The sequence below is a fragment of the Collinsella sp. AM12-1 genome (genome assembly GCF_003472325.1).
Classification (GTDB): domain Bacteria; phylum Actinomycetota; class Coriobacteriia; order Coriobacteriales; family Coriobacteriaceae; genus Collinsella.
Map to the genome: position 1 here is coordinate 60,307 of NZ_QRLS01000007.1, position 54,244 is coordinate 114,550.

Sequence of the window (54,244 nt, forward strand, 5' to 3'; positions counted from 1 at the left end):
GTGCCGCCCCGTTTGGGGCGGCACGTTTTGTTTGGACGGGCGTTTGCCGTGTGCGTTACTCAAAGTATTGGAACTTGTTCGTTGAGAAGGCAAACGTAACGACAAAGCCTTCGCCGGGGTCGGATGCCGCGGTGACATCGATGCCCATCTTGGAGCACAGGCGCGCCACCAGGTAGAGGCCGATGCCCGTTGCGCGCTTGGTGGTGCGGCCGTTGTCGCCGGTAAAACCCTTCTCGAACACGCGCGGCAGGTCGGCCGCGCTCACGCCGCAGCCGTTGTCCGCGACGGTAAGCTCGATGCGCTCGCTTGCCAGGCCCTCATCCAGCAACGCACCCGAAAACACGATCTTTGCGCCGTCCTCACGCGCATATTTAATGCTGTTCTGAATGAGCTGGCCCAGAATAAACTCGAGCCACTTCTCGTCGGTGAAGACCTCGAAGTCGAGGTTCTCGCACACCGGAGCCACGTGCGCCGCGATGAGCTCGCGGGCGTTGGCCTTGATTGCGCCCGTCACCAGAGCCTTGAGGTTCCAACGTCGAATCAGGTAATCGCGCTCCACAACCTCCGAGCGCGCGTAGTACAGCGCCTGGTCGATATAGCGCTCCACGCGAGCCAGCTCGCGACCGAGGTCATCTACGCGCGACAGGTCATCTTCGCTGCCGTCCAGGTTTTCCAAAATCAGATGGGCTGCCGCCAGGGGCAGCTTGGCCTCGTGGACCCAGCTCTCGATATAGTCGCGATAGTCTTCGGTCTGACGCCGGCCCTCGGCAACCTCGTCGCAGGCGGCTTTGCCCACCCGGCACAGGACCTCGTACTCGAGCTCGCCCTCGGCATAGGTTGGGCATTGCACCATCTCCTGCACCCATGCGGGACTCTCGAGCTCCTCTGCCGCGCGCTCCAACTGACGCAGAAAACGGCGACGGCGAGCGTACTCGATCACGATGCCGAGCATACCAAAGATAAAGGACACGCCAACCGCCACGACCACGATAGAAACGGGTGCGCCGGCGACCGTCAGCACAAAGCAGCTCAGCAGCACGCCGCACGTCCACACGGCGACGGGCAACAGCGCATCTTTAAAGAACTTGCCAAACGACATAGCTGGCACCTAGACCGAATAGCCCTGGCCGCGATGCGTGGTCAGATACCCCTTGACGCCGATCTTGTCGAGCGTGGTGCGCAGGCGGTTGATGTTGACGGTGAGCGTGTTGTCGTCCACGAAGGCATCGGAGTCCCACAGGTCCTGCATGATGGCCGAGCGCGAGACAATCTTGCCCGCGCGGCTCAGGAGCAGCGAGAGAATGCGCAGCTCATTTTTGGTGAGCTCGGTGCTGTCGCCGGTCGCCGTGTTGGTGACCATAGAGCGGGCGAGGTCGAGCTCCAGCCCCTTGTGGACGAGCGTGCTGCGCTCGCCTGACGCCGCGGTGCGACGCAGCAGTGCGTTGATGCGCGCCACGAGGACGCGGGCGCTATAGGGCTTGGGAACAAAGTCGTCCGCGCCGAGCGTCATGGCCATGACCTCGTCGATCTCGGTCGTGCGCGAGGTGAGGACGATGATGGGGACCTCGGATTCGCGGCGAACCTCGTGGCAGATATGCTGGCCGTCCTTGACGGGAAGCGTGAGGTCGAGCAGCACCAGGTCGGGCGCGGCGGCGAGAATATCGCGCGAGACATGCTCGAACGATTCGCAGGCCTCGATTTCAAACCCGGCGCGGGCAAGGATGTCGACAAGCTCACGACGAATGGGCTCGTCGTCCTCAACGATATAGATCAGCGCCATGGATTCCGTTCCCCCCTCTTGGTTGTCTTACTGCCATTATTGCCGCGAAGTCGCCGGTGCGCGCCTCGCGCGGCATTAAGGTGACAGAACTGTTCGCGAACGAAAGCGTTCGAATCGCCCCTCGCTCGCAGCGGGCGCGGGGATCAAATGATTAAATAATCCCCGTCCCAGAAAAATCATTTAGCGGCGGGCGCGAAGCTTTTCGTAGCCGTCGGCGAAGAAGGCGACCGTGGCGGCGTCCGCCTCGGCGGCATCGGTATCGTCGGCGGGGACCACGCCGTGCTCGTCGCTCACCAGGAACAGCGCGCCCTTGAGCTGAGCGGGGATGTCTACGCGCGTGACCGGGATGTCCTTGGTCTGGGCCAGCTGTTCGATGAGCGTCGCCGTGCCGCACAGGCACTCGTCCGCCGGCGCCACAAAGGCCAGCTCGCCGTCGTTGACGGCAGCAAGCAGCTCGGGCGCCACGCCGGTTTCGTCGGCCTCGGAACGGGCCTCGGCAGAGCGGGCACGCAGCGCCTTGGCTGACGTATCGGCGAGCGGCTCGTACTCCCCCACTGTCATGGCGGCGTTGCCGTTGATGTCGATCACCAGCATGAGCACACCGTCGTGCGCGGTATAGTCGCCCTCGGCTAGCGACCACTCAACGTGCTGCTTGGCCCAGCTGAGCATGTTATGGGTAAGCGGCTCGCCCTGCACCAAGCGCTCGGACAGCGCGCGAATGTGACGGTTGAGCATGGGCACCTTTTTGTTGGACATGCGCCAACGGCAGATAAGCGCGGGCTTGTCGAGCGTAAACTTCTCGACCGCCTCCTGATTGGCGCAAAAGTCCTCGTACGCACGCTGGTCCTCGGCATTGCCAAACAGCTCGGCATCATCAATCTGGGGCATGGTCATACCTTTCGTGTTAGTCATTCCGTCCTCTTATACCAAAAAGACGGCCCTCCAAACGGAGCGGCCGTCTTTTGCAGAGATAATTTTAGAAGCGAGGCGGTCCAAGGGACGAGATAACATCCCATCCTCCCCAGTCAACCTAACAGGTCGGCGAGGGTTGCCCAGGTGCCGCAGATTGCCGTGAAAGAGGAGCGACGCGTACTTGGGTACGCGGGCGACGAATGAGCGGCAAGGTGCGGTGGTTGGGCAAGCCGCAGCGCCACCTCCCTACTTAATGGCGGAAGTGGCGCGCACCCGTGAAAACCATCGCAATATTGTGCTCGTTGCAGGCCTGGATGCTCTCGTCATCGCGCTTGGAGCCGCCGGGCTGGATGATGCAGGTCACGCCGTGTGCGGCAAGCACGTCGACGTTGTCGCGGAACGGGAAGAACGCGTCGCTTGCGCAGGCAAAGCCGCCCTTCTCCACGCCCTCGCGCTCGCAGAAGTCCTCGGCGCGCTCGCAGGCAAGCAGCGCAGAGTCAACACGGTTGGGCTGACCGGGGCCCATGCCAATGCCGGCCTTGCCCTTGGAGACCAGGATGGCGTTGGACTTGACGCCCTTGCAGACCTTCCAGGCAAACTCGAGCTCGGCCATTTCGGCATCGGTGGGCTTGCGGTCGGTGGGGAACGTAAAGGTCGCGGGATCCTCGGTCACGTGGTCGACTTCCTGCACCAGCATGCCGCCGTCGATGGAGCGCAGCTCCACTTGGGCACCGTGGTCCACGCCGCCGGTAGCCAGCACGCGCAGGTTGGGGCGCTTGGCCATGCGCTCGAGCGCCTCGGCGGTATAGCTCGGGGCGATGATGACCTCGACGAACTGCTTGTTCTGATCGGCAAAGTGCTCAACCAGCTCAAAGGGAACCTCGCGGTTGCAGGCGATGATGCCGCCGAAGGCGCTCTTGGGATCGCAGGCGAAAGCGCGGTCGTAGGCGGCCGTGATGTCCTCGGCAACGGCGGAACCGCAGGGGTTCTGATGCTTGAGGATCACGCAGGCCGGCTCGTCGAACTCGCGGACCAGGTTCCAGGCGGCATCGGCGTCCAGATAGTTGTTGTAGCTGAGCGGCTTGCCCTGGATCTGCTCGGAGCCCACAAGCGGGAACTGAGAGCTCGCGGTGTTCTCGCAGCCCTCGGCAAAGCGGTAGACCGTAGCCTTTTGCTGAGGATTCTCACCATAGCGCAGGTCGTCGACCTTCTCCAGCGAAATCTCGAGCTTGGCAGAGGTGTCCGCCACGTCGCTTGCCTGGGCGGCAAGCCAACGGGAGATAGCCGTGTCGTAGGCGGCGGTGGTCTGGTAGACCTTCACCTGCAGGCGACGACGGGTGGCAAGCGTGGTGCAGCCACCGGTCTCGCGCATCTCGGCCAGGACGGCATCATAGTCGGCCGGGTCGGAGATGACGGTAACGCTCGCGGCGTTCTTGGCGGCAGAGCGCAACATGGAGGGGCCACCGATGTCGATGTGCTCGATGGCATCCGCAAAGGTGACCTCGGGGTTGGCGACGGTCTTCTCGAACTCGTACAGGTTGACGACGACCAGGTCGATCAGCTTAATGCCGTGCTGGGCGGCCTCCTGCATGTGCTGCTCGGAATCGCGGCGGGCCAGCAGCGCGCCGTGAACCTTGGGGTGCAGGGTCTTAACGCGGCCGTCCATCATCTCGGGATAGCCCGTGAACTCCTCGATGGGGGTTACGGGAACGCCCGCGTCCTCGATGGCACGAGCCGTGCCGCCCGTAGAGATGATCTCGACGCCAAAGTCATCGACCAGCGTCCGTGCGAAATCGACGACGCCCGTCTTATCGGTAACCGAGATCAACGCGCGCGCGATCTTCACATCAGATCCCATGCAGTCCTCCTGTCTGGTACGCCGCCGTGCTCTGTGAGTCGGTGATACGTCGATCTGCAGCGCTCGCGCAGCGGCATTGAAAATACTGATTCAATGTAGCGCATCGAGCGCATCGATGCACCCCGCAACGGGCGCATGTGCAGAAAAAGTTTGCGAGCAGAGGGGATGGGCACGGCACCGGGCACGGTGAGTTCATGGAACACAGGGGCACCATAATTAGATGCCATTGGCGTGGTAGAACTGTGCTCGATATGCATCCGCAAAAGAAAGAGGCACCATGGTCTCGCGGGTTCTCTACCGACCGTTTGATACCGAAGACTTCGACGCCATCGCGCTGATTCTGCAGCAGCTTTGGCATAACAATTCGGATAACGATGAGTACAACCGCCTCGAGGCCGCGTGCGACCTCGCCTATTGCCTTTCGTCATCGACGTTTTCGCAGGTTGCCGTAATCGACGGTCAGGCGCGTGGCATTTCGCTCGCGCGTGCGGGACAGAGCTCCGGCGCCACCGTTAAGGAACATTGGATGGATACCGAACGCGCGCTGCTATCGCAGATGCGTGAACTGGAGCCTGATGCCTGCGCCGAGTATCTCTCGTTTGTGCGTGCAACCATCCGAACCAACAACCGCCTGCTCGAGAGCAGCCCGTTGCCGCACGACAACGAAGTCACGCTGCTCGCCGTCGATCCCGATGTCCACGGCCTGGGCGTTGGCTCGGTTTTGCTCGATGCCGGGGTCTCGTACCTGTCCTCGCGCGGGGCGACAAGGGCGCACCTGTACACCGACTCCAACTGCTCGTGGAAGTTCTACGAGTTGCACGGCTTTAAGCGCACGGCCACGCACCGCGCCAACCGCGAAGAGCGCCGTCACGACATGCCGCGCGAAAGCTTCCTCTACGAACTCGACCTAACAGCCTAGCCCAGGCAGCCACACCTAGTCATTTAAGTCTGTCCCCAATGAGTGGCCTAGGGGGTTTGTAGATAGCCCTGGTCAAAAAACATCAAATATGAGTACTGTTACCTTTTTAGTAGCAGCGATTTGGGACATTTTTGATGCTTGTAGGCATGACGACCAGCTGCATGAGCTGACGTAGCTCCCCAAATGTTCAATGAAATGGGCTCCTAACGAGAAGTACTCTCATTAGGAGCCCATTATTATGTGCAAACATATGTGACCAGCGCAGCAACAGTACTCATATTTGGCATTTTTTGTCCACTGCCCCTTGCGCGAAGGTCCTCAGCGGAAAGTTTGGCCCGTTTCGATGCACAAAAATGGGATGAATCTTCCCTGGCAACCGCCCAGAAAGATCCACCCCAAAGCAAGCGCTCACTAGAACGTTCCGCCGCCGCCTCCGCCGGCGCCGCCACCACCGCCGCCAGAGAAGCCGCCGCCGCTGCCGCCGCTCGAGCTGTCGGAGCTCGAAGCCAGCTCGCGGATGGTCTCGTGGTACACATCGTTGAACGAATCGAGTGGGGACTCGTTGCCGTAGTGATGGTAATACCACCAGTAGCAGGGGTAGTTGTCGTAGAAATCGTCGCTGTTGCGCAGGTCCGCAGGCACGGCTTCGGCCAGCTGTCGCAGCACTTCTTTCGAAACGCCCAGAGCAACGCCCATCACCAGCAGTTTGTTCCACAAGATCAGGTCGCTGGGAATGGCCTCCTTCAGGCGCGTAAAGTCCTCGAGCCAATGCTTGAGCGCCTTGCAGCGAGCCGCCACCTCGGCGCCCTCCGGCGTGTAGCGACGGAAGGTGCAGCTCAGAACAAAGCCCACGATCGTGACGGGGATCGAGATCATAGCGGCGCCGACATTGGCATCCGCAAAGTCGGTATAGATCAGAGAGCCCAGAATGCCAAAGACGATGATGATGCCGAGAACCAAGCCGGCAACCAGGGCGATGGTGCCGTCCGAGGCGATAAGCTCGCGCGTCTCCAGCTTGCCCTTAACCGTGCTCTGATAGTCCTCGAGCTTGTCGCCAACAGATTCAGTACGCTCGCTGGCATACTCCTCCAGCTCGCTAAACGTGCGTGAACGGACGCCGTCTTTATCGGGCTTAACGCCGGCGAAGAAGACCTTGAGCACATCGCGATCGATGCCGTCCTTCTTGGCAGCCTTCCAGGCCTCGTCGGTCACTGTGATGCGATACGTCTGCTCCTCTTTTTCGCGACGGAGCAGACCCTTCTTCTTGGTCTCGGTCGCTTCTTCCAGCTTGATCACGCGGTCGTCGGTGAGCTTCATAAGCGTGGCGATATATGCCTGATCGGGCACGTCGTTCCAGCTCATGAGAGCTGCAAGCACCGCGGGATGGTCGGCCGAGGGCACATCGCGGAAGTACTCGTCCTGGAAGAGCGGCTTGGGCTTGGGCCTGCGCAGCTTAAGCATCACGATCACACCGGTATAGGCAACCGCCACGACAACACACACCACGGCAATCGCGCTGGCAACCGCACGCGCGTGCTCACGGCGGGCGTTAGCTTCGTCGGCCCATTCCTTCTCTTCGCTCAGGATCGTTGACATGCGCTCTTCGCCCGAGGCGGCAAGCTGCGGCACCCAGTCGCTGGGGAAGGCGATGCGTGCCTCGGCGAATTCGCCCTGGTGCACGCAGGGAATGGTGTAGGTGACCATGGGCTCGTCCTCATCGAGCGACACGTCGCCCGTCAGCGGACCATGGCCCCATGCGCGGAAGTTATCGCCCTTGACGGCCGCCGTCCCGGCAGCGGCATTTGCGAAGCACACTTCCATCTCGACGTCATCGGAATCCGCAGACCAGCCGTCGCCCACGAACTTCCAGTAGAGCTCGGCGGTATCGGCCCAGTTCATAACCGCACCGGTCATGGTGTAGCTCACGTAATAGATCGCGCTGTCGCCGCTCTCGTGGGGGCTGAACACCTTAATCCTTACGCCGTCACCGGTCTGCTCGACCGTGTAGACGCCAGAATCGCCCTTGTTCGCGCTATCGACTTTGTTAAACGCGGTGTCCTCTTCCTCGACACTCAGCACGTCAACGCCCGCCGTGCCGCCCTGCTGGTTGGTGCCCGTATTGATCTCCCAAAACACGCCGTTGATGTCGTCGTCGAAATCAAACTGGCGTCCCTCGACAACGGTCAGCGATCCATCGGCCTCGACCGTGGCACCGATATAGGTTTGGGTCATGGAGTAGCCGTCGGCGTGCGCGGCGGCAGGCAGCAGCAACAACGCAAGCGCAACGAGCGCGCAGACGGAAGCGAATCGCGCAAACAGGCGGCGCTGCCGGCTGACTTTGGCGGCGAGGGTGTTCATAGGCACATCCTTTGTCTGTGATACCAGTAACGCCATTGTCCCACGTTTACGGGCGCACATGACGAACATCTAGGCCAGCGGAGTATCAAACGGGACGAAAGTCACGCCCGCACCCCGGCAGCTAGTCATTGGGAACGTTCTTAAATGACCAGTCATTAGGGGCACCCTTGGCATAGCCCGCCCCGGCAATAGATACCACTTCACAGCTCCGTCACAGGTGTAGCGGCTTTGTGTGGGCGCGGCCCGCGCTGATTGAGCCGCCAACCGAGGGGCATAAAGCAGTTGAGCGAAACGGTTTGCCCCTTTGCCGTTCGCTCGAGGATTATGTCCCCCTTTTCCGCGGAAACCCCGGCAGTTGCGAAGAGCTGCTGGGGTTTCTGTCGTCTAAGGTGCCGAGTTGATGGACAGGAATCAAGGCACCGAGTCTGCGGCCGCCATACGCAATGCGGGGCCTCGACAACTTGCGGGCCACAGTGACGCCTCCCCATCGTGCCCCGCGCTATACTCGTCCGCATGGATATCAAAACACGCAACATAGCAACACCCGCCGCGGACGCGCCAGCGACGCCACCCGCCTCCGCCCCCGCACCCGTCGTGGGCCGTTTCGCCCCGTCGCCCTCGGGCCGCATGCACCTGGGCAACGTGTTCAGCTGCCTGTGCTCGTGGCTTTCGGCCCGCAGCCAGGGCGGCAGCATCGTGCTGCGCATCGAGGACCTGGACGATCGCTGCAAGCGCCCGGAACTTGCCGCTCAACTGATTGACGATCTGACCTGGCTGGGGCTCGACTGGGACGAAGGCCCCTACTACCAGCACGATCGCCTGGATCTGTACGAGGACGCCCTGCGCCGTCTGCAAGACGCCGGCCTCACCTACCCCTGCTTTTGCACGCGCGCCGAGCTCCACGCCGCAAGCGCGCCGCACGCCAGCGACGGCACGCCCATCTACCGCGGCGCCTGCCGAAACCTTTCTGCCAAAGAAATCGCCCGCCGCAGTGCTCTGCGCGCCCCAGCCACGCGTCTGCGCGTGCCCACCGTCGATGATCTCGCAGACGACGTGATCGAATTCGTGGACCGCACGTATGGTGCCCAATGCGAGGCGCTCGCCACTGAGTGCGGCGACTTTTTGGTGCGCCGCAGCGACGGCGTGTTTGCCTATCAGCTGGCCGTGGTGGTCGATGACGCCGCCATGGGCGTCACCGAGGTCGTGCGCGGATGCGATCTGCTGGGTTCCACGCCGCGCCAGATCTATCTGCAGCATCTGCTGGGGCTGCCCATGCCGCGCTACGCGCACATTCCGCTGCTCATGTCACCGGACGGCCGCCGCCTTTCCAAGCGCGATCGCGATCTGGACCTGGGAGAGCTCCGCGCCCGCTTTGGCACACCCGAGGCACTGCTGGGCTGGCTCGCCGGGCAAACGGGCATCGTGCCGGACACCACGCCGCGCTCTGCCGAGCAACTGGTCGAGCACTTTAGCTGGGACGTTATCCGCGCACACCGGGAGAACATCACTGTAACGGCCGAGTAGCCGCTCACTCCACCCCTACGCAACATCCCAGGGCTGGAGTTCGTCGCCCAGGCGAACGATGCAGTCGTAGAGCACGGTATGGCGCTCGGCCGGGTTGGCATCCCGATGGAAATGCCCGTAATACCAGCACTTGTAATCCAAGCGGTCTTCCAGCTCATCGAAAAATGCCGTAAGCCGATCAACGGCGGGGTAATTCCAGCCGGGTGCCGGATAAAGCGTGGGCGAAAGCATGCGCGTAGGGCAGGTGTGGGTGACCACGTAGTCGACCTTCCAACCCACGCTGTCGAGCTTTGCCCGCGCCTCCTCAAAGTTGCGCTCGTCCGGCAGTTCCTGCGGCCACCAGCTGGAATAGGGAATGCGGTATCCTTTGTCCACGCTCGTGGCGCCGCCCATGGTAAAGATCGTTGAGCCGTCGAGCTCAAAAACCTCGCCGCGCGTCAGGCGCCGTATGGGGGAGGTATCCGACAGACGCTGCGTCAGCCCACCGTGCCACAGCTCCATGGGACGCTCCGCCCAGTGATCGAAACGCTCGTGGTTGCCGTCGACGAACAGCACGGTATAGGGGCGCGACTCCAGCCAAGCGATGTCGGCACATTCCTCGGCAGAGAAATCCCAGGGAAAGCCAAAGTCGCCCGCGACAATCAGATAGTCGTCGCTCGTCAGGCTATCCCCAAGGTCCCAATCGCGCAGCTTTTGCATGTCGAGGCCGCCGTGAATATCGCCCGTCACATAGACCGTCATCGGATCACCACTTCCCTCTTATAGGCTTCGAGATCGCGCTCGACCTGTTCATCGTCCGTAACGTTGACCCACCACGGCCACTTAACGCACTGCACCAGCTCGTCTACCTGCGCAAACCATAACTTGAGCTCATCCAAACTTACCGGGGCGTAACCGTTGGCGTCCACGCCCACGTCATAGCGCAGCAGCCCCTGCCGAAGGTTGAACTTGTTATACGCGCCGCCGCAGCTATGGATATGCCCGTGCAGATGCCAGCTGCCGTGCGACATGCCCTGCCAGTCGACCATGGGATAGTGGCTCAGCACGATTTTCTGCCGATCGATTTTGAGCACGCAAATGGGCGGCTCGACGATAAAAGCATCCGCTACGGCAGGCTGCGTCCAGTCTTTGTCGTGGTTGCCGGGTAGCAGGTGGACGTGCTTACATACGATGCTTTTACGCAACTCGTAGGCCTCTTGGACCGTCATCTTAAAGCTGAAGTCGCCCAAAATGTAAAGCTCGTCGTCCGCAGCGACTTTGCTATTAATGCTCGCGACCATGGCGTCGTTCATCTGCGCAACATTCGACCAAGGCCTGTCGGCGAGACGCAGCATGTTCTCGTGTCCAAAGTGTGTATCGCTGGTAAACCAGATCACGGGGACCTCCTAACGCTGCGGGGCATCCATCCCTTAGGGCTTACCCTTCGTTCTTCCATCCAAACGGGTCAAACACCCAAAAAGCTAGATCGAGCACGCCGCCGGTCATCATGGCGCCGGCAAGAGCCATGCAAACGTGTAGAGAGCTGGCGCTTCGAAGCACGTCAAATGGCCCCAAAACAGCCAGCAGCGCGACCGCTGCACCGGCAAGGCACAGCGTGAGACACGGCCCCGCGTCCTTGACGCATTTCTTTGCGAGATGCTTGGTGTTGTCACTCATCGATTTCGAGCTCCTTAGAGGGTCGTTGTTCAGGTACGTGCCGTCGCGGCAGAGCAGGACGGCAGGTTAAGTGTCCCACGCCACGCGGACACAGCTGAAAGCCCTCGCTCAAATAACAGCGCGCCGCAGGATTCGTATCACCTGCGGCGCGCCGAAAATGGTCCGCTTTCCTCCATCCCCAACGGATCAGCTGAGTTGGTGCCGCCCGACGGAAAGGAAGAAGCCGGCGGCGTCACGAGCTGTGGCAATGTCGCTAGGCATAGGAAACAGACGCGCTCCAAACGCACTAAGCCCCAAGCCTACCCATTAAGAAATCGACTGCAGAAACGATTTTGATGCCGTCGATGTCGGTCGGATGGCTCCCCTGACGAACGACGACGATCTTCTCGTAACCGCCGGTAATCTTCTCGAGCGACCTGAGCTCAAATGGACGCAGCTCGCGCTTACGCGTCGCCTCCTCGTCAATCGACTCTGTGACCTGAATAAACTTACGATCCGAGCCGTCGCCTATCGCAACAAAGTCGATTTCGGCATCTCGAAGATGACCCGTGAAGACCTGGTATCCGTCATAGACAAGGCGATTGTAAACGGCATTTTCGAGAACACGTCCGCTGTCGCTGCCGCGATACCCATCCAAGAAGGCTCGAAGTCCCAGATCCTCAATGTAAAACTTGCCGCCGGTCTTCAAAATGTCCCGACCCTTAATATCAAATCGGCGCGCGTGCGAAAAGATATAGGTCTCCTCAAGGGCGGACACACAAGTGTCCACGACGCCGTGCGAGGATTTCGCCCCGTTCTCTGCCAGCGTTCCAACGATCTTATTAATTGATGTCGGGTTTGAAATGTTATCAGCCAAGTAGGAAGTGACGCGGTCGAGCACACTCCTGCTCGTCACCGACCGTCTACCCCGACGCGCCTCGCGAGCCAAAATGTCGCGCCCGACGATTGTTTGGTACGTGCTCCAGATATAGTCCTTCATTTCCTGCTCCGGCAGCTTTGAAGCAGCGAGAAACGGCAGGCCTCCAAACGTCAGATATCGGTCAAGAAGATCGTCGAGTGCAACAATATCCTCCCGACCAAAAACAGCGAGCCTATTCGTGACGTCAGTCGGACCAAGAAAGTCGACATATTCCGAAAAAGCGAGCGGGTGCATCCGAATCTCGACATACCTGCCCGAGATTAAGGTCGCGATCTCTGACGAGAGGAGAAAAGCATTCGAACCCGTAACATATATATCGCAGTCCCGGTCGACACGAAGTGCGTTAATCGCCTTCTCCCATCCGGCAACCTCCTGAAGCTCGTCGAAGAAGAGATAGCACCTCTTGCCCGCAGGCATTAGGCCGTCCACGTGGCGGTAAAGCTCTCGCCAATCACGCACGCCCTCCAGCTCAAATGACTCCATCTTAAAGGTCAAAAGACATTCGGATGGAACGCCGTTATCCTCCAGATGTTTGCGCATCATGTCCAGAAGCGTCGATTTGCCACAACGGCGCATACCCGTTACGACCTTGATGACATCCGTGTCACGGAAGGCGATTAACTTCTCGAGATATCGATTTCTGGGAACCATCCGTTTATCCATCGCTCGCCCCAATCTGCAAGTTTTTCTCACAGAATGACAAGAACTTGCGAATTTTGCAAGTTCTTGTCACGTAGCAACAAGAACCTGCAGAATTACATCAGAGCCATTATAAGTCGGGCTCAGTCAAAGCAGCGTCAAGGCGCAGAACAATGGTATGAGGCGAATCGTTCAAGAGTGCGTTGAACAATTTCATTCCCGCATTTTTGGAATGCCCATAAGATGCCCGTTTGACAGGAAGCGATCTGGGCCATCTTTGAGCAGAAACTCAAATGCTGGCGCGCCGCCTGCACTTATCGAGTTTCCCGCAACTGCTATAAATAGAAAGTTTATTTACATAGCGAGACACTCCTGGACGTTTGACTTTCATCCTGGTAGCCTGGATATCTAGAAGTTTCTGTTTGGAGAGGGTTAGCAGTGATTCCCGTTATTGACTTATTCGCGGGCCCGGGAGGCCTTGGGGAAGGCTTCTCATCACTTCGAGACGCTGAGAACAAGCCCGTGTTCCAAACAATCATGTCCATTGAACGTGACAAGCAGGCTCATCAGACCCTGAGGCTTCGTTCATATCTGCGCAAAATTGCAGAACCGGACGGAACATTGCCGAGAGTTTATCTCAGATACATGAAAAAGCATGACAATGAGACCTTCGACCAACTTATCCGCTACCGCCCAAAAGAATGGCAGGCTGCTTGCGAAGAAGCTTTATGCGACGAGCTCGTCGATGGAGACGACCGCTTGGTTAAACTCGGCGCCGAACGCGTGACAAGATGGTTTGAAGACCGTGATAGGGGTCCGCTAGTCCTTATTGGCGGACCTCCGTGCCAAGCATATTCGTTGGTGGGCAGATCGCGGCGCAAGCATGACATTACATTCGAAGAGGACCCGAAGCACACCCTCTACCGTTGCTACCTCTCGTTTATCAACGAGCTAAAGCCGGATGTCTTCGTTATGGAAAACGTCAAAGGACTTCTTTCTGCAAAGCACGAGGGCCATGGCGTTTTTAACCGCATATGCAAAGATATGGAAGAGGCGGGATACACTATCCATTCCCTCGTCACTGATGACCCCCATAATCCAAAAGATTACGTTGTCAAAGCCGAACAGTATGGAATCCCCCAGATGCGCCACAGGGTCATTCTCCTTGGTATTAAAAATGACACCGGAATCGAACCGAGCACGCTAACCAAAAAGCATGTTTGCACTCTTGGGTCAGCCCTTCGTGGGCTGCCTAAACTGCGAAGCGGATTCTCTGAACGCAACGAAAACTGGCGCGATATGAACTGGGCAGAGTACATAAACTCAGCGGCAAAAGAGCTGAAAGACAATGGCGAATGCAACGATCTTACAGACATCCTTGATAGGGTAATTTCACGCTACGCGCCAAAGTTAACCGCAAAGCACAAAGTTGATCCCGTCCACAATCGATATGAAGAATGGTATAGAGGAAGGCTCGGAAATAGCAAGGTCCTCACAAATCATGAGTCTCGCTCTCACTTGGCGAGCGATCTTGACCGTTATCTCTTTTGTGCGGCATATGCAGAAAAATACGGTACGCCCGCACGCCTTGAAGAATTCCCCGAGTCATTGCTTCCCAATCATAAGAACGTCCAGGCAGCAAAAACGACTGGTAACTATAAATTCAACGACCGTTTTCGTGTGCAAGTATGGGGAAGACCCTCTACGACCATCACCTCGCATATCGCCAAGGACGGACACTATTACATCCATCCGGATCCGTCGCAATGCAGGAGCCTTACCGTGAGAGAGGCCGCAAGACTTCAAACCTTCCCAGATGACTATCTGTTCGAAGGCAACAGAACGTCTCAGTACACTCAGGTGGGTAACGCGGTGCCGCCGCTACTTGCCCAGCAGATAGCGGCGGTAGTCGCAAAGGCACTTGGAAAAGAAGCCCACGGGTTTTACGAGAATCTTACAGACGATACTGACTGCTCTTAACACGGTAAGGACAGCCGACTCTGTGCAGCCGCTTCATCATGTTAATAAGTACAACGGACTGGCTCTCGGAGGGCACTTTGTTTGGCAAGGCACATGCATACTGCAAAATACCCCGTTCCTTCTCAGTTCCCTCGCCCTCTGCAAGGCACCAGTTAAGAACATTTTGCCAAAATCCGCTTCCCATCTCGCAAACCGCCGTCTGAGCTTCAATCCCATTCAGCGTTTTCTGGTTACGGGAGCCCTCTCGCTGAATGTCTTTCTCCTCATCGAGGTCAATAAGCTCGCCAAGCCACTCTTTGTCCCAATCAACCTTTTTTAACTTGATAGCCTCCCAGCATTTCTGTTGTTTTGCCCATTCAGAAATGTTTCGATAGCCCGTCGCGGGATGCATCAATACATCATGCGCAGCGTCAGATGCTTGCCCAAGCGCCCTCTCAAACGCTGGCGACAACGATTGTTGATTCCAAATGCCAAGAAAGTTAACGGCTTTTCCTAAAGCGGAAACTGCATTTGAAAGCACTCCCACCGCAAGGACTACATGCTGCGAGCGATAGCTGCCGGTTTCCCACCAATCACGCGCCTGCACAATCTTGCCTGTGCGATCGAATATAATTTTCTTGGCAATCAAATATTTGAAATAAGTCTCATTGAACTGACTCTCATCCTTATCCCAGGAGTCTTTAATTAGCCGAGCAAATTCAGAGAAGTTCTTCTGGGCACCGCGATTGACCAAGTAGGCCTTATTCGTCCAGACCATGAGATATTTTGCCAAATCCGTTTTCGTAAAAGTCTGCGTTTTAGGAAACTCAGCAACAAATTTACGCTTCTGCGCAGGCGTAAGATAAGCTTGCTTATCTCGATATGAGCCTCTTGCCCGCTCGTAGAACCATTTGGTTTGCGTGAAGCTATCTGCCCGCATGGGAGCAAGTATCCTTTGCGAGAACTCTTCGATCCTCACGTGATAAGGGTGGTTTGCAAAGAAGTCGGCTGAAGAAACCTTATTCTGGCTGTTTGCATATTCAGAGATCCTAGGCACCAGTTCGAGAGCCTCTTCCGGGCTGACAACACTAAGCTTCATTTGGACAAACACGCGGTCCAAACTTTTACCAGCCTTATATGCGGCATAAACCGATGCGGTTGTCTGGCCACCGTTAACTATCTGCAGGTTTTCTAGACGGTCAATTAAAAGCCCGTCTTCCCCGCTCTCCGTTGTAACGCTCTCTGCGGTCGCCGTGATACCGTTATTGAACGAGAAGAAAAGCTCGGGCTCATTCTCGAGAGTACGCTTTATACCCTTGTTGACATTGCTTCTCGCCTGAAGAAATACACGGACGTTTTGCTCAAGAAGTCGCGCTCCCCAACGATCGTAGATGCGCGCCAAATCGACACCCGGTATCGCAGCAAGGTAAACCTTGTTCTTGTCTTTCGGAGAGCTTGCGAGAAGGGCCCGAATCGGACCCGTCGGCAATTCGTTAAAGTCAATGAGCAGTCTCTCCCGCTCACGACCCGATTCAATAAGATTACCTATCCGTTCAAGATCCCAGACGTTGTAAACAACCTCTTTGCCAAGGACACTCCCCGTCTCTTTACCCGAAACCCTTTGGCTAAGTTTTTTGTTTGAAAGAAGATACAGATTAACTCGCTCGATTTCGTTCCAGCGAGCGTGAATTAAATCGGCGAGCCCAAACCCCGGATCCGTCGGCTCAAGAGATTCCCTAAATTGAGAATCCAATGCTTTGGTTACGAATTTCTCAAGCCGCCGAAAATCTGCCTCCATTTCAGAATTCGTTAATGTCAGCAAGCCAGTATCTTGGTTGAAGTCGAGGACAATGAGGCCAAGGACTTTTCTGCTTGACTCAAAAGGATCGCCACAGTAGCCATCAACCCTTATTCCAGTTCTCTGACAGAAGGCGGGGATGGCCTCATCGAATTCTCCCGCATCGCAAAGATAATCAGTGATGAGGTCAAAGAACGCATCGTTCTTATAGACTCCCTCTGAGTCCGCCTTATTCTTGACCTCTTGAAACAGTTCCTCCTGAAACGAAGTGGAATCTGTCATCTAATTCACCTCAATGCTTGGGTAATTGCGCTCTGATCAACTTCGTAATCAGAGCAGTAGCCAAGGTCGATTTTATATGTAACAGCCTTAACTCCAGGCGGACACGAACTGGAAACGATTCGCGGAAATCCATCCTTAACTTCATATGTTTCAGTTACGCCCTCGCTCCACAAGGTGTGGGAATAATCGTCTTCCGGAAAATACCCGGCATCCGACAGCTTCTCCTGAAAGTGCGCCAAATCCAATGGGCTGTCGAAGAGCATTTGAACATCGTTGACGACATCGGTAAGGCTGAATGCCGCTTTATCTTCATCCGTAGCGCTGTTCAACTCAACGACATATAAGAAGAGCCTTTCACTTTCGTTGGTGTTCAATTGCTCTTCTGACGATATTCCAATTTCCGAATTCGACGACCCTCGTTTGCTTTTCACCTCGACGAAAATCTGCCCGTAACCGAAATCGCGCTTAGAGCGTTCTGGCCCTGTCCAGCCACTCAAGGCATTCGACGGCTCGTAAATGGCAGCGGAAACCCGTTTAAGAAAAAGCAGCTCGCCGATAAGCCCTTTTTGTTGCTCGGCTGTGAGGGGACCACGCCCGGGCCTGAGAAACGAAGCCCATTTCTCGAGCCTCATGAAGGTCATCTTCCTCATCGCAACGGTGGGGGCTTTCTGCACCGAGTCGGCAATATCAAGACATAAGCGGAGAAATTGGGCTTTCATTTCCTGGTCTTGGAGCTCAAGCAGTATGGAGCGCTCCGATTCAATGTCTCGAATAGAGATGTTCTTAAACTTGGGAGGCTCCGGTGCCCCCGTCTCGCTGCTGTCATATTCGACAAGAAAAGCAGGGTGATTAGAGCGCCCCTTTGCCCAATAAATCCTTTTTGCATCGGGATTGACATCGGGTGCGACCATTCTCGTGTTGTAGTCGCCCCTTCCACGCGATCTAGGCAGCTCTTCCCACGGATTATCGCTAGTCGTCTTCATAATCATCATCGCTATCTTCGGGTTCCGGCATCATGTTCTCCAGTGCCACAGAATTAAAAACGTAAGTGACTGGTCGCGTTTGCTTATCGGTGTGCGGAAAACTGATGCTCCAGCCGAAAACGCATTCCTGAACATCCCAGCTCTTCCACCAGGAAGGAGCTTCTTTTCCGGCCTCCTTCTTTTCTTTAATTTTGATTTCTCCAAATCGCATGCAAATCGGATGCAAAACCAGCAATGGCCGCCTCCTTATTTGACGATAATAGAGATCAGAACAGTTTTTCGCCTTGTCGCCGCTATGGTCTGCAGCATATCGTTCTTCCGCCATTTTCCTTTCTTCCGCACTTAAGCCAGCGGCCTCAACTCCACGACTGGATAAACGATGTTTCTCTCCGACAACAACGACATCATTGTTCGAAGCGCTACCGGGATATCTTTGCTCCATGCTGACCGTTCCATCAACAGGCAAATCGATTGGATCATTTGATCGAGAGCCATGTGCCAAGAGAACGTCCCATTCCTTCAGCTCGCCATCAAGCAGCCGTTCGTTGACGTAGCTTAGGATTGGAGCTTTTTGAGACTTTGGCGAAAGGCCATCTTCATTTTCATAGGCTTCTAGAAAAGCGGTAACAAACTTGACCGGAACCCCCTTATAAAGATATCTATAAGAGCCCCCGTCTTTGAAGTCCGCATACCCCTTTATTGCGCTAAGAAGGTCCCTGCATGCCGCCTCGTTATCGGCAACTATCTCCGCGTCCCTGTCAAATGCAATCGTTTCAACGAATCCCTCGTTTAAATCGATGGGGGCCTTTTCCTTTTGCCCGGCACCCATCTTATTTCTCGCGGTAACGGTCAGGGCATCAGGGCTCTGGCGTATTTTCAAAACGTAATTCTTTGGAGTGCGCTTAACTTGGCGCATGCTCCTTAGTTGATCGAACAGATTCTCCGTCGAATCGGCAACGTATTTGTACCAGCCCGCCGCCTCGTCGGTCATCCATACACGACAAAGATCCTCATACTGAGGCCTATATCCAAACCAACGAGCCATCTGCATCAGCGCATCATATGCTCTGGCGTTTCGCGAATAGTAAGAGACCGTTAACCCTTCAAGGGTTAAACCACGAGAAAGCCTATATCCGCCAACCGCGATAACTCGCTCGTTCCTGTTCTCATAGTCCAGAGCATCTCCTGAGTCTGTATTGATGCTCAGAACATGATAATCCGGGTCGTAGAGACGTGGCTGTATTTCGCTCCAGCCAAAACCGCAGCCTGCATATTCCAGCTCCCAAGTAGCTTTCAAATCCTTTAGGTGCGGAGAAGCCTCAAGCGCCTCCTCCGGGTTTAAGGCCCCATAGGATTTCGCCGCCGTATTCAGGTCGTTAAGGTAATCCTCAACTAGATTCCGCATGCAATTCTGCGGTTTCTTATAGGGAGATACATTGACCATCATCGTTGAATGGAAATTAGTGCCAAAACGAAGTGTCTTTATCGTCGTCGCCAATACAAAAGTACGAATTGCCGCCTTTAGACTAAGGGGAAGCATAAAGGGCTCAAAGCTACTTTTATGTTTTGCAGGAAGGACATCGTCCGCATCGTCAATGAAACGCAAGTGCTTGTGAGTAGGCTCGTCGTAATCTCCGAATACCTTTTTGGCACCGAAGTAGTCAGAGGACTCCTCAAGCGTATAAATAAAGTTGCTCGGGAAAAGGTCCTTGCCATACTCATCGCTGTCAACGCTAGGGTCGATCAAAACGTTAGCAAATGGCGTAGCAGTGTAGCCAACATAGCAGGCCTTATTGAATAGGTTAAGCAGGTTTCTTATCTGCCCATTGATTTTGGTCGGTTCATTCTCTCGCTTTTCGAGCTTGTATTTTCCGTTAATCGAAGCATTATCCGCTTCATCGTCAATGAGCAACAGAGGTTGATCCTGGCTATTGCTGGCATCCAGCCATTCAATTACCTGCTGGAGAGACTTACTATTCTTCTTAACAACAAACAAAAAAGGTTCGTTTGTTTGCGTCGGCTGGATGCACCTTAAAGCCTTAGCTCGTTCTGTACTAAAGTCTGCTTCTCTCGAGGTACAGGCAATTGGTCGTCGGGCTTGACTCCCCTTGCCAACGCCAACCGGTTCGACTGTGCTGTTCTCAATGTTAAAACCTGTAAAACCATCTTCAAGACGAGCTTGCGTCTGATTTCGCAGGACATTATGCACGCCGGCCATGACGATAATGATTCGATATCCCGCGTCGGCGGCGCGGGATATCAGCCCAATATAATTTGCAGTTTTTCCCGATTGAACGGATGCGACTACGAGGCCGCGTCTTGTAAAAGAGCCGCACTCTAAAGGATCGGCCATTAAGTCAAGGATGTTGCGACTGTCCCTATCTATCGACTTAACCGCGGCGGGCGCCCATTTCTTATCGCGCACCAAGTATCGCCTATAGCGATTCCAGTAGAACCATTCGATCGAGTCTTCTGCTTCACTCAACCAGGGATGGCTATCCTCATCCTTAAACTCAAAGCCAAGCTTTTTCTTAATCGTAAGCTCGCTACAATACTTCTCAACAAGCCTACGGACGATATCATCCTTGTCGCATTGTTTAGATACAGGGAAAATTCCGGCGAATGCAGTGTAGAACTGCGAATAGGTATCCGCAACATCCGCCTCTTCGGGAACGCCGTCATCGTTCTCTAGTTTATCTCTGGCGGAGTTGTCAATGTAATTGATGAACTGCTCTAGTGTGGCGTCCATTTAGCACTCCTCGATTCCCAAAATGGCAAGTACTTCATTCCAACGTGTGGCGAACAAGTCAACTGACCTCATAGTGGAGAGGATGTCATCCTCATCCTTCCCCATTTGTTTTAATGAGCCAAAGAAAGTGAGAACAGCATTACAAAAGTCATCGTCTTTCATCTCCTCAAAGCAAACTGACCCTTCGTTGTTCGACAGTTCGTAAAAAAGAGATTCCGTTGGGAATGACGATTCGACCAGCGAAAGAACAGTCTTGAAAGCAGCCCTCTGATCATCATCAAGAGATGAATTGAAGCTATCAAGAATTGGGTTTTTGCGATTAATGCAATAAAGGGTCTTGTCTCCAGTTTTTATCGCATTCCAAGCCGGATATACCTCAGGCCTCGTTAACCTAGCGCCGCGACGACGATAAACTCTTTTTGAAGGCGCACCAATATGAGCAATCAATTGTTTGATACTCGCCCTTACTTCTTCCGGAAGCTGAGCGGACACTTTCTTAACGTCAATTTTCCATGCTTCATCTTGGTTAACATCAATATCAATCTTCACGCGGCACAACTGGGTGAGAGCGGTTTTCTTGGCAATCCCAAACCAAGTTCCATGCAGTATCAAGCGCTTCGCGCGATAGAGAAAGACTCCCTGATTCTTTAAGTAACCGCCAGGAAGAGCAAACTTTTCATACTCTGCATCTGAAGCATAATTTGACCTATGCGGAAGAGTAAACGCCTGCATCGTAACGCCGGGACAAACATTTTCGACAGGCGATGGTTGCGTCGCCTGATTGCTAACATTAAATGGATCGATGGGGTCAAGCGTGCGATTATTCACATTGACCTTAATGCGCTTGAGCCCACGTTCTCCCGCTAAGTAACGATGAAATACAAGAGAGAGGTAATCTTGAGCCTCACTTATAATTCTGTCGTAATTGGCTTTTCCGGATCCATTTACCCCGGTTAGACGATCAAGTTTTTCCCATAGAACAAGCGTACCCGTCTCGTTCATCTCTCCAATAAACGGAATGGAGTCCGTTCTTTTCTGTTCCAAAACTGTCCATTTGTTTTCACTGGCAACAAGATCGAGATCCCACGTGAAGGCATTCACTTCACCGTTTTTCTTTGACACAACCGTCAGCCTTCTGCATTGTGAAAATGAAGCGGTTTTTAACCCGAGACCAAAACGCCCGAGATCGTTCAAATTCCGCTTGCACCTCGGATCAGTGCTACCGAGCCTCATGGCATGCATTAACTCATCTCTGCCAAGCCCCTCACCGTCATCAATGATTGCAATTCTGAAGTCATCAGAAGGAATAGCAAGGATTGAGATATTCCTTGCCCTCGCGGTAATAGAATTGTCAACAATATCAGCTAGTGCACTATTAAACGAATACCCAATATCTCTTAGGCTTTCAATTAAAATCCTCGGTTCGGGCTCAAGCTGCATCGATTCCATCCAAAGCCAATCTTACTAGCATCATAATCGATAAGTATAGCAGCGGCCATTAATCAATTATCACTTACCGGCACCCAAATCATGCGAACGGTAGCGCTACCGGCAATAACGTGACAGTCGCAGCACGATTATTCACGTTTCGGCGCTCATTTAAAACTGCCTTGCGGCATTCCTAACAGCCATCTTCAATGCGGCAGGCGTTTTGTACTTCACCATGTCCTCTGTTTCACATTACCCGTTCAGTACCATCAGCAAAGGCATCATCAGTCCGCGCCGCTTGGCGGTTTTAGAGTTCTCCTTTACGAATTCTTTCAGCCGCTGTATATCGAGCCCTCGCCCAAGCGCATCGTTATAGGCATCGATAATTAATGAGGGGTCCTCGCAATCGAGGCAAAGATCGACAAGCGTGCGCTCGGGCTTGGTTACCGGCAGGCCGTCGAGCCAAACGATATCCCGCTCGGCAATCTCGCGCTTTACAAAAGAAAGGGAATCGTTTCTCGTATTGATGCGCATGGGCGCGGTCATCCTGTAGGGGGGACAGATGGAAATCGCCCATTTGCTGCAGGTTCGCCGCAGTCGTACCGCTCACGGCGATGCCATCCCACTGGCGTTTTCTCTCCCACGCGCACAGGGAGGGATTGGTGAGCTTCCAAAGAGCGTTGAGCTCGTCGGTGTCTCGGCGCTGCGCGCCCGACATCCGGTAGGCACCGTGGCATATCCGCTCAAGACGCCCCACGCGGCATGAGTGCGCCAGCGCATCTCGAGAAATGTCCATGCGAGCCGCCTGAGCCGTGGTGAACACGCCCTCGCTCTCGGAAAGCTCGCTTATCGCCGTTATGTTGCTAAAGTACTTCATGTTGCATTTGTAGGATATTTTCATACTTTTGCAACGTGATTTGCATAACGCACAGGCGCAGTGCCTTGCTTAATCTGTTCCTGCCGCAGCGCTGTCGTTGAGAGGCCATCATTTTCCTCCCCTGGGACCATGCTGGCACCCCTAGCCGCTACGACCGCAGGCATGCCTATAATGAGACATGTTTCCTGATGAGAAAGGAATCCAGATATGGACGAAGCCAAGCTCGCCGATTTGAACCACATCCAGGACTTTTTCAACCGTGTCGATAGCGTGCGCAACAGTGCATCCCCGACCAAAAAGTTTCATATCGATCATCCAATAGGAATAGGCGTCAAGAACTTCATTGGATGGTGCAACGATTCCTGCGAGATCGGTTCCGAAAGCAGTAATAGCGCAGACGATGCCGAGACGTTGGGCGAAGCCATAGTCGCTCTGAATCAGCTTGACAACAGTGAGCTCGCTGCAATGGAAGCCGCTCTCAGGGAAGACGTATGGGGCGATTGGTGTGGAACCGAATGGAGACAAGCGAAGCAGGCAAAAAGACTCGGACCGACAATTAACATAATGAAAAATCACCCGGAAAACGCGGCCTTCTATCTTGTGCTCAGACACCGCACCGATAAGCAAAAGCATTACCGCTTTTATTTTGACGACGATACAATTGCAGAAGTCGATGCCTTCAAGCCCTTTACCGACAGCGCGCATGACAATTTAAATCAGCAATGGCATGTGCTCATCTCCGTGCTCGCATACCTCGATGTCGCTCACGCTTTAAGCAGTGATCAGCACGAATACCATTGCCTGTATCAACATTTTAAATCGCGGGACATGGGCGATTTAAGTGCATTGCATCTACAGTTATTGTGTTCCCCTAACCAGCCTGAAAACAGGCGCATCAAGCTACAGCTTGTTAAACCGAAGACGGCCCCAAAGCCCTGGACAATAACATATCGCTCGGAAGCGATGAATGGTTGGCTTAAGGAAGCACTGCGTAGGTTGGCAGACAAATAATCGCCCGTCAACCTACTCCAGCCCTTGCCCGCTGTACTTCCCTGTCTCTGAGTCGTAGTTCAGCACGACGACCTCACCGTGCTGAACTACGTTCCCGTCAATGTAGAAATGGCTGGCTCCGTCATACCAGATACCGCGGTAGCCTGCGATGCCCGAAGCCGCTTCGGTATTGATGTGCCCGGCGATAACATCCAGGTAGAACTTACGCCCCACGTAATCGGGCGGCATCATGGTAAACGACTCGGCAGACGTGCCCATCTTCCAATACTCCCCGGCATCCTCTTCAATACCGGCGTGCACAAAAACCTGGCCGAAGGGGCTCTCGTAAAAATAAGGGAGCTTGCGGACCCACGCGATGATGTCCGCATGCTCGGCCTTCATGCTCTCGACCGTAAAGGCGTACGCTTCCTCGAACTCCCTGAGCCTCAACAGATGCTTAACGTGCTTGAATGCCTCGGCATCTAAGAAGCTCTTAGCCGTTGCCAGATTGCTGTCGGCAAGTATCCATGCCTGCGTGAAATTGGGATCGTTCACCTCGTCAATGTACTCAAGGAACATCCCCTCATGGTTGCCACGCAGTGCCACGACGCGATCGCCGTAACGTTTTTGCAGGTCCATGATGAGCTCAAAGACGCCAAGCGAATCGGGGCCTCGATCGCAGTAATCGCCAAGTAAGACCAGCTTGAAGTCCTGGGCATCGAGGTCGATGGTGGATAGCGATGCCTTAAAGGCGTCCAAACACCCGTGAATGTCACTCATAGCGTAGATATGCACCTATGACCCCCTGTTTGCGTCGGGACCCCGCTCGTTTGCGCCATACGGCACGGCGACCCCTCTGATTTCGCGGGCGGCAGGCAACTTTGCCCCGTCACGCCCTTAACGTTGGTAATAAGTATATCTCGCCGTGCGGACACAAATTTACCCTTACGCCCCGGGCGCCCGGCCCGCACTTGCCTCAAAGACTGCCTATGCCCACACCACCCAAAAACTCATCCAGCATTAATCTTGGCTCAAGAATCGCTTAATCTATAACCTGCACTATAGAGTTCGACCAAGGGCGGGGCGGCGCCGCGCGACGCAGGCCGCCGAACGCAACGCTCGCGCCCGGGCAGATCGCCCGACGTCGCGCCCATCGAACGAAAGGACAGGTCATGGACGACCTCGAAAAAGTTGAAACCATCCGCACCAAGTGCAACGTGAGCTACACCGATGCCAAGGCCGCGCTCGACGCCGCCGACGGCAACGTTCTGGATGCCATCATTTGGCTTGAGTCGCAGGGCAAGACCCAGACCACATCGGCGCATGCCGCCACCGAGTCCGCACCAGTCGATGAGCCCTCTGCCGAGATGGTCGCCGCGCAGGCCGCCTACGAAAAGTCGAGCGAAAAGACCGACTTCTCCAAGAAGATGGACAGCGTGTGGGAGTACCTCAAAAAGCTCTTCCGCCTGAGCCTGGACACCAAGTTTATCGCCACGCGCCGCGATGCGATCATCCTCAACATTCCCATCCTGATCCCCATCATCGCCTTGTTTGCCTGGGGCGCCACGATATGGTTGATGCTGCTTGGCCTGTTCTTTGGCATGCGCTACCGCATCGACAGCGACGGCGATGTGCCCGGCAGTATCAACAACCTTATGAATCACGCCGCCGACGCCGCAGACGACATCAAGCAAAATCTCAACGACGACAAGTAATCGCAGACGGGGGCACGTATGGCACGAATCCTGATTGTAGAGGACGAGGAGAAAATCGCCCGCTTTGTGACGCTCGAGCTGGAGCACGAGGGTTACCAGGTAGAGCACGCCGCCGACGGCCGCACCGCCGTGGACCTGGCGCTGGAGCGCGACTACGATCTGATTCTGCTCGACGTACTGTTGCCGCAGCTCAACGGTATGGAAGTGCTGCGGCGCATCCGCAAGCACAAGGATGTGCCGGTGATTATGGTCACCGCGCGCGATGCCGTGATGGACAAGGTGGCTGGGCTCGATGCCGGCGCCGACGATTACCTGACCAAGCCGTTTGCGATTGAGGAGCTGTTCGCACGGATCCGCGTGGCGTTGAAGCGCTCGGAGGCCATGCGGGCGGCTTCGGGCGTAGCTGGCGTCGGCGCCGGAGCGGGCATGGCGGGCGTCGCGGGCGAGAAGGCCACCGCGATGCCCCCGGCCAGCGACATGGCCCAGACCCCTGCCTCGCCCTCCCCTGCCACACTCACCGTGGGATCGGTTGCGCTCGACCCCGACCGCCGCGAAGTCACGGTCGGCGGCTCGCCCATCGCGCTCACGGCCCGCGAGTTCGACGTCCTCGCCCTGCTTATGGCGCACGCCGGCACCGTGCTCACGCGCGAGCGCATCGCGCATGAGGCGCTAGGCTACGACTACGTGGGCGATACCAACAACGTCGATGTGCACATCGCACATTTGCGCGCCAAGATCGAAGACGCTGGCGGCGCCCGCATCATCCAGACCGTGCGCGGGGTGGGCTATGTCTGCCGCGCATAACGCCGAGGCCAAGCGCGTCACCTCCATCGCCCGCGCCATCAACTGGGGCTATATGTGGCGCCGCTTGATGAGCTACGTCTGGCTCGATCTGTTGCTGATGGTGATTGCGGCGGCGATCCTCGTCTATGGATACAACCAGACGCTGCCCGACAGCGCGTTTACCGCAGGCTGGATTCCCGGCGCCACCGTTCACGGCATGTCGCTGACGCCCGCACGCGGCTGGGACCTGACAACGCTCACCTATACCGTCGAGTTTGCGCGTACCACCAAGACCTTCCCCCTCGCGCAGGACCTCGTCGCGCTATGGCCTCTCTACCTTGTCGTTATGGGTTGGCAGGTCATCAGCGTGCTCAACATGCTCGGCGGCGCCCGCCGCGTGCGCCGCACCATGGCGCCGCTCAACGACCTTGCCTTGCGCGTGGACGAGCTCGGCCGTATGCAGCTCTCCGGCGGCAAGATGGAAACGCTGGAACAGGCCATCGAGCGCGCAAGCGTCGACTCGCCGAGCGTCACCACCGGCGACGCCGACCTGGCAAGCATCGAGGTCGCACTCAACCGCCTGCTGCGCCAGATGCAAGAGGCCAAGCTGCAGCAGATGCGCTTTGTCAACGATGCGAGCCACGAGCTGCGCACGCCCATCGCGGTGATTCAGGGCTACGTGAACATGCTCGACCGCTGGGGCAAAGACGACCCGGACGTGCTGGCAGAATCCATCACCTCGCTCAAAGCCGAAAGCGAGCATATGCAGGAGCTCGTGGAACAGCTGCTGTTTTTGGCACGCGGCGATGCCGGTCGCACCGTGCTGCGGCGCGCGAATACCAACCTGGCTGCACTGGTCGGCGAGGTTTGCGAAGAATCACAGATGATCGATGCCGGGCACACGTATCGACTGGCCTTTGACGCTGCGCTTGTCAGCGACTCGCGCTGCGATGCGTCCGTCGATGTGGCGCTTGTAAAGCAGGCTCTTCGCGTGATCGTGCAGAATGCCGCCAAGTACTCGGATGCGGGAACGCCCATCTCGTTTGGCGTAGCGCCGGATGCGGGCATGGGCACGATCGACATAAGCGTTGAGGACGAGGGTATCGGCATGAACCAGGAATCCGCAGCTCACGCGTTCGAGCGGTTCTACCGCGCCGACAACGCGCGCGATGCCGGCGCGCAGGGCTCGGGTCTGGGGCTTGCCATTGCCAAGTGGATCGTCGATAGCCATGGCGGTGTCATCGGTGTGACCTCGGTCGAAGGGGTCGGCAGCCGCTTTACGATTCGCCTGCCACGGTAGGGATGCCCCCTCGTGGATCGAGGTCTAATACTTTTCCCGAGAAGTGAACGACCATATTCGGACCCCCGAAGCATCCGCATTTTTCGGCCGCAAAATCGCAGGATTCCAGCATCGAAACTGCAGGAAACGATGCCCTTAAAGTGTCGATGCTTCGGGGGGGGGGCTGATTTGTCTCGTTCACTTCTCGGAAAAGTATTAGACTTCGGTTTTTTGACCGTTGCAAAAGTCGATCCCTCGGCATAAATAAAGGGATAAGGCCATACGGCCCTATCCCTTTTTGCTAACTAAAGCAGCTCGTGCGCTACTCGCGGCACAGGTGCACGGCGAAGCCGGCGAACTCGCGCTTAAAGTACACGAGCTTGGTGCTACCGTCGGGCAGCAGCGCGCGCGACTCCTCGTTGACCTCGAGCCCGCGCTCGGCAAACCACTTCTCGGCCGCATCGATGTCGTTGACGGCAAAGCCAATGTGGCCCTTGGTGCCACGACCGTTCTGCTTCATAACCTCGACCAGCGAATCGTTAAAGTACGAAACCGGGGTCTCGATAACGGGCAGGCCCATCATCGTCGAGAACAGCTCCGCGATCTCCAAGGCGTCTGCCGGGTCGGCAGCGTTAATGCCCACATGGGCAACGCGCATACCAAAGAGCTCTACCGGATTGGCGTTCTGCTCACTCATGCAGGCAGCGCCTACTGAGCCATGACGTCAAGAACGGCCTTCTCGGCGGCAACGCGGTTCATGCCGGTCATGAAGGGCACGCCGCTCACGTACGGGCAGGTGAGGCCCTCGGGGGCAACGGTGGTGGCGATCAGCAGGTCGGCGCCCTCGTCGCAAGCGTCCTTGGCCTCGGAGATGGCGCACTGCACGATCTCATACTTGTCGGCGTAACCGTTGGCGTCGAGCAGGGTGGCGACCTTCTGGGCAACGAGCGTGGAAGTAGCAGCGCCAGCACCGCAAGCCAAAACGATTTTCTTCATAGGTAATGTCTCCCTTCATGGTTTACTTTAGGTAAGTGTACCGCAGCGAGCGATGGCACTCGGCCTCGATGAGCTTTTATGCCAGTTTGCTTGCGCGCTGCGTATAATACATCCAGTACGTGTTGTCATACCGCTCGCTTTATGAGCGACTAAGGACCCTAATATGCCCGATTCCCGCACACTCTGGACCGCCGTCGTTATCATCTGTATCGCCGTGTCGGTGTTCTTTAGCATCAAAAAACGCACCACGTTTAAGCGCCTGCAGCAGTTGATGGCTGCCAAACAGTGGGACGAGTTCGATCGTTTGCTCGACGGCAAACTCACCAGCATGCTGTACCCGCGCTACAACCGCGACTACCTGCGCCTGAACTCCTATCTGTTGCGCGAGGACCACGAACACGCCAACGAGATGTTCGACCTGTTGCTGGGACTCAACCTGCCCAAGATGCAGCGCGTCGACCTGGTGATCAAAGCCTTTAACTACTACGTTGGCCAGGAGGACCGCAAAAAGTCCAAGGAGTTGCTGCACGAGATCAAGGGCTTTGAGGGCGGTCAGGCCGAGGCAGTCACACACGAATGCCAGCTGATGTACGACACGATGATCCTCAAGCGCCACAACGACATTCCCGAGCTGGAGCGCATGCTCGAAGAGGCCGGTGACGACAAGGTCAAGAGCTGCCGCCTGGAATACCTGCTGGCCCTGCAGTACAAGAACAAGGGCGACGAGGCCAAGTTTGCCGAGTACTTGGAAAAGTCGGGCCAGCACTCGATGGCTGTCAACGCGTAACGGGCGGCTTGTGCTAGACTTCTAGTCTCACGGGGGCGTGGCGGAATTGGCATACGCAGGAGACTTAAAATCTCTCGCCGCAAGGATTGTGGGTTCGAGTCCCACCGCCCCTACCATTGGCTTTTACGGGCCCGTATCTCCCAGGGATGCGGGCCCGTTTCTTTTGCACGCCGGTGGGGCTCGAACCCGCGAGGGGGCGAGCGTTAAGCAAACGCGGAGCGTTTGTAGCGAGCCGGCGAGGGCGCCGGCAGGCGACCGAGGCCGGTGCGTATTTGCTGCGCAAATTCGCAGACGTCCCACCGCCCCTACCACGCATTGTTTACGAGCCCGTGTCCCCCGGAGACGCGGGCTCGTTTCTTGTGGATGCCGACACGGATGATAAGTTGCGGTGGAATAGTTCCTGTTTTGACTGGTTACCAGCTCATTTAAGAACTTTTTCACCGCAACTTAGATTGGCACTCCCACATTTTTCGATGGAAAAACGTGGTTGTCTCGCACATTTTCCGATGGAAAAACGTGGTTGTCTCGCACATTTTCCGATGGAAACGCCCAAATGGTCTTATACTAGCCGAGAGGGTTGGGAGGCAATATGCAACGACAGCTTATGAGTGAACTTATCGCTTGGAAATCAAGGGCGAATCGCAAACCTCTCTTGCTTAAGGGAGCCCGCCAGACAGGAAAGACTTGGCTTCTTAACGAATTCGCAAGCCAGCAGTATCGAAGCGTCATTCGTTTTGACTTTATGCTCGAGCCGAGCACACGCTCGCTGTTCGATGGGGACCTCGACCCCAAGCGCATCATCTCCCAGATAGAGCTCCTACGTGGCCAAACCGTAACGCCGACAGACACGCTCATCATCTTCGACGAGATCCAAGAGGCGCCACGCGGGATCACCTCGCTCAAGTACTTCAACGAGCTTGCACCCGAATACCACATCGTAGCAGCCGGTTCCTATATGGGCCTCGCGCTCCGACGCGAAAACGAGTCATTTCCCGTCGGCAAAATCGACCAGCTCACCATGCGTCCCATGGGGTTTGCCGAGTTCGTTCGCGCCGTCGACGGCAACCCGCTCGCCGACGCCATCCTTGCCGCAGACATGAACCTTCTAGCAAACGTCACCGAAAAGCTCGTGCACTTGCTCAAGGAATACCTTGTTGTCGGTGGTATGCCCGAAGTTGTCTCCGCTTTCGCCGAGACACGCGACTTCATTGAAGCCCGAAGGCTTCAGCAGCAAATCATCGAGGCTTACGAATCCGATTTTGGCAAACATGCACCCGCCCGCATCGTCGAGCGCATGAGGTTGGTTTGGAAATCCCTTCCCGGCCAGCTTGCCAAGGAGAACAAGAAGTTTGTCTATGGCGCCCTTCGCCCTGGAGCGCGCGCACGCGATTTTGAGGAAAGCCTCCAGTGGCTCACGGACTACGGAATCGTTCATAAGGCGCCACGTGTTTCCGCTCTAAAGGCACCGCTCTCGAGCTACGAAGACCTCTCGGGCTTCAAACTGTTCTGCATCGACACCGGCATCCTCGGAGCGCTCTCCGGTCTCTCTCCGGCCATCGTTCTTAACGGATCCGCTGTTTTTACCGAGTTCAAAGGTTCGCTGACCGAACAATACGTCGCGCAGGAGCTTTTGCTCCAAGACAAAACTCCCGTGTATTGGTCCTCTACCTCTGGCAATGCCGAAACCGACTTTGCCATCGACCATGCGGGAACCGTGCTTCCGCTTGAGGTCAAGGCGGCAGAGAACCTTAAAGCGAAGAGTCTGAAAATAGCCTGCGAAAAATTCAAACTCGAGCGTTGCGTGAGGAGCTCTCTGGCGGCATATAGAGACGAGGACACGCTCGTCAATATTCCGCTTTGGGAAATTGGGCAAATCGACAAACTGGCATAAAGGCTGCGGAGGCGCTCAGCAAGGACTGTCCCCAGGTGCCGGCAGAAAAAAACGTCCCTAGGTGCCGGCTGTTGAGTTGCGGTGGAATAGGGACTGGTTGGGGCCCGAAAGGGCGATTTTAGTCCGCATTTCACCGCAACTTATGAGGGGATGGTTAAAGGGCGCTCAGGCTCGGGGTCCAGGCGATGGTGGGAGTCGCGCCGTCGAGAACCTCGTTGATGGCGGCGGCCATGCCGGCGAGGAGGCTGTTCTCGCTTACGGTGAGCGCATCGTAGCCACCGGCGCGCATGAGCTCGCGAATCACCACGGCGCCGGCCAGAATCACGCCCGCGCGTTTGGGCTGTACACCCGGTAGCGCGGCGATACCCTCCACATCCAGCGCGGACATACGCTCGATGGCAGCCAAAACCTGCTCCATCGAAAGCTCGCGCAGGTGCACAAAGCTCGAATCATACGGCTCCAGCTCGTGAACGAGTGCCACGAGCGTGGTGACGGTGCCGCCCACCGCAACGAGGCGTTCGGCGCGCTCAAAGTCGCTGGGCAGGCCTTTAAAATAGGCGGAGAACTGCTCGCCTGCCCACGCGGCAGCGGCAGCAAGCTCGCCATCCGCGGGCGGCAACGCGGAGAAAAAGCGCTCCGTCACGCGACGGCAACCGATGTCCAGCGAGCGCGTTCCCTCCAGCGCAAAGACACCGCGCTCCGGAGCGTATACGCCCGTCGCGAGTTCCGTGGACCCGCCGCCCGAATCCGCGACGATGATGCGCTCGCCGGCAAAGTCGTGCGCCACGCCAAAAAACGTCAGGCGCGCCTCGACCTCGCCCGGAATCACCTGTGGTTCGAGCCCCAACTCGCGCAGGCCGTCCAACAGCAACGCGGCATTGGACGCATCGCGCGCGGCACTCGTGCACGTGGTGCAGACGCACACGGCCCCAAAGGCGCGCGCCTCGTCCACAAACGTACGGCACGCAGCGAGCACACGCTCAACGGCCGCCTCGCAAAAGCGGCCCGTCGCGTCCACGCCCTCGCCCAGGTCGGTAATCTCGGTATGCTTGGACGATTCCACGATCGCCCCGGCCTCGACCTGCGCCAGCACCAGTCGCGACGACACCGTTCCCAGGTCGATCGCGGCTACCTTATAGCGTTTGCAATTTGTCATTGCGGGCTCCCCTCCGGGCGCTATTTGCCGTTGGACACGACCGTCTGGCCCTCGACGCCGTTAAACCCAAACAGCATGTCGAGCGCCTGGATGTACCACGGCGCGTCCTTGCCGACTTCTTCGATTTCCTTGGCCACTTCGCTGGCCTTCTTGGCGTTTGAGGACTTTTTGCTCGACGACGAGTCCGAATCGTCGTCCAAGCCCAGCACGTCAATCTTCTTCTCGCCGGGCATCACCAGGCCCAGGTCCTCGGACGCCGCGTCCTTGATACCCTCCTCCGAGAGCAGCTTGTCGACGCTTTTTTGCAGCTCATCATTGTATTGCTGGCGAATCTCGACCTGCTTGGCCAAGATATCGCTCGAACGCTTTGCCACGTACAGGTCGCGCACGGGGAAATACAGGCTCACGAGCACCAGCGCCACCACGACACCGATAAACAGCGGACGCAGAGAGCCATGCGTAAAGTCATAGATCGCCTTGACCACCGCGTTGTCGTTGGCGTAGCGCATAAAGTCCGAGCCCGAAAAACGGTTCGAGGGCCTGCTCGATTTGTCGTGTGCCTGAGTCGAGGGACGCGACGTATGCGACGAACGTGCCGGGCGCACCGGTCCATCTGTCGAAGTATTCACTTGAGCATTGGGGCGCGAGGTACTTGTCGGGCGCTGCACGGGGCGGTCGACGCCGGCGTAGGCGGGCCCACCGAGCTGCACCGTGCGTGCACGGCGAGGCGACGGCTCGCGTGAACCGGCGGAATAGTACCTGTTGTCGTAAATCTGATCCATGTGCGCCTTGTGCGGTTGAGGTTTGTTTGCGCTAAGTCCTTTAGTTATAGCACGAGCGCCCGCACCGCCTTCGCCAGCCTTTGCTCGACATAAAAAAGGCGCTGAGCCATATGGCCCAGCGCCCATAGCGCTTTGCGACATCCAGCCAAGGCGGGGCGGAACCGAGTCAGCCCCGCCCCCGCACACGCCGCTGCCTAGCGAATGTTGTAGAACGCGGCCTTGCCGGCGTAGCGCGCGCTGCCCTCAAGCTCGTCCTCGATGCGGATGAGCTGGTTGTACTTGGCGATACGGTCGCTGCGGCACGGGGCGCCCGACTTGATCTGGCCGGCGTTGACGCCCACGACCAGGTCGGCGATCGTGGAGTCCTCGGTCTCGCCGGAGCGGTGGCTCACGATGCAGGCGTAACCGGCCTCCTTGGCGGTCTCGATGGCCTCGAGTGACTCGGTGAGCGTGCCGATCTGGTTGACCTTGACCAGAATCGCGTTGGCGGCACCCAGCTCGATGCCCTTCTTGAGGCGCTCGGTGTTGGTGACAAACAGGTCGTCGCCCACCAGCTGCACCTTGTTGCCAATGCGACGGGTGAGCTCAACCCAGCCGTCCCAGTCTTCCTCGGCCATGCCGTCCTCGATGGAGATGATGGGATAGGTGTCGACAAGCTTCTCCCAGTAATCAACCATCTGGGCACTCGTGTACTCCACGCCCTCGCCCTTGAGCTCATACATACCGGTCTCAGCGTTGTAGAACTCGGTGGACGCCGGATCCATGGCGTACATGAAGTCGACGCCGGGCTTAAAGCCAGCCTTCTCGACGGCCTTGGTGATGTACTCGAACGGCTCGGCATTGGTCTTGAGGTTGGGCGCAAAGCCGCCCTCGTCGCCCACGCCGCCGCCCAGGCCGGCCTCGTGCAGCACGCCCTTGAGGGTGTGGTAGACCTCGGCGCACCAACGCAGGCCCTCGGCAAAGCTCGGGGCGCCCACCGGCATGATCATGAACTCCTGGAAGTCAACGTTGTTGTCGGCATGCACGCCGCCGTTGAGGATATTCATCATAGGTGTGGGCAGCAGGTGGGCGTTGACGCCACCCAGGTACTGGTACAGCGACAGGCCCGCCGACTCGGCGGCGGCGCGGGCAACGGCCAGCGACACGCCCAGGATGGCGTTGGCACCGAGCTTGGTCTTGTTGGGGGTACCGTCCGCGGCAATCAGCGCGGCATCGACGGCGCGCTGGTCGAAGGCATCGAGGCCCACGACGGCGTTAGCGCACTCGTTGTTGACGTGCTCGACGGCCTGCGAGACGCCCTTGCCCAGGTAGCGACCCTTGTCGCCGTCGCGCAGCTCGCATGCCTCAAAGGCGCCGGTCGAAGCGCCCGAAGGCACCATCGCGCGGCCGAAGCTGCCGTCCTCGAGCACGACCTCGACCTCGACGGTGGGATTGCCGCGGCTGTCGAGCACCTCGCGACCGTAGACATCCAAAATATCGCTCATGTTGTCTCCCTCTCACTTGGAAACGGGTTGAATGCTTGGCGACACGGCTTGCACGCTACAGTGGCGCGCAGGTTCATAAGTTAGCCTTATCGCACTTTTTGCATTATGCCCTAAGTTAGCCAAGGGATACAATCTTTTTGAAAAATAATGGGGGCGATGAGAAAGTCCGTCCCGTCGCCCCCGCAGTCTTACTCCTCTGCCTTTGCGGCATCCCAGAGGTCATTGAGGCCGTGGGTCGAAAGCTCGGCCAGATCCACGTGGGCGTCGGCCGCCATCTGCTCCATCGCGGCCCAGCGGCGGCGGAACTTTGCCGTGCTGGCACGCAGGGCGCTCTCGGCGTCGATTCCCTCCTTGCGCGCAACGTTGACCAGAGCAAAGAGCAGGTCGCCAAACTCCATCTCGCGCTCGGGCGAGCCGGGAGCCTCGGCCTCAAACTCGGCACGCTCCTCAGCGACCTCGTCCCACACGTCCTGGACCGTCTCCCACTCAAAGCCCACGGCAGCCGCCTTGCGCGACACCTTCTGAGCCTGCATCAGCGCCGGCAGGTGCGTGGGCACACCGTCGAGCAGACCCTCGGGTGCGGCCCCGCCTGCCGCCACGGCCTGGTCTTTGGCGGCCTTCTCGGCAAGCTTGACCTCGTCCCAAATCTTGAGCACCTCGTCGGAGTTGTCGGCATCCGCATCGCCAAACACGTGCGGGTGACGACGGATGAGCTTGGCGTCGATATCGCGCGCCACATCGGCCAGCGAAAACTCGCCGGCATCCGCCGCAATCTGCGCATGCAGTACGACCTGCATGAGCACGTCGCCCAACTCCTCGCGCAGGTGTGCCGCGTCGTCGGCCTCGATGCAGTCGAGCGCCTCGTAGGCTTCCTCGATCATGTTCTTGCCAATGCTGCGGTGCGTCTGCTCGCGGTCCCACGGGCAGCCGTCGGGCTGACGCAGGCGCCAGATGGTCTGCACCAGATGCTGCAGCTCGGCCGACGCGTCTACCAGCGTGGACAGGTCGCGCGAACCCTCGGCATTTTGCTGAGCCATATGCTCGGCCATGGTTAGTCCTCCCCCATGATCACATGGCGGAACGCGCCGCCCTCGTAGACGCCGTAGCTATGTGTGCCGTCCTTGGGGATGCTCACGCTGCCGGGATTGAAGAGCCACAGACCCGGGTGCGCGGCGCTTTCCTCGTTAACCTTGATGTGCGTATGGCCGTAGACGAGCGCGGAGCCCTCGGGCAGCGCGGGCGCGTGGTCAACGCTGTTATGCATGCCGGCGCCAAAGACGTGGCCGTGCGTCAGGAACAGTTCACGTCCGGTCTCGTCGAATAGTGTGGCGTAGTCAGCCATGACGGGGAAGTCGAGGACCATCTGGTCGACCTCGGCGTCGCAGTTGCCGCGCACCGCGATGATGCGGTCGGCCAGGGCGTTGAGCAGCGGAATCACGCGTTTGGGGGCGTAGTCGCGCGGCAGGTCGTTACGCGGGCCGTGGTAGAGCAGGTCGCCCAGCAGCACAATGCGGTCGGGCTGTTCGGATTCGATGGCAGTGCAGAGGCGCTCGGCCCAGTATGCCGAGCCATGGATGTCGGAAGCGATGAGGTATTTCATGGGGAGTCCTTTCGGTGGGGTTAATTGGATTGGCGCGGCGCGTCACTCGCCCGCATCACTCAAATCGCAACGCCGCGGCTTGGGCCGCTTGCATCACGCGTTGGAGCGGCACGTTGTGCTCGCGGGCAAGGCGAGCACAGTCCTCGTACTCGGGAGCCGCACGTTCACTGCCATCGGGCAGGGTCGCCACCTTAACGGATACCTCGCCCCAAGGCGTTGTCACCTGCTCGAATCGGCGCGGCAGGCAAACGCGTTCCATCACCTGGCGACGAATGGCGTTGGTCGTGGTCTCCAAAAAGATAATCGTCTGCAGGCGCTCGATATCCTCGTGTGAGCAGATCACCTGCAACTGCCAGCCGGGGCGGCCTTTTTTGCAGTAGAGGGGCAGCCAGTGCACCTCGCGGGCGCCGGCCTCGCGCAGGCGGTCAGCGGCATAGGCGAGTACCTCGGGCGACGCATCATCGATGTCGCACTCCAGCTTGACGATGGTTTCGGGCGCATCGGTCTCGCGGGACAGCGGAGATGTACTTCCACGTTGCATACGGTCCGGATCCTTTCCGCACGGGCTCGTTTTATTCACCCAAACGCTAGCACATCGAACGTGGCACAGGCGTGACTTTCGTCCGTCGTCGCCCTTGCCCCTATCCAAACATGTACGTCAGCCTCCAAACATGTCATTTTTTGTCGGTTTTGGAGGCTGACGTACACGTTTTGGAGCGGGCCGCACACGATCAAAATTGCGCCCGCATTCCGTCCACCACAAAGTTCGCCGCACTCAACAATTTTGAACTTTCTACGCAGTTCATCGGCTAAAAATTACCCTCGGCATACTTACCCGCTGCACGATGTTACTCTAGTTGCATTTGGCTAACTAAGCGGCTGCCGAGGACCCAGCCCGGCACCGTTACGGCATAGGAGGTTTCATGTTCGAGAAGCGGCTCTTCTCCCTGGTTCCGCAGGCAACGCCCTACATTGTGGCGAGCGTCCTGTTTAAATGGATCGCGCTGATGGCAAACATCACGGTGATGTGGATCCTCGCGCGCATTCTGGGCGGCATCGTTGCCGGCGGACTGCCGGCTGCACTCGCCGTCGACGCGCTTGCGCAGGCAACTCCGCCGCTCGCCGGCGCCATCATCGTGCGCGCCGCCGCCATCTATCTGGCGCAGCGTTCCGGTGACAAGGCCGCCTTCAAAGCCGTCCGCCGCGTGCGCTCGCTCGTCTACGACAAGCTCACCGCACTCGGCCCCTCCTACACCGAGACCGTCCCCACCGCCGAGGCCGTCCAGACCAGCGTCGAGGGCGCCACGCAACTCCAGGTGTACTTTGGCGGTTACCTGCCGCAGCTCTTCTTTGCCGGCTTGGCACCCATCACGCTGTTTGTACTGCTCGTGGGCCAGGCGGGTCTTCCCGCCGCGCTGCTGCTCGCCTGCGTTCCGGTCATCCCCGTCTCCATTATGATGGTCATGCGCAACGCCAAAAAGATCGGTGCCGAGTACTGGGGCAGCTATGTCGATCTTGGCGGCATGTTCCTGGAGGCCGTGCAGGGTCTCACCACCCTTAAGGTCTACCAGGCCGATCGCAGCTGGCACGAGCGCATCAACGCCGAGTCCGAGCGTTTCCGCACAGCGACCATGCGCCTGCTGGTGATGCAGCTGCGCTCCATTTGCGTTATGGACCTGGTCGTCTATATGGGCGCCGCGCTCGGCATTATCGTAGCCGCGCTGCAGCTCGCCACGGGCAAGATCGGCTTTGAGGCTGCCTTCCTCATCGTCTTTCTGTCGCAGGAGTTCTTTTTGCCTATGCGCCGCCTGGGATCGCTGTTCCACACGGCCATGAACGGCATGGCCGCCTCGCGCCGCATGTTTGGCATTTTGGATACGCCCGAGCCCGAGCGCGGCGATGTTGAGCTTGATGGTCGCGGCGATATCGAGCTCGCGGGCGTGAGCTATGCATACGGCGACCGCACGGTGCTGGACAGCGCCAGCGCGACCATTGCGCACGGCTCGCTCGTGGCACTCGTGGGCGAAAGCGGCGGCGGCAAGTCCACGCTCGCGGGGATTATCGCGGGCCGCAAGGGTGCCTACCGTGGCAGCGTTCGCATTGGCGGCGTCGAGCTGCGCGATGCCACGGCCGCCTCACTCATGCGCGCCGTCACCCTGGTGCCCACCAACGGCTACCTGTTTGCCGGCACCCTGCGCGACAACCTGCTGCTCGCCCAGCCCAACGCCACCGACGCCGAGCTTTTGCGCGCGCTCGACCGCACGCGCGTGGCGGCCTTTGTGCAGGCCAACGGCGGGCTCGACATGATAATTAACGAGGGCGGCACCAACCTTTCGGGCGGCCAGCGCCAGCGCGTGTGCATGGCACGCGCCCTGCTGCACAACTCGCCCATCTATGTGTTTGACGAGGCGACGAGCAATGTGGACGCCGCAAGCGAAGCCGCAATCGGCGAGGTCATTGCATCGCTCGCCGGCGGGCACACTGTAATTGTGGTGGCACACCGCCTGTCGACAATCGTGGACGCCGACCAGATTCTGGTGCTGGAACGCGGCCGCATTGCCGAGCACGGGACTCACGGCGAGCTCTTGGCCGCCGTGGGCGCCTATGCGCGCATGTGGAACAGCCAGGAGCAGCTCTCGGCATATGCGTATGCAGAGGGTGATGCCGAGGATGCCGGCGCGGTTGAGGCTGTTGACGGCAGCATCACCTGTACCGATGGCCTCAACGGTGCTGGCTCGTCTTCCGCTGCCGCGGCGCCTGACTCCGGCCGCGCCCGTCGCTCGGCGCCGTCCATCATGTGGCGCATGATGGGGCTCGTCCGACCGCTTGCCGGCTGGCTTGTGCTAGCCGTCGCGCTAGGCAGCATCGGCATGCTCACCGCCGCGTTCGTGCCGGCCTTTGGCGCCCTTGGCCTTATGGCCGCGCTGGGCCGCAACGCCTTGGGGCTTGGTCTTATCGCAGCATGCGCGGCCTGCGCCGCCTGCGGCATCGCGCGCGGGCCGCTCCACTACGGCGAGCAGCTCTGCAACCATTACATCGCATTCCGTCTGCTCGCACACATTCGCGACCTGGTGTTTGGCGCCCTGCGCCAGCTCGCCCCCGCCAAGCTCGAGGGCCGCGGCAAGGGCGAGCTCGTGAGCCTGGTCACCTCGGATATCGAGCTGCTCGAGGTCTTCTACGCGCACACCATCTCGCCCATTGCCATCGCACTGGTCTGCACCGTTGTGTTTGAGGGCTTTTTGCTGGCTGTGAGCCCCGAGCTCGCGGGCATCGCGCTCGTGGCCTACGCGGTCCTGGGCGTGCTGCTGCCCCTGATCTCGGCCAAGGCATGCGGCACCACCGGTCGCCAGAGCCGCGAGGGCGCCGGTAAGCTGGGCGCCTTTGTGCTCGACAGTCTGCGCGGCGCGTCCGAGACTATCCAGTTTGCCGGTGGCGCCGATCGCAGCCGGGCCCTGGGCAAGCTGACCGAGCAAGTCGGCGCCGTGGACGCGCGCCTCAAGCGCCGCCAGACGGCCAGCGAGGCCGTAGCCGATGCGCTTATTCTTGCGGCCAATCTGGTGATGCTCGGGCGTGCGCTGCAGCTGGTGTCTGCGGGAACGATTGATTTTGCCGCAGCGTTTGTCGCCGTCTTTACCTTTGTGTCGTCGTTTGGCTCGGTGATGGCCGTGAGCCGCCTGGGCGCCTCACTGCAGGAGACGCTCGCCTCGGGCGCACGCGTGCTCGATCTGCTCGACGAGCAGCCCCAGTGCGCCGAGGTCTCCGACGGACAGGACGTTGGGTTTGCCGGCGCCGCAGCCGAGCATGTGGGCTTTAGCTATGCGGGCGGCGTGGACGCGGGCGGTGCCGACACCACAGAGCAGGCCGCGAACAACCCCGCCTCGAGTCTCATCCTCGACGACGTGACCTGCACCTTTGCGCCCGGCACCATGACCTGCATCATGGGACGCTCGGGCTCGGGCAAGTCGACGCTGCTCAAGCTGCTCATGCGCTTTTGGGACCCCGCAGCCGGCACCATCACGGTGAGCGGCGTCGATGCCCGCCACATCAACACGGCGAGCCTGCGCAGCCACGAGGCCTATATGACCCAGGACACGCATCTGTTCTGCGGCACCGTACGCGAGAACCTGCTGGTCGCGCACGCCAACGCCACCGATACCGAGCTGCTCGACGCTTGCCGCTCCGCCTCACTCACCACGCTCATCGACCGTCTGCCACAGGGATTCGACACGCCCGTTGCCGAACTGGGCGACTCGCTTTCGGGCGGCGAGCGCCAGCGCATCGGCCTTGCGCGCATCTTCCTCAACGACGCACCCTTCATCTTGCTCGACGAACCCACCAGCGCGCTCGATGCCCTCAACGAGGCGTCCGTGATGCAGGCAATCGACGAGCTCAAGCGCCGCGGCAAGACCATTGTGCTCGTAAGCCACCGTGCCAGCACCTGCGCGTTTGCCGATTTCTCGCTTTCGGTCGAGCACGGGAGGCTGAGCTAATGGCGCGCCCAGTCGACACACCGGAGCTGGCACGCAAACGTGAGCGCGAGGCCCAAATGGTGTCGCAGATGATTGCGCTGTGGTGTCGTGGGCATCATGGCAGCGAGCATGCGGTCAAACAGGCTGGCGACGATGAGCCCGTGCGCGTGAAGCTCGGCCTTCGAACCATTACGCTTTGCCCCGAATGCGCCGAGCTGCAGAAATACGCCGCCGCGCGCATTGAGCACTGCCCGCACATGGGCACCAAGACATTTTGCTCGGCCTGTCCTTCGCATTGTTACCGGCCTGCCATGCGCGAGAAGATCCGCGAGGTCATGCGCTGGTCGGGACCGCGTATGATCCGCTATCGCCCCATCACCGCCGTGCGGCACGCGATTATAACCGTGCAGTCCAAACGAGCGGCGACACGAAGCAAGTAGTCGCCGGCGCCGGCACGCGCTGCCTGCCCTTTCCAGTCGGTTTCGACTTGCAGCGTTCCCGCCGCGCCGAGGCTGCGCCATTACAATGGAACGGATTCGCCAAATGCAAAGGAGTCGCCATGTCCGCCTGCCCGCTGGTCGATTGCCATACCCACACCTCGTTTTCGGATGGCCATGCCTCGTTTGAGGACAACGTCCGCGCCGCTGCTGCGGCCGGCTGCCGCGTCATGGTCTCGACTGACCACCTCACCCTGCCCGCCAGCATGGACGCCAACTGCGAAGTGCAGGTTGTCGAGGACGACCTGACGGCGCATCGCCTGGCATTTGAGGACGCCCGCAAGCTTGCCGCGCAAATCGCGCCGGAGCTCGAGCTTATCTATGGCTTTGAATGCGATTGGTACGAGGGCTGCGAACCCTTGGTTGAGCGCTGGTCCCAGGGCGCCGTGGTGCGCTTGGGCAGCGTGCATTGGATTGGCGACCCGGGCGATATCATGGCCGGCGCCGCGGGCACGGCGGGAACGGAGAGCGTCACTCGTCCCGATACGCCCGATTCGCTTAGTGGCTGGATCGACGACGATACCAACCTGCATGTTTGGGAAAACTTAGGCGTACGCGGCGTATGGGAACACTACGTCGACGACTGGTGCCGTGCTTGCGAAAGCTCGCTTAACTTTGACGTGATGGCCCACCCCGACCTGGTCATGCGTTTTTCGAAGGAGGGCTTTGCGCCCGATTTTGACCCGGCGCCGTTTTGGGGGCAGATGGCCGAGTGCGTGCACGATACGGGTCGCCGCGTTGAGGTCTCGACCGCCGCACCGCGCAAAGGCCTCGATGACTACTATCCCGCGACCGGATTGCTGCGTTGCTTTGCCCACGCCGAGGTGCCGATCACTTTTGGCTCGGACGCGCACCGCGCCTGCGACATCTGCTGGAACATTCGCGAGGCTCAGGCCCACGCCTACGACTGCGGTTATCGAACCTTCGACATCCCCCACGCCACCAGCGAATGGGAGTCCACGCCCCTCGCCTAACTAGTCGTTTAAGAACGTCCCCAATGACTAGTGGCGGCGGGCGTTGAGTTCGCCGGCCAGCTCGTCGAGGGTAATGCCGTAGCGCTCGAGCGTCACGAGCAGGTGGTAGATCAGGTCGCCGGCCTCGTAGCGAATGTGATCGTGGTCGTTATCCTTGCAGGCCATGATCACCTCGCTCGCCTCCTCGGCAAGCTTCTTGAGCAGCTCGTCCTCGACGTCGGTCAGCAGACGCGCGGTATAGCTCTCCTGCGGCGATGCGTCGCGACGACCGTGAATCACCTCGGCCAGTCCCGTCAGCGTCTCACCGATGTTTCCCGGCTGCACGTTAGCTGTTCTGACTCCCATGGTTATTTCCTCTCGTTACTGCAGCGTAAAGTAGGTACCGGCCTCATCGAACCGAGGCTTTGCGCCCTTTTTCTCAAAGAACTCGACGATGACGGCATGGGCCTCATCGAGCCTTTCCTTCTCGGCCTCGAGCCAAAGCGACTGCGCCCCGCAGGCATCAGTCAGGTGCACGCGGCATGGCACGCCCGCGCGGAGGAGCTCGGTGTTGCATTCGGCGACCTCGAACGGCGTCACGACTTTCATCGCACTCCCCCTTCCACGCGCTTAAAGAAGCAGGTACGGTTGCCGGTATGGCAGGCCGGGCCCGGTGAGTCCACCTTGACCAGCAGCGTATCGCTATCGCAGTCGGCCCAGAGCTCCTTGACCTCCTGCATGTTGCCACTCGTCGCGCCCTTGTTCCAGAGCTCCTGACGGCTGCGACTCCAAAACCACGTGGTCCCGGTCTTGAGCGTCAGCCCCACCGATTCCTCGTTCATCCAAGCAACCATAAGCACCTCACCGGTGTCATGCTGCTGAACCACGCAAGGAATCAGCCCGCGGGCGTCGTATTTAAGATCAGCAGCTTCTACTACCTCAGTCATCATTCCTCCCAAGTAATAACAGTAAGCCCCACAGGTCGGCGAGGGTTGCCCAGGTGCCCGAGATTCCGAGCGACAAGCCCGACGACGCGTACTTTGGTACGCGAGGAGGGTTGGAGCCGGAAGGTCGGGTGCCTGGGCAAGCCGCAGCGCTAGAAATCCAATCTCATGGGAATACCTTGAGATGCCATGTATTCCTTAACCTGGCGAATGCTGAAAGTTCCAAAGTGAAAGACGCTCGCCGCCAGCACAGCATCGGCCTCGCCCTCGATCACACCCTCGGCAAAATGCTCGAGCGTGCCCACGCCACCGCTCGCAATGACGGGGATTGGCACCGCACGTGCCACGGCGCGGGTGAGCGCCAGGTCAAAGCCGGCCTTGGTGCCGTCGCGATCCATGCTGGTAAGCAAGATCTCGCCAGCGCCGCGACGAGCGGCCTCCTCGGCCCATGCCACCGCGTCGATGCCCGTGGCGTTGCGACCTCCGGCCGTGAAGACCTCCCACTTGTCGGCACCGGATGCGCCGGGCAGGCCGACACGTTTGGCATCGATCGCCACGACCACGGCCTGGCTGCCAAACGCCGCGGCAGCCTGGCTAATCAGCGACGGGTCGCGCACAGCCGCCGAATTGAGCGACACCTTGTCGGCACCGGCTGCAACCATGGTGCGCATGCCCGCCAGGTCGCGAAAGCCGCCGCCCACGGTATAGGGAATGGCCAGCTCCTCGGCCGCATGCGCCGCCATCTCGATAGTCGTCGCACGGTTGTCACTTGTGGCGGTAATGTCCAGGAACACGACCTCGTCCGCGCCCTCGCGATCGTAAGCGCGGGCAAGCTCCACCGGATCGCCCGCATCGCGCAGGCTCACAAAGTTGACGCCCTTGACCACGCGGCCGTCCTTAACATCCAGACAGGGAATCACGCGCTTGGTAAGCATGGGCTACTCCTCCCCTCGGGCAGCGGCCAACGCCTGTACCAGCGTAAAGTTGCCCTCGTAGAGCGCACGGCCGGTGATGGCACCTTCAATCGCGCCCTCGCCCACCGCGGCCAGCGCGCGGATGTCGTCGAGCGTCGAGATGCCGCCCGAAGCCACGACGGGAAATCCCGCGACCTCGGCCACATGGCGATATGCTGCCACGTCGATGCCCGTCTGCATACCGTCGCGCGCGATATCGGTATACACCAGATGTTTAAAGCCCAGCTCCGTGAGCTGCGCCACGGCATCGTCGAGCGCCACACCCGCACCGTCGCGCCAACCGTTCACCTTGACCTGGCCGTCACGGGCGGCAATATCTGCCACCAGCAGCTCGCCAAAGCCTTGGGCCGCCACCTCGGCAAATCCCGGCTCGGTCACGAGCACCGTGCCTAGCGCGATGCGACGCGCGCCGTAGCCGGCCAGCTCGTCGATGCGCGCGAGCGAGCGAACGCCGCCGCCCACGTCCACCGACAGACCGTCGACGCCGCAGATGGCCTCGATCGCCGCCGAGTTGGCAGCGCACGCGTCCTCGTCCTCGCCAAAGGCAGCGGACAGGTCGACGACGTGCACCCAGCTCGCACCCTGCTCGGCAAAGGAGCGAGCAACGGCCACGGGGTCGTCGGAATATACCTTGCAGCGGCTGCGGTCGCCGCGCTCCAGGCGCACAACCTTGCCGCCGATCAGATCGATTGCGGGAAACAGGATCATCGGCCAACCTCCTCGACGATGTTGACGAAGTTCTTAAGAATGCGCTGACCAAGCGCGGAGGATTTCTCGGGATGGAACTGACAGCCCCACACGTTGCCATGACGCGCGATGCACGGGAAGCTCCGCGTGTAGTGCGTGCGCGCCAAAACATCAGCGGCATCGGCGTCGTCGGCCACCGCGTAGCTGTGAGTGAAATACATGTTGGCGCCCTCGGCAAAACCGGCAAGCAACGGATCGGCCGCACCGGCGGGCGTCATGCGCACCTGGTCCCAGCCCACGTGCGGGACCTTCAGACGGCTCGACTCCAGGTGCGTGCACGAGCCACGCATGATGCCCAGGCCATCGACCCAGGGACCACCGGCCTGCTCGGAGGCATCGTCGTCCGCGTCCGCGTCCTCGTTCGCAGGCACGCCCTCGTTGCCGCGCTCAAAAAACAGCTGAAGGCCCAGGCAGATGCCGAGCAGCGGAGTTCCGGCGGCAACGGCATCGAGCACGGCCACCTCCTCGCCGCTCTGACGCATAAAGGCGATCGCGTCATAGAACGCACCCACGCCCGGGATGACCAGGCCGTCGGCGTTGCGGATCTGCTCCGGATCGTCCGACGTGCAGGCGGCAGCACCGGCGCGCGCAAGCCCGCGCACGACGCTCGACAAGTTGCCCTTGTGGTAGTCGACCACCACGATCTTCGGTTCGCCCACGCGACCCCTCCACTTCTCATCATCCAAAACCACCACAAAGAGGACAGGCATCTTCGTGGTGGTTTTACCCTTGTGACGGTTACAGCGAGCCCTTGGTGCTGGGGATACCCTGCACGCGGGGATCGAGTTCGCAGGCGCGGCGCATCGTGCGGCCCACGGCCTTAAAGGCGGCCTCGATAATGTGGTGCGAATTGCCGCCCGCCAGCTCGCGCACGTGCAGCGTGAGCTTGGCATCGCGCGCAAAGGCATAGAAGAACTCGACGGCCAGCTCGGTATCAAAGCTGCCCACGCGCTCAGTCGGCACGGGCAGCTCGCAATAGGCCTGCCCGCGACCCGAGATATCCACGGCGGCCATCACGAGTGTCTCGTCCATGGCGATCGCCGCGTCGGCAAAGCGCGTAATACCCGCCTTGTCGCCCAGCGCCTGGCAAAACGCCTCGCCCAGCACAATGCCCGTGTCCTCAACGGTGTGGTGCGCGTCGACCTCGACGTCGCCCACCGCATGCACCGTCAGATCGAACAGGCCATGGCGGCCAAAAGCGTTGAGCATGTGGTCGAAAAACGGCACGCCGGTCGAGATGTCGCACGTACCGGTTCCATCCAGGTCGAGCTTGACGACAATATCGGTCTCGCCCGTCTTGCGGGTTACCTCGGCATAGCGGTCCATCTACATCTCCTCCTTCACCAGCGCGGCAAACGCGGCCAGCACCTCGTCGTTTTCCTGCGGGGTGCCCACGGTAATGCGCAGGCAGTCCGCGAGCCCCGGCGCGTAGCTAAAGTCGCGCACCAGAATCGAATACTCGTCGCGCAGACGCTCGCGCACGCGCGTGGCATGCGGCGTGCGCACGAGCACAAAATTCGCCGCGCTCGGCCATGCCTCCACGGGCATGCCCTCGGCAGCCATTGCGCGCAGGGCGCACAACTCGCGCTCGCGCTCGGATGTAACTTGCGCCACCACGGGTGCATACGCATCGCGGGCACGCACGCAGGCAAGCGCTGCGGCCTGGCTCAGCACATTGACCGAATAGATCTGGCGAATCGCCGCGAACACATCGATGACCTCGGGCGCCGCGATCACATAGCCCAGACGCGTGCCGGCGGCGCCGAACGCCTTGGACAGCGTGTGCAGAATCACCAGGTTGGGATGCTCGGCGATAAGGCCTTGCGCCGTGGTTGCCGCGCCAAACGAATCGTCGGCAAACTCAACATAGGCCTCGTCGACCATCACCATACCGGGGCATGCATCGCACAGGGCCGCGACAAAGTCGAGCGGCACCACATCGCCCGTGGGGTTATTGGGCGAGGTCACGATTGCCAGGTTGCACTCGGGCGCCGCTGCGAGCACAGCCGCTTGGTCGAGCTCAAAGGTCGCCGGGTCGCGCCACACATCGCGCACTTCAGTCTGGCACAGAGACGCAAAGAACGCATACTCGCTAAAGCACGGCGGGCAGTTGAGCAGGGTCCTCCCCGCGCCGCCAAACGCCAGCAGGCAGTTATAGAGCAGCTCGTCACCGCCGTTGCCCACGCAGATATTCTCGCGCGTCACGCCATGCCAAGCGGCAAGCTCGTCGCGCAGGTCGTTGGACATGGGATCGGGGTAGCGGTTGAGCGGCGTGGCGGCAAGCGCCGCATCGACCGCCTCGCGCACGCCGGCCGGCACAGGATAGGTGTTCTCGTTGGCCGAAAGGTTGATGCGTGTGGGCGTAAAGTTGGGATCATAGGGCTCAATACCAGCCAAGTAGGGCTGAACGAGCTCCTTCATGCGGGGCGTGAGCTCGGCCATATTAGGCCTCCCCGCCGGTCGCGCCAGCGCCATCCGCGCCTGCAGCCGCCAGGTCCACGCCCTCGGCTACTGTCGCCACGGCGTCTCCCGGCCAGGCGACCTTGGTCAGGTCGGCCGCGGCCAGCGACTCGGCACTCACGGCATCCTCGCCCTGCTCCAGCACGCGACGACGTAGGGCGGCCGAAAGCGCGTGTGCCCACAGCCCCTCGGCCTCGGCTAAACGCTGCGTAGCGGGGGCATCGGAGAGCAGGCCCTCGGGCGTATAGCAAATGACGCTCGAGCGCTTGACGAACTCTTCGACCGAAAGCGGGTTAGAGAACATGGCGGTGCCGCCGGTCGGCAGCGTGTGGTTGGGGCCGGCGACGTAATCGCCGAGCGGCTCGGAGCTCCAGGCGCCCACAAAGATGGCGCCGGCGTTGCGAATGCCGCCGAGCAGGCCCATCGCGTCCTTGCAGTGCAGCTCAAGGTGCTCGGGCGCCACGGTGTTCACGGCCTCGACGGCAGCGGCCATGTCGGCGGCCACTACGATAGTGCCCTCGTTATCGAGCGAGGCGCGCGTGATCTCGGCGCGCGGCGACTGCGCCACTAGAATATCGATGCCCGCCTCGACCTCGCGTGCAAACTGCTCGTCGCAAGTCACCAGGTAGCAGGCGGCCAGCGGATCGTGCTCGGCCTGAGCCATCAGGTCGGCCGCGACCACCATAGGCTTGGCCGTGGCGTCGGCCAGCACGCAGACCTCGGAGGGGCCGGCGACCATGTCGATGCCCACGTCGCCCGAGACAATCTGCTTGGCCGCGGCGACAAAGGCGTTGCCCGGGCCGGTGATCTTGTCGACGCGCGGAATGGTCTCGGTGCCGTACGCCAGCGCGGCCACGGCCTGGGCGCCGCCCACCATATAGATCTCGTCCACGCCGCCAAGCTTGGCCGCGGCGAGCGTGTAGGGGCTGATCAGGCCATCTTTTTGCGGCGGGGTCACCATGACCACGCGCTTGACGCCGGCCACCTTAGCGGGAATGGCGTTCATGAGCACGGTAGAGGGATACTGCGCACGACCGCCCGGCACGTAGATGCCGGCAGCGGCAAGCGGGGTCACCTTAACGCCGAGCATCGTGCCGTCCGGGCGCGTGGTAAACCAGCTCTGCTCGACCTCGCGCTGGTGGAACTCACGGATCTGGCGTGCGGCTTTCTCCAACGCGGCGACAAAGGCAGGATCGAGGCCCTCGAGCGCAGCATCGATCTGCTCTTGCGGCAGACGAAAACTCTGCAGCTCAACACCATCAAAGCGCTGACAGTAATCGCGCACCGCGGCATCGCCGTTGGCGCGCACGTTGGCCACGATATCGCGGGCGGCGTCGACGATGTTTTGCGGCAGCACGCCCTTGCGGTTGAGCTGGTTGGTAACGAGGCGCTCACCGGGAGCAAGCTTGATAGTCTTCATATCGGTATCCCCTATCGGTCGAGGTTTTTGTTCGAAAAACGAGAGACCGGGCGGCGGCGTCAGTCGGCCCGCCGCCCGGACGTTGGGGCGCCCGTGCGTGCTCGCGCTATTGTGCCGAGCCCGCAACGGGCTCAAAATGCTTGTCCTTCACGGCTGCCGCCAAGCGATCTGCCAGATTGCGTACGCGCGGATCCAGACGTGCGGCACCCGGATTGACAAAGAAGCGGGCCGTGCAGTCCATAATGCGACCAGTAATAACGAGGTCGTTATCGCGCAGCGTGGCGCCCGTGGCGGTAATATCCACGATGCGATCGGTCATGCCGACGATGGGACCCAGCTCAATGTTACCGTGCAGCGAGACGATATCGGCGTTCACGCCGCGCTCGGCATACCAGGCGCTCGCGATGCGCGGATACTTGGTGGCCACGCGAAGCGACCCGCGACGGGCATAGTTGCGCTCGGCCTGGCCGGCGCGCCACGCGGGCTCCGCCTCAATGAAAGTGCACAGGCCGTAACCCAGATCGACCAACTGCAGCAGGTTGAGGTCTGCCTCGATAAGCGAGTCCCAACCGCAGATGCCGCAATCGGCACCGCCGCAGCCCACAAAGGCGGGCGCATCGCTGGGACGCACGATGACAAACTCGATATCGCCGACCGCGCCCTTACCGGCACGCGTGTCGCGGCCGCGCACGATCAGGTGACGGCCGGGGTCGCGCAACTCAGAGACGTCTAAGCCCGCGGCCTCGAGCACGTCGAGCGTATCGGCCTTGAGCGAGCCCTTGGGCACGGCGATGCGTAGCGGGCCCTCGGCGCCACGGCCCACGGCGTGGTCGCCATCGGGGGCGGCGTCCTCGGCCGAGGTGCGCGCGGCCTCCAGACGCTCGAGCGAAAAGGCGAAACCCGCCGCCGGCACCTCGATGCCGTCGCCAAATGCGCCGGTAAAGATGGAGTCGTAGCGGCCGCCCGAACCGACCGGGTCAGGCAGGCCGCCGGCATAGGCCTTAAAGACCAGACCCGTGTAGTAATCAAACGAGTTCATGATGGAGAAGTCGAAGGACAGCACCTGGGCGTCCTCGGGAGCCAGGTCCTCGACCAGGGCGCGCAGCTCGCGCGTGAGCGGCGCGACGATGCCCGCCGCCGCCAGAAGCACATCGACGCAGTCGAGTACCTCGGCGCCGCCGTGCAAGCGCGGCAGCTCGCTAATGGCAACCTTGACGGCATCGGACTCGTCGCTTGCCGCCACGCGGGCATCGAGGCCCACAAAGTCGTTGGCGTGCACGCAGCGCAGGGCCTCGGCAGCCAGCTCGCGATCCTCGCACGCCGCGAGCAGCTCCTTAAACGGACGCACGCTACCTGCGATAATGCGCGCATCGGGCAGCGCCAGCTTGCGCACCGCCTCGGCCACGAGCGAGACAATCTCGACATCGCCCGCGGTGTCGCCCGCACCGATAAGCTCAAAACCCAGCTGTGTAAACTGGCGCGAGCCGCCGGCATTGCGCTGGCACTCACGAACCACCGGCGCCTCGTAGCGAAGGCGCAGCGGCAGGTCGGCCGCGCGCATGCGGGTCGAGACCAAGCGCACGATCGGCAATGTGTTGTCGGGACGGACCACCAGCAGGCGACCGTCGTCATCAAAGAGCTTAAACGGCGTGTCCGCAATGCGGCCGCCTTCCTCGAGCGAACCCTTGTCCTCGAGCAGCGGCGTCTCGACCGGAAGGTAATGATGCTCCCTGAAGCAGCCCTTCACCGTCAGCGCAATCTCCTCGCGCGCCTGAGCCTCCTCGGGCAATATGTCCCGGAATCCCCACGGTGTGGCCGTCATCTGGTGAGCCTCCTCATGCTGTGTTTCATATAGAGCAGAAGACCGGCATAGCTCCGCCGGTCTTCTGGGTACTTTAGCATACTAGAGTGCTTGCGGGGAAAATCCGTCGCAGCCGCTCACACCGTATTCATCTGGAAACATAGGGTAGGTTGCCGCAACCCGACCCCACCTAGGCGCCAATCGCACGACGATACTCTGCCATTACCTGCGCATCGGCAGCTGCGGGGTCGGCAAAATAGCGCCCGTCATAGGTCTCGGCCGAAACAACTCCGCGATAGCCGCGCGCCACCAGCCTATCCAGGTCGGCGCGCATATCGCGGTCGCCGTCACCCCAGGCAAGATGCGTCGTGCCATCTGCCGCAACATCGACAAAATGCACGTGGGCGACATCATCGCCAAGCAGATCGAAATAATCGTCGATGGTATCCCCCGCCACCGCCATGGCGCCCATATCCAGACACGCCTTAAGTGCCGGATGGTCAACTGCCTCAATCATGCGCTTCGTGTCGGCCGCCGAGTTCACGATTATCGACTCAACCGGTTGTAGGGCCTCGAGCACCAGTCGCACGCCGCGTTCTCCCGCATGCTCGGCAATCGCACGCAGCATCGAGGCACTGCGACCCCACGCGTCCTCGATCGGCTCGTTTAAAAATGCCCAGCCACTCGAGACCATGACCTGCTCGGCTCCAAGTTCCGCCGCGATATCCACAACGTTCTTAAAGTACGCGAGCGTGCGGGTACGCGCTTCATTCCCGCGCGCCGCGATATTCCACGGCTTGGGGTTGTTCTGTTCGGGACAAAGCCCCACAATCCGAACTCCATACCGCTGTGACAGCTCCCGCACCTGCTCGATCGAATCGTATCCATGGCAATCGACATACAGATGCATCGCCCCGGTCCAAAGCTCGCAACACGTGTAGCCCGAGGCCGCAGCCGAGGAAAAGAATTCCTCAAGGTCAAAATAACGATGGCTGATATTCATGACGGCAAGCTGCGGATACTCCATCTTGTCCACCTTTCGGCAAAAGGGCGCCGCAGCACAATGTGCGCGACGCCCCCTCTTACATTGTTTTAATTATGACGGATGCCCTACTGAACACCAAGCACTCCAAAGAACGCGCCGGCGATGCTCACGAGTAGGATCACGAGCATAATGAGCAGCGGATTCATCTTCTTCTTGAGCATGAGATAGACGATTCCAAACAGCCCCATCGTGACAAAGCCCGGGAAGATTCCGTTGAGCAGCTCGGCCAGCGTCTGAGCGCCATCGCCCGCGCCGACCATGAGCGGAATGTCCACGGTGACCATCTCCATGGTCATAGCACCGATCACCATGGCGCCCATGATAGAGGCCATCTTGACGATCGTGTCCATAATGCCCGATTCCTGGACCTTGCTGATCATGTCCGAGCCAAAGCGATATCCCACAAACGTCAGCAGGTAACGAATGATGTAGTGAGGGACGTTGAACACGAGCAGGAACAAAATCGGGCCAAGAATAGAGCCCTGCAGCGCCAGCGACGTGCCGACACCCGTTGCCAAAACTCGCAGCGTGCCCCAGTAGAAGGCATCGCCCACGCCGGACAGCGGTCCCATCAAAGCAAGCTTGACATTAGAGATCGCGCTCGTGTCAAAGCTATCGTCAGTAGCGTTGACCTCTTCCATTGCGGCAGCAATGGACATGGGGAGCGTCGAGATGTACGGCGTGACGTTATAGAGCTCCATATGGCGCTTGAGTGCGGCCTTAAAGTCTGCATCCTGCGGATACAGCTTGCGCAGGATCGGCATAAGGGCCCACATAAAGCCGATATGGCCCATACGCTCGTAGTTCCAGGAGTGCTCATAGGGAATCGAGCGCCAGAACAGCTTCTTAAGATCTGCGCGGGTAATCAACCCGTCGTAGGAAGACTCAAACTTAAAACTCATCGAACCCACTCCCAATCGCAGGATCCTCGGTTGCCACTGCGGGCTGCTCCGCCTTTTTCTTCTCGCCCAAAACCGTCATCGCGACGACGATGATCGCGGCAAAGATCGCCACGCCCGTCGTGCTAATGCCAAAGTAGGCGACGAGGAAGAAGCCGGCGAAGAAGAACGGAGCCACCGTTTTGTTCATAATCATCTGCGCCAGCATCGCAAAGCCGAGTGCGGGCAAGAAGGCGGCGGCGACATCCATGCCGGTCTGTACGAAATCGGGGATGATGTTGAGCAGGCTGGCGACGGCATCGGCGCCAAAGAAGAATGCCAGGGGAATGATCAGCAGACCGCACCAGCTCTGCGCATAACCCGCGATAAGCATGTTGCGCGTGATGGCCTTGGTGTCCCCGTCCTCGACGTTTTTGTCGATACGGTGCACCAGCAGCAGCATGACCGGCTGGCCCAGGGCCGTATCGAGCGCCAGGACGATCGTTGCGATGGGGATACCCAGGGTCAGGGCCGCCGAAGCGTCCGCACCGGCCTGCATGGCAAGCGATACGCCCAGGATAGTGCCGGAAATCGTATCGGGCGGGTTATACGCACCGACCGAGATGGCGCCGACCATGGCAAGCTCCATCGTGGCGCCCATGATCGTGCCGGTCACCATGTCGCCCATGACAAGGCCAACCAGAGGTCCGAGCACGATCGGGCGCTGGAGGTAGCTCGTGCCCGTCAGCCACTCGGAATAACCCAAAAGGGCAATAAGGAAAATCAGGATTGTCTTGATAACCATGATGGCCCCTAACCGATGACCTTCGCGGCGTCAGTCTTCGCATCTGCCGGAATCATCTGAATGAACAGCTCGTAGCCCTCGCCGAGCAGCTCTTTGACGTATGCCTCGTTTTCGGGCGTGAGAAATACGCTGGTCGAGACCTGGCGGGCGTCCTCGCTAAAGGCAACATTGCCGAGGTTGATCTTCTTGACGCCCATCGCCTTGGCGACGGCACCGGCCTGCTGGATCGTCTCGCAAACCACGAAGAGCTTGTACTTATCGGTCACACCGCTCTGGAGCGCCTTGACGGCATCCTCGGTGTTTTTGACGACGACCTTGCAGCCCTCCGGCTTTGCAAGGGACAGGGCCTGCAGACGAAGCTTGTCATTGAGAACCGTATCGCTCACCAACAGGATGCAGTCGGCACCCAGAGCCGAGGTCCAACTAACGGCAACCTGGCCGTGCAGCAGTCGATAATCTACACGAATCATCTGAATCATGATGTGCTCCTAACGATTAAAACTCATCGAGTTCGGCCTGCCCCAGCAGGTCGTTGACGTACTTGACCTTGGTGTCGTCCGCCTCGACGATCTGGCGAATGGCCTCATCGATCGGGGTGGAGTCGGGTACGAACAGCAGCTGAATAAGGAGTGGCAGGTTCATATTGGTCACCAGGTGCGTGTTGGGGCGCGTCTGGACTATCTTGGTGAACTCGTTGTTGACGCTGCCGCCAAAGAGGTCAGTGCACACGACAACTTCGTCGTCCGCAGCGAACCCGTCAAGAACCGCCGTAGCCTCCTTGACCAGGTCCTCGTTTCCGTCGACATACATAGACAGCGCATGGACGTTTTCGCGCTCGCCGGAGAGCAGGCCGATGCTCTCGACGATTCCAGACGCAAAATGAGCATGGGACGCCACGATAAACTGCCTCATTCGATTCCCCTTTCTTGCGAATTTCGGCATAAAAATGCCCGGACGCATGCGCCCGGGCAGGGTGCTTCTTGATCAGTAGCTTATTTGTCACCGATTAGTAGTCGAACTGGTGATAGTAACGACGGTAGTTGAGGTTGTGCTTGGTGACCGTCTCGTAGTAAGCGGCAAGGCGATCGGTGATCAGCGAGGAGAGGATCCACGGAGACACGATGACGCGGAACTCGTCGTCAAGGCC

The 54,244-nt window shown here is 59.2% G+C and carries 51 protein-coding genes, 1 tRNA gene and 1 pseudogene; 14 read left to right on the forward strand and 39 right to left on the reverse strand.

The features are described 5' to 3' along the window. Positions 1 to 55: 55 nt before the first annotated feature. The 4 genes from DW136_RS05025 to purH form a co-directional block, all read right to left on the reverse strand. Positions 56 to 1,099, reverse strand: coding sequence for a sensor histidine kinase (locus tag DW136_RS05025; RefSeq protein ID WP_118289218.1), 1,044 nt, complete (start codon positions 1,097 to 1,099; stop codon positions 56 to 58). 9 nt (positions 1,100 to 1,108) lie between these two features. Then, a complete protein-coding gene (locus DW136_RS05030) occupies positions 1,109 to 1,780 on the reverse strand; it encodes a response regulator transcription factor (RefSeq protein ID WP_117790821.1) in 672 nt (223 codons plus the stop codon). 180 nt (positions 1,781 to 1,960) lie between these two features. Continuing rightward, positions 1,961 to 2,692: a hypothetical protein gene (locus tag DW136_RS05035; protein WP_117790822.1), complete on the reverse strand. Its 732-nt coding sequence runs from the start codon at positions 2,690 to 2,692 to the stop codon at positions 1,961 to 1,963. A 250-nt stretch (positions 2,693 to 2,942) separates the two neighbouring features. After that, positions 2,943 to 4,550, reverse strand: a complete 1,608-nt coding sequence (gene purH / locus DW136_RS05040; RefSeq protein WP_117583593.1) for a bifunctional phosphoribosylaminoimidazolecarboxamide formyltransferase/IMP cyclohydrolase — start codon at positions 4,548 to 4,550, stop codon at positions 2,943 to 2,945. A 277-nt stretch (positions 4,551 to 4,827) separates the two neighbouring features. Here purH and DW136_RS05045 point away from each other — a divergent pair, with 277 nt between their 5' ends. Beyond that, positions 4,828 to 5,469 carry a GNAT family N-acetyltransferase gene (locus DW136_RS05045; RefSeq protein ID WP_117583594.1) on the forward strand — a complete coding sequence of 214 codons (642 nt, stop codon included), beginning with the start codon at positions 4,828 to 4,830 and terminating at the stop codon, positions 5,467 to 5,469. A gap of 411 nt (positions 5,470 to 5,880) precedes the next feature. Here DW136_RS05045 and DW136_RS09970 read toward each other — a convergent pair whose 3' ends face one another. Further along, positions 5,881 to 7,827, reverse strand: a complete 1,947-nt coding sequence (locus DW136_RS09970) for a DUF2207 domain-containing protein (protein WP_158571441.1) — start codon at positions 7,825 to 7,827, stop codon at positions 5,881 to 5,883. Between the two features lie 513 nt (positions 7,828 to 8,340). Between DW136_RS09970 and gluQRS the strand changes: the two genes are divergently transcribed. Beyond that, on the forward strand, positions 8,341 to 9,351 hold the full coding sequence (gluQRS, locus tag DW136_RS05055) for a tRNA glutamyl-Q(34) synthetase GluQRS (RefSeq protein WP_255413358.1): 1,011 nt from the start codon (positions 8,341 to 8,343) through the stop codon (positions 9,349 to 9,351). 15 nt (positions 9,352 to 9,366) lie between these two features. Here the strand turns inward: gluQRS and DW136_RS05060 are convergent, their stop codons facing one another. The 4 genes from DW136_RS05060 to DW136_RS05075 form a co-directional block, all read right to left on the reverse strand. Further along, positions 9,367 to 10,092: a metallophosphoesterase gene (locus DW136_RS05060; RefSeq protein ID WP_117629950.1), complete on the reverse strand. Its 726-nt coding sequence runs from the start codon at positions 10,090 to 10,092 to the stop codon at positions 9,367 to 9,369. Beyond that, on the reverse strand, positions 10,089 to 10,727 hold the full coding sequence (locus tag DW136_RS05065; protein ID WP_117629951.1) for a metallophosphoesterase: 639 nt from the start codon (positions 10,725 to 10,727) through the stop codon (positions 10,089 to 10,091). Before DW136_RS05065 ends, DW136_RS05060 begins: the two co-directional genes overlap by 4 nt. A 40-nt stretch (positions 10,728 to 10,767) precedes the next feature. After that, positions 10,768 to 11,007, reverse strand: a complete 240-nt coding sequence (locus DW136_RS05070; protein WP_117583597.1) for a hypothetical protein — start codon at positions 11,005 to 11,007, stop codon at positions 10,768 to 10,770. Positions 11,008 to 11,293: 286 nt separating this feature from the next. Continuing rightward, a complete protein-coding gene (locus DW136_RS05075) occupies positions 11,294 to 12,589 on the reverse strand; it encodes an ATP-binding protein (RefSeq protein ID WP_233505714.1) in 1,296 nt (431 codons plus the stop codon). Positions 12,590 to 13,003: 414 nt separating this feature from the next. Here DW136_RS05075 and DW136_RS05080 point away from each other — a divergent pair, with 414 nt between their 5' ends. Beyond that, positions 13,004 to 14,545 carry a DNA cytosine methyltransferase gene (locus DW136_RS05080; RefSeq protein ID WP_117629953.1) on the forward strand — a complete coding sequence of 514 codons (1,542 nt, stop codon included), beginning with the start codon at positions 13,004 to 13,006 and terminating at the stop codon, positions 14,543 to 14,545. Here the strand turns inward: DW136_RS05080 and DW136_RS05085 are convergent. The 5 genes from DW136_RS05085 to DW136_RS10125 all read right to left on the reverse strand — a co-directional run bounded on the left by DW136_RS05085 (position 14,520) and on the right by DW136_RS10125 (position 22,298). Then, entirely contained in the window at positions 14,520 to 16,604 is a 2,085-nt protein-coding gene (locus DW136_RS05085; RefSeq protein WP_117629954.1) for an AIPR family protein, read from the reverse strand. The genes DW136_RS05080 and DW136_RS05085 overlap by 26 nt on opposite strands. Positions 16,605 to 16,609: 5 nt before the next feature. Next, positions 16,610 to 17,596 carry a PD-(D/E)XK motif protein gene (locus tag DW136_RS05090; protein WP_117629955.1) on the reverse strand — a complete coding sequence of 329 codons (987 nt, stop codon included), beginning with the start codon at positions 17,594 to 17,596 and terminating at the stop codon, positions 16,610 to 16,612. After that, positions 17,574 to 20,336, reverse strand: a complete 2,763-nt coding sequence (locus DW136_RS05095; RefSeq protein ID WP_118289219.1) for a Z1 domain-containing protein — start codon at positions 20,334 to 20,336, stop codon at positions 17,574 to 17,576. The genes DW136_RS05090 and DW136_RS05095 overlap by 23 nt, the downstream gene beginning before the upstream one ends. Beyond that, complete coding sequence (locus DW136_RS05100) at positions 20,337 to 21,785, reverse strand: ATP-binding protein (protein WP_117716262.1); 1,449 nt, start codon at positions 21,783 to 21,785, stop codon at positions 20,337 to 20,339. Between the two features lie 231 nt (positions 21,786 to 22,016). Beyond that, positions 22,017 to 22,298 carry a hypothetical protein gene (locus DW136_RS10125; protein WP_233505715.1) on the reverse strand — a complete coding sequence of 94 codons (282 nt, stop codon included), beginning with the start codon at positions 22,296 to 22,298 and terminating at the stop codon, positions 22,017 to 22,019. A 28-nt stretch (positions 22,299 to 22,326) separates the two neighbouring features. On the opposite strand from DW136_RS10125, the gene DW136_RS10130 reads away from it, so the two are divergent. After that, a complete protein-coding gene (locus DW136_RS10130) occupies positions 22,327 to 22,530 on the forward strand; it encodes a hypothetical protein (RefSeq protein ID WP_233505716.1) in 204 nt (67 codons plus the stop codon). A gap of 12 nt (positions 22,531 to 22,542) precedes the next feature. Here the strand turns inward: DW136_RS10130 and DW136_RS10260 are convergent. Next, a pseudogene (locus DW136_RS10260) lies at positions 22,543 to 22,665 on the reverse strand (hypothetical protein); the annotation flags it as partial. 183 nt (positions 22,666 to 22,848) lie between these two features. Between DW136_RS10260 and DW136_RS05110 the strand changes: the two are divergent. Next, positions 22,849 to 23,652, forward strand: a complete 804-nt coding sequence (locus DW136_RS05110; RefSeq protein WP_117629959.1) for a hypothetical protein — start codon at positions 22,849 to 22,851, stop codon at positions 23,650 to 23,652. 12 nt (positions 23,653 to 23,664) lie between these two features. Here DW136_RS05110 and DW136_RS05115 read toward each other — a convergent pair whose 3' ends face one another. Further along, complete coding sequence (locus DW136_RS05115) at positions 23,665 to 24,426, reverse strand: metallophosphoesterase (RefSeq protein ID WP_117629960.1); 762 nt, start codon at positions 24,424 to 24,426, stop codon at positions 23,665 to 23,667. 377 nt (positions 24,427 to 24,803) lie between these two features. Here DW136_RS05115 and DW136_RS05120 point away from each other — a divergent pair, with 377 nt between their 5' ends. From DW136_RS05120 to DW136_RS05130, 3 genes are read left to right on the forward strand one after another with little or no spacing between them, the layout of a single operon-like run. Beyond that, the gene (locus tag DW136_RS05120; RefSeq protein ID WP_117790824.1) at positions 24,804 to 25,346 is read left to right on the forward strand and encodes a DUF4342 domain-containing protein; all 543 of its coding nucleotides are present in this window, start codon (positions 24,804 to 24,806) and stop codon (positions 25,344 to 25,346) included. An 18-nt stretch (positions 25,347 to 25,364) separates the two neighbouring features. Further along, positions 25,365 to 26,150: a response regulator transcription factor gene (locus DW136_RS05125; RefSeq protein ID WP_117640414.1), complete on the forward strand. Its 786-nt coding sequence runs from the start codon at positions 25,365 to 25,367 to the stop codon at positions 26,148 to 26,150. Then, positions 26,134 to 27,429 carry a cell wall metabolism sensor histidine kinase WalK gene (locus DW136_RS05130; RefSeq protein WP_117640415.1) on the forward strand — a complete coding sequence of 432 codons (1,296 nt, stop codon included), beginning with the start codon at positions 26,134 to 26,136 and terminating at the stop codon, positions 27,427 to 27,429. The genes DW136_RS05125 and DW136_RS05130 overlap by 17 nt, the downstream gene beginning before the upstream one ends. Positions 27,430 to 27,730: 301 nt before the next feature. Here the strand turns inward: DW136_RS05130 and DW136_RS05135 are convergent, their stop codons facing one another. Both DW136_RS05135 and DW136_RS05140 read right to left on the reverse strand, forming a co-directional pair. Continuing rightward, positions 27,731 to 28,105, reverse strand: a complete 375-nt coding sequence (locus DW136_RS05135; RefSeq protein ID WP_117640416.1) for a VOC family protein — start codon at positions 28,103 to 28,105, stop codon at positions 27,731 to 27,733. Between the two features lie 11 nt (positions 28,106 to 28,116). Next, positions 28,117 to 28,404, reverse strand: a complete 288-nt coding sequence (locus DW136_RS05140) for a PTS sugar transporter subunit IIB (RefSeq protein ID WP_117640417.1) — start codon at positions 28,402 to 28,404, stop codon at positions 28,117 to 28,119. A gap of 163 nt (positions 28,405 to 28,567) precedes the next feature. On the opposite strand from DW136_RS05140, the gene DW136_RS05145 reads away from it, so the two are divergent. The 3 genes from DW136_RS05145 to DW136_RS05155 all read left to right on the forward strand — a co-directional run bounded on the left by DW136_RS05145 (position 28,568) and on the right by DW136_RS05155 (position 31,082). Continuing rightward, on the forward strand, positions 28,568 to 29,191 hold the full coding sequence (locus DW136_RS05145) for a hypothetical protein (RefSeq protein ID WP_117716259.1): 624 nt from the start codon (positions 28,568 to 28,570) through the stop codon (positions 29,189 to 29,191). Between the two features lie 31 nt (positions 29,192 to 29,222). Further along, positions 29,223 to 29,307 (forward strand) — tRNA-Leu (locus DW136_RS05150). A gap of 488 nt (positions 29,308 to 29,795) precedes the next feature. Beyond that, positions 29,796 to 31,082 carry an ATP-binding protein gene (locus tag DW136_RS05155; protein ID WP_233508982.1) on the forward strand — a complete coding sequence of 429 codons (1,287 nt, stop codon included), beginning with the start codon at positions 29,796 to 29,798 and terminating at the stop codon, positions 31,080 to 31,082. 154 nt (positions 31,083 to 31,236) lie between these two features. Here the strand turns inward: DW136_RS05155 and DW136_RS05160 are convergent, their stop codons facing one another. The 6 genes from DW136_RS05160 to larC form a co-directional block, all read right to left on the reverse strand. Beyond that, complete coding sequence (locus DW136_RS05160; protein WP_118289220.1) at positions 31,237 to 32,238, reverse strand: hypothetical protein; 1,002 nt, start codon at positions 32,236 to 32,238, stop codon at positions 31,237 to 31,239. A 20-nt stretch (positions 32,239 to 32,258) separates the two neighbouring features. Next, positions 32,259 to 33,020 (reverse strand): hypothetical protein, encoded by a 762-nt coding sequence (locus DW136_RS10135; protein WP_233502567.1) that lies wholly within the window; start codon positions 33,018 to 33,020, stop codon positions 32,259 to 32,261. 194 nt (positions 33,021 to 33,214) lie between these two features. Beyond that, on the reverse strand, positions 33,215 to 34,504 hold the full coding sequence (eno, locus tag DW136_RS05170; RefSeq protein WP_117564903.1) for a phosphopyruvate hydratase: 1,290 nt from the start codon (positions 34,502 to 34,504) through the stop codon (positions 33,215 to 33,217). Positions 34,505 to 34,692: 188 nt separating this feature from the next. Beyond that, complete coding sequence (gene mazG / locus DW136_RS05175) at positions 34,693 to 35,553, reverse strand: nucleoside triphosphate pyrophosphohydrolase (RefSeq protein ID WP_118289221.1); 861 nt, start codon at positions 35,551 to 35,553, stop codon at positions 34,693 to 34,695. A gap of 2 nt (positions 35,554 to 35,555) precedes the next feature. Continuing rightward, positions 35,556 to 36,104 (reverse strand): phosphodiesterase, encoded by a 549-nt coding sequence (gene yfcE / locus DW136_RS05180; RefSeq protein ID WP_118289222.1) that lies wholly within the window; start codon positions 36,102 to 36,104, stop codon positions 35,556 to 35,558. 55 nt (positions 36,105 to 36,159) lie between these two features. Then, positions 36,160 to 36,645: a nickel insertion protein gene (gene larC, locus DW136_RS05185; RefSeq protein ID WP_118289223.1), complete on the reverse strand. Its 486-nt coding sequence runs from the start codon at positions 36,643 to 36,645 to the stop codon at positions 36,160 to 36,162. A 382-nt stretch (positions 36,646 to 37,027) separates the two neighbouring features. Between larC and DW136_RS05190 the strand changes: the two genes are divergently transcribed. From DW136_RS05190 to DW136_RS05200, 3 genes are all read left to right on the forward strand, one after another. Continuing rightward, on the forward strand, positions 37,028 to 40,594 hold the full coding sequence (locus tag DW136_RS05190; protein WP_118289224.1) for an ATP-binding cassette domain-containing protein: 3,567 nt from the start codon (positions 37,028 to 37,030) through the stop codon (positions 40,592 to 40,594). Next, positions 40,594 to 41,013, forward strand: coding sequence for a nitrous oxide-stimulated promoter family protein (locus DW136_RS05195; protein ID WP_118289225.1), 420 nt, complete (start codon positions 40,594 to 40,596; stop codon positions 41,011 to 41,013). Before DW136_RS05190 ends, DW136_RS05195 begins: the two co-directional genes overlap by 1 nt. Positions 41,014 to 41,132: 119 nt before the next feature. Beyond that, complete coding sequence (locus DW136_RS05200) at positions 41,133 to 42,044, forward strand: PHP domain-containing protein (protein WP_118289226.1); 912 nt, start codon at positions 41,133 to 41,135, stop codon at positions 42,042 to 42,044. A 27-nt stretch (positions 42,045 to 42,071) separates the two neighbouring features. Here DW136_RS05200 and hisE read toward each other — a convergent pair whose 3' ends face one another. From hisE to DW136_RS05275, 15 genes are all read right to left on the reverse strand, one after another. Next, a complete protein-coding gene (gene hisE, locus DW136_RS05205; RefSeq protein WP_117583614.1) occupies positions 42,072 to 42,389 on the reverse strand; it encodes a phosphoribosyl-ATP diphosphatase in 318 nt (105 codons plus the stop codon). Between the two features lie 15 nt (positions 42,390 to 42,404). Next, positions 42,405 to 42,632, reverse strand: a complete 228-nt coding sequence (locus DW136_RS05210) for a hypothetical protein (protein ID WP_089573590.1) — start codon at positions 42,630 to 42,632, stop codon at positions 42,405 to 42,407. Beyond that, positions 42,629 to 42,970, reverse strand: coding sequence for a phosphoribosyl-AMP cyclohydrolase (gene hisI / locus DW136_RS05215; RefSeq protein WP_118289227.1), 342 nt, complete (start codon positions 42,968 to 42,970; stop codon positions 42,629 to 42,631). The genes DW136_RS05210 and hisI overlap by 4 nt, the downstream gene beginning before the upstream one ends. A gap of 149 nt (positions 42,971 to 43,119) precedes the next feature. Then, the gene (hisF, locus tag DW136_RS05220; protein ID WP_118289228.1) at positions 43,120 to 43,902 is read right to left on the reverse strand and encodes an imidazole glycerol phosphate synthase subunit HisF; all 783 of its coding nucleotides are present in this window, start codon (positions 43,900 to 43,902) and stop codon (positions 43,120 to 43,122) included. Between the two features lie 3 nt (positions 43,903 to 43,905). Continuing rightward, entirely contained in the window at positions 43,906 to 44,649 is a 744-nt protein-coding gene (locus DW136_RS05225) for a HisA/HisF-related TIM barrel protein (RefSeq protein WP_117817579.1), read from the reverse strand. Then, positions 44,646 to 45,347, reverse strand: coding sequence for an imidazole glycerol phosphate synthase subunit HisH (locus DW136_RS05230; RefSeq protein WP_233546541.1), 702 nt, complete (start codon positions 45,345 to 45,347; stop codon positions 44,646 to 44,648). Before DW136_RS05230 ends, DW136_RS05225 begins: the two co-directional genes overlap by 4 nt. A 79-nt stretch (positions 45,348 to 45,426) precedes the next feature. After that, complete coding sequence (hisB, locus tag DW136_RS05235; protein ID WP_118289230.1) at positions 45,427 to 46,014, reverse strand: imidazoleglycerol-phosphate dehydratase HisB; 588 nt, start codon at positions 46,012 to 46,014, stop codon at positions 45,427 to 45,429. Continuing rightward, a complete protein-coding gene (hisC, locus tag DW136_RS05240; protein ID WP_199580174.1) occupies positions 46,015 to 47,130 on the reverse strand; it encodes a histidinol-phosphate transaminase in 1,116 nt (371 codons plus the stop codon). 1 nt (position 47,131) lies between these two features. After that, complete coding sequence (hisD, locus tag DW136_RS05245) at positions 47,132 to 48,568, reverse strand: histidinol dehydrogenase (protein ID WP_099432273.1); 1,437 nt, start codon at positions 48,566 to 48,568, stop codon at positions 47,132 to 47,134. 106 nt (positions 48,569 to 48,674) lie between these two features. Beyond that, positions 48,675 to 50,390, reverse strand: coding sequence for an ATP phosphoribosyltransferase (gene hisG / locus DW136_RS05250; protein ID WP_118289232.1), 1,716 nt, complete (start codon positions 50,388 to 50,390; stop codon positions 48,675 to 48,677). Positions 50,391 to 50,559: 169 nt separating this feature from the next. Continuing rightward, positions 50,560 to 51,396 carry a sugar phosphate isomerase/epimerase gene (locus DW136_RS05255; RefSeq protein ID WP_117862625.1) on the reverse strand — a complete coding sequence of 279 codons (837 nt, stop codon included), beginning with the start codon at positions 51,394 to 51,396 and terminating at the stop codon, positions 50,560 to 50,562. Positions 51,397 to 51,479: 83 nt separating this feature from the next. Further along, entirely contained in the window at positions 51,480 to 52,316 is an 837-nt protein-coding gene (locus DW136_RS05260) for a PTS system mannose/fructose/sorbose family transporter subunit IID (RefSeq protein WP_118289233.1), read from the reverse strand. After that, entirely contained in the window at positions 52,306 to 53,097 is a 792-nt protein-coding gene (locus DW136_RS05265) for a PTS sugar transporter subunit IIC (RefSeq protein ID WP_117640903.1), read from the reverse strand. Before DW136_RS05265 ends, DW136_RS05260 begins: the two co-directional genes overlap by 11 nt. An 8-nt stretch (positions 53,098 to 53,105) precedes the next feature. After that, positions 53,106 to 53,576, reverse strand: coding sequence for a PTS sugar transporter subunit IIB (locus DW136_RS05270; RefSeq protein WP_099432278.1), 471 nt, complete (start codon positions 53,574 to 53,576; stop codon positions 53,106 to 53,108). 16 nt (positions 53,577 to 53,592) lie between these two features. Then, positions 53,593 to 54,009, reverse strand: a complete 417-nt coding sequence (locus DW136_RS05275; RefSeq protein WP_118289234.1) for a PTS sugar transporter subunit IIA — start codon at positions 54,007 to 54,009, stop codon at positions 53,593 to 53,595. Positions 54,010 to 54,244 lie beyond the last annotated feature (235 nt).

Excerpts from the sequence above, each read along its gene's own strand:
- DW136_RS05025 (WP_118289218.1), bottom strand. The coding sequence starts at position 1,099 with ATGTCGTTTGGCAAGTTCTTTAAAGATGCGCTGTTGCCCGTCGCCGTG.
- DW136_RS05030 (WP_117790821.1), bottom strand. The coding sequence starts at position 1,780 with ATGGCGCTGATCTATATCGTTGAGGACGACGAGCCCATTCGTCGTGAG.
- DW136_RS05035 (WP_117790822.1), bottom strand. The coding sequence starts at position 2,692 with ATGACTAACACGAAAGGTATGACCATGCCCCAGATTGATGATGCCGAG.
- purH (WP_117583593.1), bottom strand. The coding sequence starts at position 4,550 with ATGGGATCTGATGTGAAGATCGCGCGCGCGTTGATCTCGGTTACCGAT.
- DW136_RS05045 (WP_117583594.1), top strand. The coding sequence starts at position 4,828 with ATGGTCTCGCGGGTTCTCTACCGACCGTTTGATACCGAAGACTTCGAC.
- DW136_RS09970 (WP_158571441.1), bottom strand. The coding sequence starts at position 7,827 with ATGAACACCCTCGCCGCCAAAGTCAGCCGGCAGCGCCGCCTGTTTGCG.
- gluQRS (WP_255413358.1), top strand. The coding sequence starts at position 8,341 with ATGGATATCAAAACACGCAACATAGCAACACCCGCCGCGGACGCGCCA.
- DW136_RS05060 (WP_117629950.1), bottom strand. The coding sequence starts at position 10,092 with ATGACGGTCTATGTGACGGGCGATATTCACGGCGGCCTCGACATGCAA.
- DW136_RS05070 (WP_117583597.1), bottom strand. The coding sequence starts at position 11,007 with ATGAGTGACAACACCAAGCATCTCGCAAAGAAATGCGTCAAGGACGCG.
- DW136_RS05075 (WP_233505714.1), bottom strand. The coding sequence starts at position 12,589 with ATGGATAAACGGATGGTTCCCAGAAATCGATATCTCGAGAAGTTAATC.
- DW136_RS05085 (WP_117629954.1), bottom strand. The coding sequence starts at position 16,604 with ATGACAGATTCCACTTCGTTTCAGGAGGAACTGTTTCAAGAGGTCAAG.
- DW136_RS05090 (WP_117629955.1), bottom strand. The coding sequence starts at position 17,596 with ATGATGATTATGAAGACGACTAGCGATAATCCGTGGGAAGAGCTGCCT.
- DW136_RS05095 (WP_118289219.1), bottom strand. The coding sequence starts at position 20,336 with ATGGACGCCACACTAGAGCAGTTCATCAATTACATTGACAACTCCGCC.
- DW136_RS05100 (WP_117716262.1), bottom strand. The coding sequence starts at position 21,785 with ATGGAATCGATGCAGCTTGAGCCCGAACCGAGGATTTTAATTGAAAGC.
- DW136_RS10125 (WP_233505715.1), bottom strand. The coding sequence starts at position 22,298 with ATGCGCATCAATACGAGAAACGATTCCCTTTCTTTTGTAAAGCGCGAG.
- DW136_RS10130 (WP_233505716.1), top strand. The coding sequence starts at position 22,327 with ATGGAAATCGCCCATTTGCTGCAGGTTCGCCGCAGTCGTACCGCTCAC.
- DW136_RS05110 (WP_117629959.1), top strand. The coding sequence starts at position 22,849 with ATGGACGAAGCCAAGCTCGCCGATTTGAACCACATCCAGGACTTTTTC.
- DW136_RS05120 (WP_117790824.1), top strand. The coding sequence starts at position 24,804 with ATGGACGACCTCGAAAAAGTTGAAACCATCCGCACCAAGTGCAACGTG.
- DW136_RS05125 (WP_117640414.1), top strand. The coding sequence starts at position 25,365 with ATGGCACGAATCCTGATTGTAGAGGACGAGGAGAAAATCGCCCGCTTT.
- DW136_RS05130 (WP_117640415.1), top strand. The coding sequence starts at position 26,134 with ATGTCTGCCGCGCATAACGCCGAGGCCAAGCGCGTCACCTCCATCGCC.
- DW136_RS05135 (WP_117640416.1), bottom strand. The coding sequence starts at position 28,105 with ATGAGTGAGCAGAACGCCAATCCGGTAGAGCTCTTTGGTATGCGCGTT.
- DW136_RS05140 (WP_117640417.1), bottom strand. The coding sequence starts at position 28,404 with ATGAAGAAAATCGTTTTGGCTTGCGGTGCTGGCGCTGCTACTTCCACG.
- DW136_RS05145 (WP_117716259.1), top strand. The coding sequence starts at position 28,568 with ATGCCCGATTCCCGCACACTCTGGACCGCCGTCGTTATCATCTGTATC.
- DW136_RS05155 (WP_233508982.1), top strand. The coding sequence starts at position 29,796 with ATGAGTGAACTTATCGCTTGGAAATCAAGGGCGAATCGCAAACCTCTC.
- DW136_RS05160 (WP_118289220.1), bottom strand. The coding sequence starts at position 32,238 with ATGACAAATTGCAAACGCTATAAGGTAGCCGCGATCGACCTGGGAACG.
- DW136_RS10135 (WP_233502567.1), bottom strand. The coding sequence starts at position 33,020 with ATGGATCAGATTTACGACAACAGGTACTATTCCGCCGGTTCACGCGAG.
- eno (WP_117564903.1), bottom strand. The coding sequence starts at position 34,504 with ATGAGCGATATTTTGGATGTCTACGGTCGCGAGGTGCTCGACAGCCGC.
- mazG (WP_118289221.1), bottom strand. The coding sequence starts at position 35,553 with ATGGCCGAGCATATGGCTCAGCAAAATGCCGAGGGTTCGCGCGACCTG.
- yfcE (WP_118289222.1), bottom strand. The coding sequence starts at position 36,104 with ATGAAATACCTCATCGCTTCCGACATCCATGGCTCGGCATACTGGGCC.
- larC (WP_118289223.1), bottom strand. The coding sequence starts at position 36,645 with ATGCAACGTGGAAGTACATCTCCGCTGTCCCGCGAGACCGATGCGCCC.
- DW136_RS05190 (WP_118289224.1), top strand. The coding sequence starts at position 37,028 with ATGTTCGAGAAGCGGCTCTTCTCCCTGGTTCCGCAGGCAACGCCCTAC.
- DW136_RS05195 (WP_118289225.1), top strand. The coding sequence starts at position 40,594 with ATGGCGCGCCCAGTCGACACACCGGAGCTGGCACGCAAACGTGAGCGC.
- DW136_RS05200 (WP_118289226.1), top strand. The coding sequence starts at position 41,133 with ATGTCCGCCTGCCCGCTGGTCGATTGCCATACCCACACCTCGTTTTCG.
- hisE (WP_117583614.1), bottom strand. The coding sequence starts at position 42,389 with ATGGGAGTCAGAACAGCTAACGTGCAGCCGGGAAACATCGGTGAGACG.
- DW136_RS05210 (WP_089573590.1), bottom strand. The coding sequence starts at position 42,632 with ATGAAAGTCGTGACGCCGTTCGAGGTCGCCGAATGCAACACCGAGCTC.
- hisI (WP_118289227.1), bottom strand. The coding sequence starts at position 42,970 with ATGACTGAGGTAGTAGAAGCTGCTGATCTTAAATACGACGCCCGCGGG.
- hisF (WP_118289228.1), bottom strand. The coding sequence starts at position 43,902 with ATGCTTACCAAGCGCGTGATTCCCTGTCTGGATGTTAAGGACGGCCGC.
- DW136_RS05225 (WP_117817579.1), bottom strand. The coding sequence starts at position 44,649 with ATGATCCTGTTTCCCGCAATCGATCTGATCGGCGGCAAGGTTGTGCGC.
- hisB (WP_118289230.1), bottom strand. The coding sequence starts at position 46,014 with ATGGACCGCTATGCCGAGGTAACCCGCAAGACGGGCGAGACCGATATT.
- hisC (WP_199580174.1), bottom strand. The coding sequence starts at position 47,130 with ATGGCCGAGCTCACGCCCCGCATGAAGGAGCTCGTTCAGCCCTACTTG.
- hisD (WP_099432273.1), bottom strand. The coding sequence starts at position 48,568 with ATGAAGACTATCAAGCTTGCTCCCGGTGAGCGCCTCGTTACCAACCAG.
- hisG (WP_118289232.1), bottom strand. The coding sequence starts at position 50,390 with ATGACGGCCACACCGTGGGGATTCCGGGACATATTGCCCGAGGAGGCT.
- DW136_RS05255 (WP_117862625.1), bottom strand. The coding sequence starts at position 51,396 with ATGGAGTATCCGCAGCTTGCCGTCATGAATATCAGCCATCGTTATTTT.
- DW136_RS05260 (WP_118289233.1), bottom strand. The coding sequence starts at position 52,316 with ATGAGTTTTAAGTTTGAGTCTTCCTACGACGGGTTGATTACCCGCGCA.
- DW136_RS05265 (WP_117640903.1), bottom strand. The coding sequence starts at position 53,097 with ATGGTTATCAAGACAATCCTGATTTTCCTTATTGCCCTTTTGGGTTAT.
- DW136_RS05270 (WP_099432278.1), bottom strand. The coding sequence starts at position 53,576 with ATGATTCAGATGATTCGTGTAGATTATCGACTGCTGCACGGCCAGGTT.
- DW136_RS05275 (WP_118289234.1), bottom strand. The coding sequence starts at position 54,009 with ATGAGGCAGTTTATCGTGGCGTCCCATGCTCATTTTGCGTCTGGAATC.